Raw genomic sequence first — 57671 nt, forward strand, 5'->3', positions numbered from 1 at the left:
CGCGACAGAGGGAGGCGGTTCGGATTGAGAGGAAAGGATTTGTCCGGAAAATCCAAAAGAAAAGAACTGAAAATTGGCTTCAAGATTCTTTACAAAAAATCCAATTTGAATCCAAGACTTTTGAAGAAATTCCGAAAATTCAGAATCATAACGGTTTCGGAATACTAAACTCCTCTTCTACAATTTCAAAAGCCAGAAAGTATGAACGACCCGAACTTGAAAAATACAATTCATTCTGGTTCAATTCGAATACAAAGAAGTTTCAAAGAAACCGAGAACTCGAATATCAAAAGATAGCAAGTAAGATTTGGAACTGGATCCAAGCGGGCAGAAAGAAAGGTAAACAATACTCAGTTATTGAAGTTTGTGACGAGTTAGAAATTCATAAAATAACTGCTATGACCATTCTTAGGAAATGGATAAAGCTCAGACTAATTACAAGGAGGCGGATCGGATTTGCTCGGTATGATAGAAGAATAAATTTCTACATAAAACCGCTAAAACAAGAACTACCTTTAATTCTATACAGTAAGCTCAGGACAAAGGCTTCCAAACGGGTTACAAGAAATGAAAAGTAACCCGAGGAAGAAAAGAAAGAAAATCTATAAGTTCAAAGCTGAGGATTTCTATAAGATCTTAGATCACCAAGATTACAGATGTCTCCTAACAGGAAGAGAACTTCTTCCTGAAAATACAAACTCTGAGCATATAGTCCCTCTTCGTAAAGGCGGCAATCATGAATTCAATAATATCTGCCATGTAGTAGCTCCCCTTTCTAAACTAAAGAGATATTATACTGAAGAAGAAATCGTTCATTTAGCTGCGGACATTATTAAATGGAAAGGAGAAGATTATGGCTATAAAGAAATCCAAATCAATTTCAAAAAGAAGAAATGAAAAATTCCCAGGATGGTTAGCACAGAGTATTTCTGATAATCTAAACAAGAAACATTCATTCTTTTTAAGAGAAAAATCAAATGAGACTAAGTGGGTTACCTGGGGTCAGTGTATTCTAAATGCTCAAAAGAATTTCATTGTATATCTAAAAAGAAAGCCTCCTGAAAACATTCATAAAAATCCCAATTGGAAGTATAAAGCAATTCAAGCAATCTTTTTGATTGAAAAGGTAGTAGTAAATAATCAAAGCGAAAGGCGATTATCACATGTCATAAAGAATCTAAATGATTTTGCCTCTAACCCTCCAAAATTCGATTCATCTGATAAGCTATTTCTTCGCACCTCTCACTTAGAAACAAATAAGCTCAACGGCTTCGTGTCTGGCTTTCGAAATGCAGATCGAGACATCAAGGCAAAAAGATGGCCAATTTCAGCACATAGAAATGGCTTGCGAATGATGCGGACTGAATTTCCGGATTTAACAAGGAGTAAGTCGGATTGGGATATTTGTTTTAAACAAGCCAAAGCAAACCTAAGTCATTTCCAAGAAAGTGAATGGATTAAAGCTTTTGAAAAGAATCAAAATAAGTTTAATAGGATATTGTTAGATACGCTTTAAGGTGGAGTAGACAAATGTAAAGAGTTATAATAATATAAGGGTTATCTACTCCATCTGGCTAATTAAAGGAGAATTTCAACAGAATTCAATTAAACCAGAATCGATGAATTTCTTCTATAAAATATTCATCAGTTATTGGATATCCTGATTTAGAGCCAATTACTGAATCGATCCCACAATTTGGACAAAGAGCCGTTTTACCCCTTGGATCTTCTTCGTCGCACCATTCCAATATCTTTTCTGGATCAAAATTCGATCGGCAATAGAAACAACAACACAGGTCACTTTCCATAATTTCAGAATGATGAAATATAGAATGCTTATGAGCTTTTCTTAAAAATTCTTCGGTAAATTTCATCGGCCTATTTTCTCTTGGATCGACTTTTCTAAAACCTTCATTTACTAAGTCCCCAATGCCTATCGGGTCTAGATGATATTGTCTCCCTCATTTGAAGTTGTATTAAACAATGAGCACAAGAAGGAAATCTCGGAAAAACAAAGACATTTGTTATCCCTGTTCCAGCACAATCTTATAAGTAAATTTCTGCAAGGCAAGTTTTAAGGGACCTGATTCTAAGTAAGCGTATCGATTTCTACAGCTTCCATGCTCTCTCAATTCATCGTAGCTGCTACCGAATTGTGCAATTCCCTTTAGTTATATAATCTTTGATATTTTCCAATGGGAACGGATTACTATACAGAATAACTCCTTTCGAAACGGCCCGTGGAGGTATTAAAATACTTCCCGAATCGATCTTATTGTTGAAATCAAGCGTCGTAACAAAATTCAGATCTGAAAAATAACTTCCTCCAACTTTTGATGGATGGTTTTTATCTATCTCTTGCTTTAAATAATCCATTTCTTCGCATTTACCTTCAAGACATGCGAACATGGCATTTATTGTGTAGATCGTTATGGCCGATATTGCTATGAAATTATAGAAATTTTTGACGGTTCCCTTCCAATTGAAGCAACTAACTTGTTTTGGGTATTCCGTTGATTTTAACGGAATTAAGCTATTATCATCCAACTGAAGATTTAAGTTCCTGAGAGAGAATGATTCAGTCTCGTCCGAGTCGTTTTGAATTAAAATTAGCCCTACTAGATAATCCTGGGAAAGGTGAATTAATGCTGAATCAGTATTATCTACAACAAAATTAGAAAGCAGATGATCAACGAAAGGAGAATCTGACTTTAGTAAGATTATTCTCCCTTTGATATCATGATCCGATATCCTAAAGACTTTTATAACGTTTAGTTCTTCATCCCTAATTGTATCTGGATGAAAATCAATGGATTGCTTATCTCGATCGGGAAGTAAGCATTGGCATAGGAATAACGATATTAGGAAAAATAGATGATTTATTTTCATTCTTAGGTATTAAAGAATTTCCCAATAAACTCCAGGAAACTTTAAAATGCAATTAATTGCACTTAAGGTCCAATGCATTCACTTATTCTTCGAAGGGGTATTAGAACTTTTACCCATGTTTTTATCGATATACAAATCGTTAGGGCTTATATTACAATAATCACTGCTCAAATAAGTTGTAAATGAGTCAAAGTCAGTAAGGACTCCGAAAGACCGAATTACTGTTGCACAATCTTCTACATCTCTCTTTTTATAATATTTAGATTCATCAACTTTGAAAACTAATTCATCTATAAATGATGCATATAGTACATCTGCGATTACATAGGATTCCAATTCAGATCCAGTTTTGCCCTGCGCTGTAAAAGCTGCATTTGCAGTTAGGTAATCCCCTACCATTGCAGCATTTATGAGCCTTTTTTTAGCCTCATCTCCCTTATAGGTATCAGTAAGACCTAAAGTGTCGACGACCAGGCAATTTACTAAAAAACTGTATAATAGCGTAATTATAAATATGTTAATCTTTTTCATTTGTCCGTCCTGGGGATTTTATAAAGAATATACAGAAACAATTTTCTACTAAGTTACATCAGTAACGAAAGATTACCATTAAATTAATCAACTCTATTCACTAATTAAAATTTACATTTTTCATAGTTACTTTCTAAAAAGCTACTTTCTATACTAGCTGTTAAAGTAACCAAGGTATGTCCTGCATTGGCCTGTCGCTCATCCGAATTTTTTGGTTCAGGATATGGAAATCCTTTATAATGAAGAGTAATTCTAAGAGATTTGTTTTCCGAAAGGTTGACATCTTCAAATATTTTGGTGGTATACCCATACAAATATTTCCCGAGACGAACCTCGTATTTATTTTCCCCGCCATATATAGGAAAAACCAATTCACATCCCGCAGGGAATCTGAATTGTTCGTAATTGTTCCAAAGCTTGAAAAAATTCAGTCCTCTATCTGGATTTATTAAAACGCTTCTCTCAAAGACGGTCCCCTTTTCTTCTCTCAATACAGCTATCATATATTCCTTATAGGAAAGCCTTTGAGTTCCATCAGAAAATTCGTTTGGCAAATAGATTTTAATAAAGTTATTTTTCGAATCGAAAACTGGATTTGGCATATGTTGCCAATACAAAATATTACCTCTACAGTTCATAATAAACGAAATAGAAAAAATAAATATCAACAACCGATTCACAGACTCCCTCCGCATGTATTTCCAGTTGCTTCTGCACCTTTTACAATCAATCCAACAGGAATTGGACTAAAAATATCAATTGTATTTATAAATGATTCTAAATAATTACCTTGCGATAAATTATAACCTGCGGAACCTCCAGAGTAGATTTGTAGTATTTTACTTAATGTAATACTCGTTTCAAACAATGGGACACCACTTATATAGTTAAAACTACCAAATACAGGAACGTTTCCGGGCATCACACCCAATCCCGGCATCCCAAAAAAGGCAATCGATCCGGCAGTGACGGCGAATGAGACTGCAGCTGCGTAACAACCGGCAATTCTCGCATTCTTCTCATTCCAGCGTAAATGATTCAAACTAGATTTAGAATAACCTCCCACAATATAAGCTTGAAAAGTAAATGGAGACAATACAGATCCTGCTGCAAGGATTCCAACTCCTAATCCAGTATAGAGAAGTATTGGAACTGCTGCTGAAGCAAGTAATGCTACACCTACTGCCATTGCTAGTGCAGAGAAAACCAACATCGATGCAACACCTAAAGCAAAAAGTCCCGCGATGATTGCCGCGCCTGCAACGGTCATAGCCAATGCAGCTGCCATAAGTACTGCACTGACTCCTATAACGGCAGCCGCTGCTGCAAGAACAGTGGCTTGAATCAAAGCAACCCCACCTATAACTAATCCAGCAGCTCCGACAATGGCCGCTGCTGAACTCGCAAGAAGAGCTGTTGAACCGACTATCGCTGCGGCGCCCACACCTGCTACTACAAGTGCGGAAGATCCGAACAGAGCCGCTGATCCGCCAATTATTCCAGAGGCTAGACCTAATCCAAGAGCTGTGCTTCCTCCAACTACAGAACCAATTGCTGCGCCTCCAGCTCCTATTGCTCCTGCACCCAAGAGCGTAGCACCAGCTATCATAGCAGCAGCCGATCCTGCAGCGCCTCCAGCTATTACTCCGCCAAGAGCAGTACCTATGGCTCCTACGGGGTTCAATATCAACATTGCACTGCTAAGTGTTAAACTAAAATTTAAGAAACCTAGGCCGTTACTACTCAACCAAGAACTGAGAATACTATGGCCGCTTGGATCTGTGTAACTTATCGGATTACCTTCAGCATACGCGTAAAGATCCATTCCCGTTGGACGACTCCCATCAATTACAGAGTCTGCTTGTAGAAATCTACCAAGAATTGGATCGTAATATCTTGCTTTATAATAATATAATCCGGTTTCTCTGTCTTCCTCTTGTGATGTATATTTATATCTAAATACATCTGGACCAAAAGAATCTTCCCTTTGAATTTCTCCATAAGGTTTATATGATACATGAGAGGCTCCAGACTGCGCTCCTCCTGTGACTCGATTTCCTGACCCATCAGTTGCCATAACAATAGATCCCAAATGATCCGGATGAAGAAATAGAAATCCAGTTATTGGCATTCCTGCCCCTGAGCCAGGTTCGTAAGGACTACCGATTCCGGTTGCCCCCGAATCAATGTAAGGTACCATTGTCCAAGGGGCATTACCGTTACTTCCTGGTAAAGCGATGGAACAATTTGAAAAGGAAATTATCAAAATAGGTGTAATAAACTTGATCGTTAATTTCCAAAGTCCGTCCCCAAACGAAAGTAACGCGAACGCGACACCTAAAAATACTGTAACATATAAAAATGCGATATTCGTTCCAGGAACAAAAAGCAGATATTTAATTCCTCTAATAGCAATATCCTTAGATTGCCAGAGATAAGTATTCCAAGTAGATCCGAGTCCCGAAGAAGCTACGAGCTCTTGATTTACGTAAGAAATTAGATCTGGGTTCTGTCTTGACCACTGACCGACTAAATCTCCAGAATTTCCTTTGAAATATAGCGTATGCTGCGGAGACTTTCCAGGAGTTAAAACAACTTCATAAATTCCACCCAATGTAATCGTCTTAGTTCCATCACTACTTCTTGTTTTTCGAATACGAGTTCCAGAAAAATCGTAATCAAATTTGATCGTCTCCCCGCTTGCAGTATCAACTTGTTTCAATTTTTGAAACGGATTGTAAGAAAACGATTCGTCATTTTTGTTAATTACGTTTCCTGCATTATCGTAAACGTAATGATAAGAAAGGTTATCTCCTGAAACATCGGTAGCTGCATTTTTATGTAAACTATTTGAATAGGAATAAGTCAAATTCCCTTTTTTAAGAAGTCTACCTGAATCCGAATATTGGTATTCTTCTGCTCCATAAACTCCTGTAGCAGAAATAAGACGACCAATGGAATCATAAGAAAAACTTTGAGAACGAACTGGATTTTTATTATCTGTTATCGAAGAATAATTTCCATAATCGTTATAACTGTAATTCAAAACTTGGTAAGAATCTGAGTCTTTACTTGTTTGGATACGAACCAGATTTTTCTTCACAGGATTATAATAAATATTTGTATTAACTCCATTTCCCAAAATCCTCTGAATCTTCAAAAGCCCATCCTCTATCTTAGGTCCGGCGTATTGAACTACTGGAAAATCAGAACCACTACCATCTCCCGGAGTCAAAGTTACAGCAGAAAGGTAACCGGCTTCAGAATAGAGATTTTTAACAATACTTCCTTCCGGATAAGTAAATTCTTCGACTTGCCCTTGAAGATTATATTTCTTTTGAATGATAAAGGTTAACTCTTCTTCCGAAAGATGTTTCTTAAGAAGTGTTTGGTTACCTCTGGCATCATATTCAAAATCAGTGATTCCTAAAGAATCAGTTACTTTGGTTAAGCGGCCTATTCCATTTGCTACGGATTGGTTATCGTATTCGTAAACTTGATATACTGTTTCTCCCTGGGAGCCTATTCCCGCAATCTGTGTAACTCTACCCAATACATCATAGGAGTATTCGATTTTAGAACCACTCGCCAACCGTTGTTCCTGAAGATTTCCTGAATTGGAATCGTATATGTATTGAGTTGTCCCCGAATCCGGGCTTATGACTTTTGTTTTTCTCCCAGAAAAATCACTCTGGATGTAAGTAATCCCATTTTCAGGATCTATGATCTGAGAAATTTGACCATTCGATGCGTACTTATATTGAGTGGTCTTTCCTTGTAGTGTAGAAGACACAGTTTGCCCTAAAGAATTTTTTACTTCAATTTTTTCTTGTATAACATTACCGTTATTCGACTCTTTTACTGTGGTAATCAACCCTGATACCGAAACTGAAGTAGAAGATCCGTCATTCCGTTCAGAAAGGACCATGTTTCCTTCGGCATCGTAAGTAAAACTCGTCCAAGAAAATGGGTTAGACCCTTCTAAATAAGAATCTATTTTCTTTACAGTTTGCCCTTGAGGATTACCGTATGTTTCTTCTACAAGTACATAGCCATTCACTAAACTGCTTCGTTTTTTAGTGATTCCTGTAATTATATTGTTAGATTCTTCCTGCCAACTTTGGCCGTTACTTCTGCGGAAAGTTTTTCGTACTAACTTATTCTCTAAGTCTCCTGTATTTTCATATTCTATCTTCTCGGACCATTCCGACTCCCCAGGAAGATAGCTTAAAACTGCTCTTCCAAAAGTATCATATTCGGTTTTAGATACAACACCATTAGAATTTGTGTTAGAAACTTCCAATCCATTGGTTAAATTATATTCTTTTAAAGTAATATGGCCGAGGGAATTGGAAATCTTGATTGGATACTTATGTACTATGGAATCATATTCTATTGAATTTGTATTTCCGTTAGAATCAAGAGTCGACGTTGGATTTCCATATTCATCGTAAGCCTGGATATATTGATTTTTCCAAACTCCATCGGAAACCAATTCTCGAACTGCAGATACTAATCGACCGGAATAATTAAACTTCTTATCAGACAGTAATTCTCCATCCTTAAAAAGCTGAATTTCAGTCGGCTTTCCTAAAATACTTTGGCTCCAGTCATTTAGATATGTTGTCTTTTCTGACAATATAGTTCCATTTATGGATGTTACTTTGTTTAAAATATTTCCGTAAGAATCATAGGTTTTCGAAATTAATGAAGAAGAAAAAACGTTCCCTGCTTGGTATTTTATCTCAGAGGTATCTCCAGGTAATACCAAGGTCCCGCCAAAAACAGAAGTCGATTTATTATAACTCCAGGTCGATTCAGAAAGTAAAATACCATTCTTTTTAATCTTTTGATATGTAGGTCTCCCGGACATCTCGATAAAACTTGGATCGTATTCTATCTCTATCGTTTGATTCAGAATCGAATCGGTCTGAGTCATTTTCTGAAAACCGATATAAGTAGAATTTCGAAAACCTCCTAGATAAAATCTGGCAAACGAATATGAATAACTTCCCGAACTTAAAATAGTATCCCCGGTTTTTTGAGTTAACCTGGTGATTAGATAATCAGCTCCCCCAAATGGAACAAATTGGGGAGAAGAAGAATTATACAAGCTCGGTTGAATTGCTCCCGGATGATTTTTCGAAAGTTGATATTCTAAATTTAATTCTACATTACCCTGGGAGGAATAAGATCCATTTTCAACCTTCGAAAGAAGTCCACTCGGAAGCGCTTGATTGAATCGAATATAATGCAATTCTAAACTGGATTCATAAGGAAAACTTCTGTAAGCGATGCTCGATATTCCAGGAGCGCTACTCGCAACAGAAGTTTGAAGATTTACTTTATTACCCTTTAATCCTAAAATCTCCGGCTTACCATCAGAGTTTGTATCGATCGAAAGGAAGTATCCGCCCGTAGTCCAGCTATCGTCTCCATTTTCAGAGTAAGTAACATACCCATTCGAATCCGATTTCGCATATGAAACCGCCAAAACACCGTTCGCAGCATCATATCTTAAGAAATCAGCTTTGTTATCTCCGTTTAGATCTATGAAATCTTTTCGATTCCTCCAATTAAAATAAGAAATAGAACTCGAATCCCCACTACTGGAAGTGGAAGGTATATAGGAATCTAAATCAATAGCTACTTCATAAGAACTTGCGTTACCAATCGTAACTATAAACTTATAGGTAGTAACAGTTGTTACTACGCCATTCGAATCAGTCTGATCTATGCTCGTTACATCAGCTCTAAGAGTATCTAAAGCACCATCTCCATTCAAATCTTTAGAAACATCTTGGTTCCAATTTACCTTGAAAGGAGTTAGGTATTTGGAATTCATCGAGTCATAAATTTCTACATTAAAAAATGAGTTGGAAAGGTCGGTATTATCATAAGATATTCTGTCTTTCACTCCATCTCCAGAAAGATCAGCCTCTACATAAACCGTATTGGAACTTGAACCAGACTCTTTATTGGCAAACGCTCCATTAACGTTGATAGTTTGAAGAGGACTCGCTCCATTTGTTAAAAAAGTTCTCCCCGTAAATGGATAATAAGAGATACTTCCTTGGTTACCTGGCATAGAGAAAAATGCAAAGTCCAAATATCCGTCTCCGTTTAGGTCTGAAAAGAACTGGTCACCCTTGTTACCGAAATCGGTTCTTGAAATTTTATTTGTTTCTATTATTTTAAGTAACCCATTCTGCAAATCTAAAAATGTTACAATAAGCTCTTGAGAAGTGGAATCATTGATCCTTACAAAATCCGGAACTCCGTTTCGGTCCAAATCTACAAATTGTTGGAATGACGTTCCGTAAGGAGTAATAGTTAATGTTTGGATTTTTTGAAACCCAGAACCAGTAGAAGTATATACAAGTAAATTATTATTACTGTCAGCCTGGATGAAATCGGTCTTACCATCCCCATTTACATCAAGGACAAAATGTTTCGCAGAAGAAGCTCCCAGACTTTGTGCAGTGACATTTGAATAGGATTCTGAACTGAAATCAGGCCCATAGTAAACTTTCAGGGCTTCGCCGTTATTCTTTAAAATGAGAAAATCACTCTTTCCATCCCCATTAAAATCACCTGGGAGTATTTTTCCGATACTTGTAATTCCAATATGTTCCCCAACAGTGGCATTGCTTGTAGAAATTGGATTACTAGTAGAAGCGTTCCAGTCAGATAACTTGGAAACCGAGAACTTTTGATTCGTCATGTTTCCTGTAATTTTTACCAATTCCGGAGAACCGTCCCCATCCGTATCTGCCGGAGTAACGAATGTAGAAGTTACCCCGTAAGTGCAAACATTTTGATAGGAAGCAATTCCTTGTGCACATAAAATCCTAGCATATCCCAAAGTCGCCGCCATACAGGCTGCGCTAGCCGTACATAAACAAGCTGTCTGCGTAGCTGCACAGCTGGATTGAACATTTGGATTCATAGCTTGGAAGGAAACATCATAATTCTTTCCGTTCGAATTAAATAGATTAGCCTGAGTCGTTCTTTCTGTATAAGAGAAATTGATTGGTTTATAATTTTCCCTTTCGAAGGAAGATAAGATAGGCCCTCGATCGGTAGTGTCATAGCTAAAATCGTAAGTTTCAATTAGCTGTTCTGAACCGCTCGAATCTTTAGCATACACTTCTATTTTGTCTAGAAGCTTCTTTCTAAAGGCAGCTTTCGTAAGATAGAAGATCTGTTCACGAAAACCACTAGAGCGGTCTTTATATGAAAAAACTATTCTCCCATTCCCTCTAGCATATTTGATTTCTTGAGGAAGAGGTTCATCAGAAATAGTAGTGTCCGAACTGTAAATGATATCATAGCCATTTCCAAAAGAATCTCTAACCTTATCTAAATAGGAAGTAATAGCAGCCCCATTAATTAAGATGATTGATCCGGAACCGTTAGTATCATTTCTCCCATATTCGTAAGTAATTCCGGATTTATCTTGGAAAACCCAAACGTTTCCATCTAATTTAATCTTATAGAAAGATTCCATCTTGGATCGGTACACACCGCTCGTGCTTGTCTCGATCAATTCTCCTAAAAGACTGGAGCTATAACCATCGGTTGCTCCAAAGTGGACCCCTAAATTAGGATTTTTTAAAATTCTCGGAAATCCTCCTAAATTCCAGCCGCTTCCCAAGATAGACTGAGTTCCACTTGCCGTATAATCGATCGTAATCGAAGGAACTAAATCTCCCGCTCCTGGAGGAACTTGGATATTCAGAGAAAAACTGGGTTTTCCTGTTATCCCAATTTGGATATTCGGGAGAGGAAGCGGAATGCTAGTTTCTCCACCGGAAAACACAGACGCGAAATAGTTCAGAATGGGGCGTAACGGATTCCAGGCAATAAAGAAGAAAGAGGCTATTAGAACGAATAAGGTAACTGAATTTTTTTTATTTAGTCGCATATCCAAAACATCCCCACAGGGACATGAACCAAAATTAAGTAGCGTTTAATAAAAGCACGTTACCTGATTCATCAATGTATCTAATGCGAATTCATAAGGCAAATATGTCAAAAGGAATTGAAGAATTAACAAATATTTTCCAATTGAAACGATTGCTACAAGTTTGAAAACGAAATTAAAAATTTATTACTCAGGGAACTTTTCCGGAAGACTGTGGTCCCCACCTTCTGAGGGTAAAAATGATCTTAAACTAATTTTATCCAACCTGGACTAATATAAAGAGTTATAAACCTTCCTTCGCAATATTGTCTAAATACTTTGCCTCGAATTTATATCTAAGATCATCGCGCCAAGTTCGGCTTATTCCCAAATACTTATTCAGTAATCCTGCATTTTTATAATTACCGTAAATAATGTCTTTAATTTCCGCCTTACGCTTTTCAAGCTTCGGACTAATGGAACGCGAATGAGTTACAAAAAGCTTAAATATCCCTTTGACAAGAAGATCCTGCTTATTGAATATATGCACTTTGTTATTATATTTGTCCTTCGCTTTAATAAACCAACGTGAAGCCATCGGATATTTGTCCAAAAGTTTAATATAGTCTTTATTCGAAATCATGATCTTTGGAGGATTAAGCTCTCGCGCCTTTTTGATTGATTTAGTTCGAGTAAATTCGCCATGTTTTTCTAAAATATACTCATATACTTCGGAATATCTTTTAAGTCTCAAGTCTCTTATAGTCCATTTAATAGCGTAAGAATAAAAAATGGGTTTAGGGTATGGCACAAGAGGCAATGATCGAATTTCTTGTTGTATCGACCTCAATTCTTTTTGGAGAGAAAGTAAATACTTTTGCTTCTTCGTTATTTCCGCGCTTTTACTATTTTTCATTTCGAAGAGTTAACCAAATCAATTCCGTACTTAGATCTTAGAACAATTATTTATTAAAATTCCTTAATTATCTAAAGAAAAATAAAAACTGCGAGTATTTGATATATATCAACCCAATCCATACAACAAATAAATGTTTGGTGACCGCATGTGACACCCAATGTCAAAATGGGAATATTAAAAGATAAAATGATCTCGGATATGATCCTTCACGGCTATTCAGATAAATCCATAAAAACCTACACAGATTGCATGACAATTTTCACTCAGCATTTCAAGATCTCTCCCCTTGATATGAATCCGACACACGTATATAATTTCTTCCTTCACTTAAGGAAAACAAAGTTAGCCGAATCATCTATAGTCGTGTACTATAGCGCAATTTTGCTATTTTATACTTTTGCCAATAGAAAATATATGATGAACCTAATTCCGATACCGACGAAAGGAAGAAAAATTGCAACTGTGTTAAACAGAACTGAGATCGCCAGTTTTTTGGAACATTGCATTACACTTAGAGAAAAAGCAATCTATACATTAATATATTCTTCTGGAATCAGATCAGGAGAGTTAGAGAAGCTTAAAGTCAACTGTATAGACTTTGAAAGAAAATCAATCTTTATACAAGCAGGAAAGAACAATTGCGAACGCTATGCGATTCTTTCTGACCAGGTCGCATTCTTACTCCAACAATATATCGTAAGTTATCGTCCGATTTCCCATCTCTTCTATTCGTCAAAAGGCAAGAACTTTTCTATGAGTTTAAGAAGGATTCAGGCTAGATTTAAAATAATAGCAAGCGAAGCAGGTATCACCAAAAACGCAACCGTGCATACGTTAAGACATTCATTCGCAACGCATCTTTTAGAAGATGGCTATAGCATCTTCTATATTCAAAAGTTACTCGGCCATCTTTCAATACACAGCACCTTGATTTATCTACATGTAAGTCCGCATCATTTAGCAGAAATACCAAGTCCAATCGAAAAAGTACCGATTGCAAAAATGGGAATATTCGAAACAGATTCGCAATATGACTTAGGAATTTCGATGCTTTAAAAAAGGAATGCTCATAGATTCTCTCGACTGGCGTAAAGTAACATTATTACTATAATGAATTTACATTTCTTCCTTTATCAATTATAAAATCAGGACTAAGTTTTCCCCTGGAGGATCTACCAATGGGGCTTCCCAGATATTTACAAAACATGAAACGAGAAATCTTAAATGAGATTAATGCCGACTCTCTAAGCAGAAATACACTTATGAAATTCATAAATTTCAATCTAAATAGTACAATTATATATAATCCTCATCCTCGCATGCATTGGCCAATATATGTAAAGCACAAGCCAATCTATCATGAGTTTGAAACTGAAGGGAGAAAAGTAGATCCAGAGAAATACTACTTGAGCCTACGCGACCCAAGCTATTGCATTAATCAAGTATTGAAAGATCATTACGGATTCTTTAGACTCAAATATCGCGAGAGGCTAGATTTCGAAGAAACTACATCTTATTTCTTTATTAAATTCCAAAGACGTAAATCAAACGGAACTTGGACACGAATAGAAGAGAACCGAAGAGTAAAAATCAAATTTAGGCAGACCAAATGGTTAGAAAAGGTTAACACGAACAAACAAAACGCACATATCGCCGAATGGAACTCAAATCAACTTCTGTATGATGTAAAATATAATAGAAAATACAATACCCGCGGCTTTCCACCCACGCTAAGTCGCCTTATTTTCGAAAGAGACCTCTACACTTGTCAAATTTGTGGGATAACAAAAGAAGAAGCAATGAAGAAAGGTCTCCATATGGAGGCGGATCATATAGTCGAGTGGGAAGATGGAGGTGAAACCTCTTACAAAAACGGCCAAACACTCTGCTCGCAATGCAATAAAGCGAAGTATCATTTTAAGAGATTAATGTCAGGATACAGGAAGAAAACCAGTAATAATATGCATAGGAAAATCAATAACGATCAAAGAATTAAGATAACACGCCTAACAATAAAGGAAGGACGTCGACTTTCAATAGAAAATTGGTTCAAAATCAACCAAGACACTTGAGAACTCTTTGTCTAAAAACTAATTACGTCCGGTGATACTTTGAGATTTTAATTATTGAATTCGAAGATATTTGTACTTATAATTTTTAGATCTTGTCCCAATTTTTCAACCTGTCCATTTTCCCTTTCAAACACCCATGTCTTACTCGCCATATCAATATTTATAAATCTGTAGCCAATTTTTTTATCTCTATATATTCCATCCTTCTTTCCTGGCTCAACATAGCCGGGATCTAAATCTTCCCGGACTGAGCATCTTACTTTTATCGTTTTATCCGATCGAGTCCAGCTATCACAGGATAAATGCCAAGTATGTGCATACTCTACAAATATTTTGTCTTCCACTAAGCTAATCGAGGCATTTCCAGACACTTTGCTTGCATCCGATATCCCTTCTAAAGTTAAACTAAAATCAGTTTTCGTCTGACTATCCGCATTCGTATAAGTAAGCTCAATATCATTACCAGCGGTTTCTTTTTTATATTCTAACTCCTCTTTTGCTTTCCTAAGGTCAGCCTCTTTCTTCGTGATTGCGTTTTCATCGAAAGAATCCGATAGTATTTCATTGCTATTTATGCTAATCTCGCTAATGCAAGTATCATTGGCTTTCCCTTTATATACAGAAAGAATAATGAATTTCAATCTATCTGTTTCAAGCTTTTCCGGAAACCGAATCACAGAACTTTCCGGTTGATCAATGATGGTAAAATTATACTTTTTCCCATTAGCTTCTTCAACTTCGATATCCTTTACTCTATTGTTATTAGAAAAAAGTTTTCCGTAGGCATATCCATTCTTAATTAGGAAGCTATCGATCACTTTTTTATCAGGAAAATTTAGCGTAATAGTTTCGCCAATTCCTTCGGTATTAGTTCCTTCACACCAAGGGTCCAAAAAATCATCAAAAAGCTTGTTACCAGAATAGGTTGTTTCACCTTCACTCAGAAAGCTGCTTACTACAACCTCAGATGGCTCAACTCCCAAATGTACTTCTTTGTTTTTACATGCTGTGATGGTTAGTAAAAGTAGAACGAAGCAAATACGATTCATCGAAAAAATCTCTTAAAGAATTTAATAACGACCACTTAGTAACCTTAATGATTTAATATCAATTCTTTTTGCCCAAAAGGGGGTTTGCAATATTCATTGGGCGAACTTATTTCCAGATGAAACTTCAATTGAGGATAAAAGAAAAAAGAAAACGCTTGTCAAGAAAGTCCTCGAAAATAAAAGTAAAGTCGAAAAATAAATAATGTATTTCTAATATTAATTATATAATATCCAAGTTCCGATAATCGCTATTTATTCTCTTTCGAACACTGGCCGATTAAGTGAAAATTAAATGTAGCTCATTTGGAAGTCAGCCCGGAACAAAGTTGTATATAGAAACCTATATAAATGCTAAACAAGGATTTTGTAAATGGGTAAATTTAAAAAAAGTGTCATCTTAAGTATATTTATATTATTTAATATTGGTATTTATCCCGAGGAACACTACAATTTACCTCCCTTAATCTTAGAAAAAGTTCAGCCGGCAATGGTCGAAGGTATGGAAGTTAACTCGGATCAATGCTATTCATTTTGGGATAAAAATTTAGAGAAAAGGAATCAAGGGATAGATTTCTCAGTAGATGAGGCTATTAAAAATGGAAGGGAGTGGGTAGCAAATCAATACCCTGATAATAATTTTGATATCAAATTAACTAGTATAGGTCTTTATAATAAAGGAATCGGACTTAAATACAGTCAATATTTACGCGGGGTTAAAAGTTTAACATTAGCTGTTCATTTAATTATTGGGAAATACGGCGTTTCAAGTGCATATTTATGCTATCGGAAAATTAGAGAACTTGAGATTCCGAAAAAAACATTCTGCACTGAAGAACAAGCTCTAACGCTCTGGGAGAACCATGCTAAACAAAAGTATAAAGATTACAGCCTAATGGCGACATTTTTGTATTTAGAATATTATAGGATTGAGAATTCAGATTCTTGGAGAATGGAGCCATTTTACAATATAAGAGCTCACGATATTAAAACTGAATTTAGAGTAAATTTATACTCATGTGAAGTTGTTACCTTCGATAGAAAAATTTGAGTGCAACATTTTAGCTTAAAGCGAGATAGTTTACTTATAATCTTTCTTACTAAAAGTGTAACCCATGTGACTGGTTTAAGGTGTTACCTATGTGGTTGATCGTTCAAATATAACAAGAACGCAAAGCGACAGATTGTCCATTATGGGAAGTAAGCTCTATTATATATCCGGCCATCATTCTAAATTAATAAATTTCATCCTCTGGATTCGCATAGCATTCAAAATTGCTAAGAAAGACACCCCCACATCTGCAAAAACTGCCTCCCACATTGTTGCAAGTCCCCCTGCCCCTAAAACTAAGACTATAACTTTGATAGCAAATGTAAGAATTATGTTTTGCCAAACCACTTTCTGCGTTTCTTTCCCAATTCTTACTACAGTTGGTATTTTTGTAGGCTTATCATCCTGAATTACTATATTCGAAATTTCAATTGTTGCATCGCTTCCGATGCCACCCATAGCAATTCCCACATCACTCACTGCAGCTACCGGAGCATCGTTAACTCCATCTCCCACAAATGCGACAGATTCAAATTTAGATTTTAATTCTTTTACCTTTTCTACTTTATTTTCCGGTAAAAGATCACCAAAATAATCCCTCACCCCAATGTTCTCTGCGACAAAGCGAACTACTGAAGACTTGTCTCCACTCAGTATCATTGTTCGTATATTCAAACGATGTAATTCTTCTATAGTTATTCGAGCATCTTCTTTAATTTTATCAGCTATAATAAGATAACCTGCAAATTTATTATCAATAGAAAAAGCAATAGTCGTGTTGATGAAGCTAGCAGGATCTACATTATAACTTATTTGGAACTTATCCAACAGCTTAAAGTTGCCAACTAAAATCTCCCTTCCATTAATTAGCGCTTTCATCCCTAAACCCGGCACTTCTTCTATATTCCCAACGCTCAGATCTCTATTGATTTCACCCACATAATTGTGAACTGCAGTTGCGACCGGGTGAGTAGACTTACTCTCAATTAAATTTATATAATCTAAAACCTTCTTTTTGTCAAAACCAGGACGTATACTGACTTCCTGAATTTCAAATATACCTTCCGTTAAGGTCCCAGTCTTATCCATTACTACATTTCGAATTGAAGCCATCGCATCTAAGTAATTGGATCCTTTAACAAGAATACCACTCTTAGATGCGGCTCCGATCCCGCCAAAATAACCCAACGGAATCGAAATAACCAAAGCACAAGGGCAAGAGATTACCAAAAAGATTAGAGCTCGATAGAACCAATCGTTGAATACATAAGTGTCTAAATAAAAATATGGGATAAAACAAATTCCTACCGCGAGGAGAACGACGATAGGAGTATAGATCTTAGCAAATTTTCGGATAAACTTCTCAGTCGGAGCTTTCTGGGTAGCAGCCGCTTCCATAAGGGTTAAAATTTTTGATAGTTTACTATCCTGATAGGCTGTTGTTATTTTAATTTCAATTACGGAATTTAAATTTATCATACCAGCAAGAACTGTATCACCTTGTCGCTTTGTATCCGGTTTACTTTCTCCGGTTAATGCAGCCGTATTAAAACTCGCTGATTCTGATAAAAGTTCTCCATCTAAAGCCAGTTTTTCACCTGGCTTCAGTTGAATTATCTCTCCAATCAATACCTCAAAGGCCTTCTTTTCAAAATACTCATTTCCGTTCATGATAAGCACTGTATCCGGTCTTTGATCTAGTAAGTTTTTTATATTTAGTTTCGCTCTCTCTACAGATAGGTTTTGAAAAACCTCACCGATAGAGTAAAACAACATCACGGCGACTCCTTCTGGATATTCCTCCAAATAGAATGCCCCCATTGTAGCAATACTCATCAGTAAGAACTCGGTAAATATCTCTCCATCTTTCAAACTTTCCAGGGCCTCTTTGATTACAGGAAACCCAACAGGTATATACGCCAAAAAGTAAAAACTAAACCGAACCCAACCATGAAAGAAGGTATTGGAAAAATAGTTTTCCAGTATAATTCCCAAGATCAAAAGAAGAAATGAAAGTGTTACCGGAAGGAAAACCTTAAGGTTTTTCAGCTTTTCTTCATTCTCTATTTCTTTATTCATATTATAATTCCTTAATAATTATTCTTACATCATTAACAAAGTAGTTAAGGAATTATAATTTATTCTTTCTCTAACCAGTAATAGAAGACTGGTAAGATAATTAGAGTCAAAATCGTTGATGAAACAATTCCTCCAATCACAACTGTCGCTAAAGGTTTTTGAACTTCTGAACCGAGTCCTGATCCGAACGCCATCGGCAAAAATCCGAAAGAGGCTACTAGAGCGGTCATGATAACCGGCCGAATCCGACTAGTTGCTCCTTCAGTTACAGCCTGTTCAACTGTCACTTTAGGATTGTCTCTTAACCGATGAATCGTATCTAATTTTACCAATCCATTCAATACTGCAATTCCGGATAATGCGATAAAGCCTACATATGCAGATACGCTTAAAACCATTCCTCTAAAGAATAGAAACCATATCCCTCCTGTTAAAGCAAATGGAACACAGAAGAATACAAGTATTGCTTGGCGGAATGATCCAAGACCCATGTATAGAACTACGAATATCATAAAGAGTGTTGAAGGAATGATCACCAATAGCTTGGTTTTTGCACTTTCAAGATTCTTTATTTGCCCTCCCCAAAATACAGAGTATCCAGGAGGTATTTGCAGAGAATTTACCTTGTCCTTAGCTTCTTGATAGAAGCTCTCCAAATCTCTTCCTCTTAAATTTACAGACACCGCAACGAAACGCCTTGCTTGATTTCGAGAAATTGTCATCACCTTTTCGGTCTTTTCTATCGAAGACATTAAACGGATTGGAAGCATCCCACCATCTTGTGTACCAATGTTTATATTGGCAATTTCCGCCTCACGATTTCTAAAATCTTCAGATAACCACATTTTGATTGGGAATCGCAGCTCTTCTTCGTAGTAACCTCCTACCTCGAAACCGCTCATCGTTGCCTCAACAGAAGCGTTCAAGGCAGGCAAATCAACATCATAATAATTTAATTTAACTAAATCCGGAACAATATCAATTACCTTGGCCTTTCTCAAAGCCATAATCGGATCTAATTCTACCTCTTCAGCTCCCCTTATACTTTCCAATGTATTCTTCAAAGTCTCTTGCAATTCAAATAATACATTCAGGTCCTTTCCTAAAATCCTAACGCTGATATCTGCCCGACTCCCCTCCATTAATTCGTTAAATCGCGCCTCTAATGGTTGGCTCAATGTTAACTCCGACTCTGGAAATTTTTCAGATACAGTTGTGTGTATTTTATCTAAAAAGGCTTCCCATTTCTCAGTCACCAAGAGATCGGACAGTGATTCTTTTTTCAGAATGATAAAGGTATCTGCGTTAAACGGCCCCATTGGGTCGTTAGCTACAGAACTCGTTCCTACCCTTGAAAAAACACCTTGAACTTCGGGAAGAGTTAAGAGCAGTTTCTCAACCTCTTTTTGTTCCCTAATACTTTCCTCGATGCTCACATTGCCTTCTCGAACAATAACAAGCATCAAGTCCCCTTCAGTAAGTTTTGGCAAAAATACAGTCCCTAAACGAGTGTATAAAAATCCTGAAAGAAGAAAGAAAAACAGTGATGAGAGAGCAATCATCTTAGGTCTTTCGAGCATCTTTGGTAAAAAATTTCTATACCACGTCACGAACTTACTTTCTTTCTCTGCATGAACATTCTTACTGTTTGGCGTCATAAAGAAATACAGCAACGGAGGAAGAAAGAATATAGCAAGAATCAAGCTAAACCCTAAAGCTAACAGGACTGTCTCTGCCATTGGTCGAAACATCTTGCCTGGAATACCGTCCAAACTCAAAATAGGAAGATACACCAACATAATAACAATAATCCCAAAAGTCACAGGTTTCAAAACCTCAATCGAGGATTGAAAAATTATCTGCCTCTTCTCTGCGTTATTAGAATAGGATTGCTTTTCGAATCTAGACAATACGCTTTCTGCAATTACAATTGAGGCATCTACTAAAAGACCGAAATCAATTGCCCCGAGACTCATTAGGTTTGCAGAAATCCCAAAGTATTTCATACCGAGAGATGCGAGTAGCATAGAACCGGGAATTATAGAAGCGACGATTACTGCTGCTCTCCAATTTCTAAGAATGAAGAACAACGTAATGATTACAAGAATTGCACCTTCTCCTAGATTTCTTAATACAGTATTAATTGTTGCATTTATTAGAAAAGATCTCTCCAAAAGAACACTAACTTCTACATCCTGAGGAAGAGTCAGCTTTTGGACAGCTTGATTAAGTTCATCATTCACTCTTTCACTATTCTCGCCTCTTAGCATTAAGGCAGTTCCGAGAATTATTTCTTTTCCTCCGGCAGTTGCTCCTCCGAGTCTGAATTTTCCATGTTCTTTTACTTCTGCAATGTCCGATACACGTATAGCACCACCGCTTGCCATTCTTTGTACAGGAATCTTTTCAATTTCTTGCAAATGGTTTTTTATTCCATTAATCCTAACGATCGCAATCTCCTTACCTCTCGAAATGATCCCACCACTAAAATTCTCTCCTAATGTAGAGAGAGTCTCGATCAGCTTGTCAATAGTAAGACCCCATCTTGCCATCTTGGAAGGAACTAAATCGATATGTATTTCCTTTTCATATCCGCCGTTCGAATCCACTTCCACAATACCAGGAACCATGGATTTTAATTGGGGACGGACTACATAATCTTGAATAGTTCTCAGATATAATAGCCTCTTCTCATCTGTCATCTTTTCCAATTCTGAACCGGGTTTAGCTTGAACTGAATAGAAAAATATTTCACCTAAACCAGTAGAGTTAGGTGCAACTTCCGGTGAAACATCATCCGGGAGTTTATTTTTGGCACTCGATAACCTCTCTAATACAAGAGACCTTGCCAAATATATATCCGTACCTTCTTTAAAGATTAAAGTTAAATTAGAAAGTCCGAATTTAGAAACAGAACGAATATCAATTAAATTAGGCAACCCCATCAATTCCGTCTCTAGAGGAAAGGTAACAAGCTTCTCTACTCTCTCCGGGTCTAACGGCCCGGTATTTGTAGTTACAATAACCTGTACATTTGTAATATCCGGCACAGCGTCTATTGGCACCTGCTTAAGATTAAAGAAAGAATAAATAAAAAGAAATAATACGATCCCTATAGATAGAATCGAATTATTTAGAACCGTATTTAAAAGTTTGCTCAGCATTTTTCAATACTCCTATAATGTCTTTTTCATTGGTGATATATAGAAGATTGAGAAATGCTTCTATATGCGTTTGTTGCGCATCCAATATGGCATGGTATGTTTCGTGAAGTTGATTCTCCAACTCCAGATAACTTAAAATTTGAATCCGAGATCTGGAAAATTCAGTATCCGCGAAGGTAAGGTCATTCTCAATTTCTTCCAGCTTAGACAAATCGAATAATTTAATATTAACTTTCGATTTCTCATATTCCAAAATTGTTTGCCGAAGATTCATTCTAATTAGATTCTCTTGCTGCAGTACGTTATTCGATTTTGCGTCCAAATTTTTTGCAGCGGAGGCAACTTTATTTTGATATTGATCCCATACTGGAACCCTGAACTTTAAACCCACATCGAAATATCTGTTTGCAACCCCAGATTTATCTTCTCCAACCTGGCCAATCACTGCATAGTCGGGATATTTTTCCAAACTAGCTAAGCGATATTCAGTTCTTGCTTTCTCTACTTCTCCTCTTGCAGTCAATAGCATCGGGTTGTTATCAATGGCTTTTTTTTCCAAATCGCTTTGATCAAAACGAATCCCGTCTTTAAAAAAGGGCAAAGACAACAAAGGAACCGAATCAAATCTAAGATACAAATTCATTGATTCGTAATTCTTTGAGGAGAGTAACTCTAAATCATTAAAATGTTTCTTTAAAGTCAGTATCCTTCTTTCCAAAATGAATAAATCAGTTTTGGCTTGAGGAGTTATAAAAGGTCTTGATCTGATATAATTTTCGATTATAGCAAGTCTACGTAGCCTCTCTTTCACATGGCCTCTATTTATATCAGCCATAAGATATCGATAAGCAAATTTTACTGCATTCAGTCGCACTGAGTTTGTAGCTTCAATAACTTGTATTTCTTTAATCTTGGAATCATTATCCACTAAGAGTTGTTTTAACTCTTTTCTTCCGGGGAAATAAATAGGCTGCTCTACTTGAAAAGAATATTCAAAGCCGGACTCATTTGCAGCCTTTCTCTGACCATAATCCATGGATAGAATGGGGTTCTGAGTCATCCCCTCTTGCCTCTTTCTAAAATAAAGGCTTTCTAAGTCTGAGCTTAAAGAGAGAAGTAATGGTGAATTGCGTTCTGCAATTTCGACAACATTCTCCATTGTAATCTTTGCCGATTTTTTCTCTGCAGGTTCAGCTCCAAAATTAGGAACAACACTTAAAGAGAAAAATATGATCGATAAAACGAATTTGTTTAAATTAATAATTCTATAGAGGTAAATATTCCTCTTAAATAAATAGCAGTACACAGCTAACCTCCACGTTTTAAACTTAACTGTCTAAAAACGTGGATATTTAAATTAGAATTCGGATGGTATTAAGGCTAAAGATCGGATCAGAATGGACATCAATTGGAAAGATCGAATCTCGCAACTCTGAAATAGCAATTTCGATATTTAACAACGAATCTACAAAAAATATATAACTGCTTAGAAATGAAAGATGAGCAAAAGAGCTAAAAAACTTCTCTTTGTACGATATGTTTATACTACCAGTATCCCATTCGCAATCAGACTCCTCTTGCGGCGCTGAAGGCTCATGAGACAAATCCGAACCATGCATTTCACTTAATTCAATAGGACTCACCGAATCAAATCTGCATAACCTATTACAATTAATAGATAAAATACATGCAGAAAGGAACGATAAGCTTAACAGAATTTTATGCAAGCTCGGAATCATAATCAAAACTTTAGACGGACTAAAAGTTTGTAAATAACAAATTATTTAAAACTAATTAGCCCCAAAGGCGATAATGATAATTCAGAATCAAATTTGTATGAGTTATAATATATATAGCGAAAATCAATAAAAACGGCCCGAATCCTGAATTCCAGCGTATCTGAAACAATTATATGAATAGAAATGAAAGGATTATCTATTTCTAATTTATTCAAATTCGGATAGAAGGTTAACCTAAATCAATAAAATTCGATTCTTCTCTTTGAAATAATAACTAACAATGCGTTCTAAATAGATCTGTATCGATTTATCTACAAGTTTGCTAAAAACGATTTCATTATACGATTATAGCCGTATTAATAATTCCTACTCTATCAAAACTATAAATTACTCTTAAACTCATTCAAAGCTCGTTTGTATTTTTTGTTTGACGAATTAAACTCGGCCAAGGATTTCTTCAATCATTCGGAATTGCATTTAAATTTGTTTCTACTCAATTTAATAAAATCAATTCTATTCCTTGCATTGACTCCCGGACTACTTGTGCCTAACGAAGGATTTATCTGGGAAAAATTGTTTTCGAAAAGCCGAATCTGCAACTGTAATCATAATTCAAAACGAGATATCCATGCAAGCGCAGAAGACGATTTCTTTCGTAACATTCGTCTGGTGAATACAAGTTTCACCGAAAAAACGAACCGACCCAATTGCCATTCACATCCGGAAAGCCCTGTTCACGAATGCGCTTGTAAAAAGGAAAAATCAGATCCTTTCTTCTCACAAATACGTCTTATCTCTCATTATGTTATCGCTTCCAAAATTTCCCTGAGTCCTGTCATAGAATATTCCTTTCCGATGAAAGGCATAGACTTTGCAAAACTAACTTTAGCTCACGGAAAAAGACTCAAACGACCACCTAAATCAATTTACATATCTTAATTCCAATTTCGCTTTCGGAAGTTCGCAAGTAACGTCCGGAGTAATTTTTAAACAACTTATAATATTCAGGAATATAAATATGTTATTTCGTTATATACAGATGACTGCGGTCACTCTATCTCTATTCATCTTTAATTGTTCTCAACTTGGATTCGTTCCTAAAGAAGAATCTTCAAATCAAATACTAATGCAAACTCTCTTTGGAATCTCCACCGAAGAAGGATGTTCGATCAAAAATCTTTCGCCCATTTCGAATACCCTCTCCTATTTAATCCCGCAAAGAATTGGCTATGATTTGTATAATTGTTCGCCTGCCGATCTGAAAAGTTTGGGATTGATTGGGAATCTATCCGAATTGGCGGAAGGCATTAGCGGAAATTCTTCGAACGCGAACTTTTATAGCTCGGGTAATATCGCTTTACCAAGCTCTAACGGCGGAACAAATCTTGAGGTTTCCTTCTCTCTAAAATCCGGAGGCAGTCTTACTACCTATGTTTATGGATCTGGAAATCCAATCTCCGGACCAGCAATTCGTTTAAGTGATTCGAGTCGGGAACAATTCTATTCAAGTATGACCAACGATTTCGAAACGATTAGCCAAAGCACATCCGCCTTAACTTCGAATACGAATCATATATACTGTATAGACTTCCAATATGCCAACTCCGAACAGTGGATCAATGCTTGGCCAAAGAAATGTTCTCAGATTTCGCAATCCGAACGTAACTCGATGATGATGTTCCCGGTAATGCAAATGATGGATGTCCCATCCTATTCGGGAAGTCGCATCGGTTTCGTACTCAACGGAGCCAAACTTACCTCTTTTGCGATCGGATCGATTATATCACAAGTCGATTGATCATCCTAAATGAGGGTCGCTTCATAGCGGCCCTCATTCTTGATTCGGAGTTAAAAATGAAACATTATATTATTCTTTTCCTTCTTCTTCTGCATATTTCTTTCCAAAGCCTCTTACCTGTAGAACCGGAAAATTCCAAAACGGTCATCGAAGAAGATCCTCATGCGCAACATCGTAAGGCAACCTCACAAGAACAGTCCCACAGCCACGGAACCAGAGCGGACGAAATCGCACCTGCAGGATTAATGTTTCCGCATGTTCACAAGAAAGATTCCTGGTTATTAGATTTCCGTTATATGGGAATGAACATGTCAGGTTTATTGAATGGAAGTAAATCGATGGGAACTTATGAGGCTCTTTGGTTTCCACAATTCGACCCTAGCGTATCCATGCCAACGGGAAGTTTGTTAACCGGAGGACCGAGCATTCCCCAAACCTCCGTCAACGGTTATCGATATATGTCCGTTCCCAAGACTATGCTCATGGAAAGTTACATGACAAGTGCAATGTACGGGCTGTCAGATGATACGATGGTAATGTTTATGGTGCCGGTCTTACGAAACCAAATGATGATGGAGACAAGTAATTTTGACTCCTCCCAAATGAAATCGGCAGGTGTCGGAGATATTTCCTTTTCAGCAGCACATCGTGTTTTCCAACGAAACAACAATGAGTTTTTCTTAAACTTTGGAATCTCCCTACCTACAGGATCAATCGATCAAAGAGATTGGATGCCGATGATGGGAGATCAAAAAGTTCCCTACAATATGCAGCTTGGGACAGGAACAATCAATTACTTACCCGGAATCGCGTATTCAGGGAAGTCTGATCGATTTTCCTGGGGTCTTGGAGCTAATGCAAATCTACGCAGTTCAAAAAACGAGAACCAATATCGTTTTGGAAATATCTATGATATTAATTCTTGGATCGCCTACTCTATCTTTTCTTGGACGAGTATTTCAATTCGAGTTCAAGCTAGCTATTGGGAGAATATAAAAGGAAGAGACGGCTCCCTGGATCCGAAAATGGATCCACAGAATGATCCGAATCGGCAGGGAGGAAACAGAACGGACTTACTTCTCGGTATGAATTTTCTTGTAGTCGAACGGATTCGATTCGGATTCGAAACTGGAAAACCTTTCCATCAGCATTTGAATGGGCCTCAATTGGCCATGCAAACTCTTTTCAATACCTTCCTTCGGTTTGATCTGAATTGATATATAGTAAATAAAAATTTTATTTCTTGCAATGTAATGTGGCCGGGTCTAAAACATCCGGCTTTTTGAAAACGTGTAGTATATTATAATATTTAATCTTTCTAAATTAGCACAATTTCCGATGAGACAGATTCCCCATTATGGGAAGTTACCTATTGCATCACGTAATAATCTACTCCAAATGAATCTGGAAAATCAGATAAAAATCTACTCCAAATCTTAAGAATCAAACGTATTACAATCTCCTCTTTCTATGGTTGAGGTTGCAATATGAGACTGAATCTACAGGAGAAACGAATGGTTTCCAAGATCTTCAAGGAGAGATACCGTTGGGCTTTCAAGAAAGAAAAAAGTCTGATCCTAGATGAGTTCATAAAAGTCACAGGTTACAATCGATCGTACGCGAGAACCGTTCTCCGAATTACCAAATCAAAGAACTCCAAGCACCCTCGAAAAAAGAATCCTATCTATGATGATGAAGTTAAAAAAGCAATTGAATTCCTTTGGGAAGTTCTAGATCGGATTTGTTCCAAAAGATTAAAAGCGGCCATTCCCGAAATTTTAAAACAAATCGAAGAATTTCAAAGCTATCCTTTAGAAAAGCATGTGAAAGCAAAATTACTAACAATTAGCTCCGCGACCATCGATCGGCTACTTAAACCGATCCGGTTTAAATTCAGAGGTCGAGGCACTTCTGTCACGAGACAACCTCGTTTTCTAATAGATAAAATACCGATTAAAACCTTTGGAGAATGGAAAGATACTCCTCCCGGCTTTACTCAAGTCGATCTGATCGCTCATAATGGAGGAAATGTTTACGGTGGTTTCTTCTCGACTCTTTTTGCGACAGATGTTTGCACCGGATGGACAATTTGTATCCTAGTAAAGAATAAGACCGAATTTCAAATGCTAAAGGCATTTTCCAGGCTCCGGAAGGCTTTCCCTTTCCCATTACGAGGAATTCACTCTGACAACGGTTCTGAATTCATAAACGATACAATCTTAAGGTTCTCTGAAAAATACAAACTCACTTTCACCCGAAGTCGGCCTTACAAGAAAAATGATAACCCCCATATTGAACAGAAAAACTATTCAGTCGTTCGGAGAAACACCGGCTACTTAAGGCTTGATCAGCCCGAACACGCTGAGTGTCTGAAAACAATGTATTCTTATCTCAATCTGTATAATAACTTCTTCCTACCAATTATGGTCCTAACAGAAAAACACCGCATAGGATCTAAAGGAATTCGAAAATATGACGAACCCAAATCCCCATACGCCCGAGTATTGAATCGTAAAGAAATACCTAAAATCTCTAAGAAAGAATTGATCTCTTTCTACCAGACTTTAAACATCTTCAAACTCAAAGAATAAATTAACCTTCTCCAGGCCCAAATCGTTCGATCTGCTGCCCCTATTAGAAATCCGGTAGAAAAGGTCAAAATACGTCGAAAAAAAGGAATTACTCACACGACTCCGGTTTGGAGAAGAGAAATGAATTCCGAAACAAAAAATCCCTTTATCGAAAGGCAACGAATCGAAGAACTTAGGCGAGCCACCCAAAAAGTCTGGAATAACAGAAAATAGTTTACTCTCTTATCTTTCGCCATGATATTTGGAGTAGATTTTTAATTGATTCTCCACTGCCATTTTGAGCAGGTTTTTACTGAAGCAAGTCGAGTTAAGTATTTTTATAATAAGCGGTTCACTATGGGCAAATTTACAATATTATCTGAAATAGCAAATTTTAACTCCAATATTATACGAGATTTCTCCATCTTTGTTTCTAAATCATAGCGACCACTATCAACTTTACTCAAAACACCTTCGCTATTCGCTCTAAAAAACCCTGGGTCAGTCCCGAAAAGCTTCTGTATATGTTCTGAATCTTTTAATTTCCCTGAAATTAGAACGAGCGCGAACGTACTATCAATAACTTGTAAAATGTATCCAGCATTCCAGCCTACTGGGCTTGACTGAGAGACTAATTTCCTCGAGTATTGATTGTATTTACATAGCTGCCCAATATTTAATTTTCCTTCCATTCGAAAAAGTCGAACTCGCCCCTCTACATAATCTAAAATTGATTGTGAGTCGTTTTCGTATGCATGATTTAAAGCAATCAATGCGCTTTCACTATTCTTAACTTTTTCCGAATCTGCTTTTTTCTCCTCGACCAAAACTAAATTCGATTTTATCCGCTGAAAAATCGCAGATACTTTCCCCAAAAGCATATCAGTTGTGGGCAGAATTAAAAACGAAAAGGTTAATCCGGATAGAAATGGCAATCCGACTCTGAAACATTTTTCGACTTTCAGAATATTCAAGAACTCAGTCCAGCCGTTCACTGGATTATACTTATCAGGCCAAAACAGGCCGATGAGAATCTGAAACAACTTATCAGAGTTAATTAAGAAAAATGAAAATGCTATTGAACCAAATATTGGATGGCTAAAGCGGTCCGTAAAAGGCTTAGAAATTGTCTTCAAAAGTTCGCTCATAATTTCTTTCTATTTAAACTTCCCACTATTAATAATACATTCTGGTATTTTACCTTTGTGTAATAACAATATTGGCTGTAAATTTTGGTCTTCTTTACGATTCATTTCAGAAGGAAATTCTTCCATTAAAGTCTGTTCAACTCTTTCAATGGCTCCTTCAACAACCTTTCCAAGCTTTCCTAAATATAATTTCGCCCCATGCCGCAAACAACCTTCTATCCAATGCCTATAACTTGAACCGTATCTCGGATTAACTGATTCACCATTGATTTTTCTTGGATTCCCGCCGAATACACTCTTATCCACCTTTCCCCAGTAGAATGGCTTCTTATCCCATTCATGCAGATAGATCCCCTGAGTATGATCTTTTGCATCCTCATATTTCTCACATAGCTCCCAAATTATTTCAATACTATCTATTTGATCTAATTCGAGCTCCGACATTTCTAAATCCTTTAATGCGTTTTTATATTAACGAAAAAATTCCCAGTATTCCAATCTAACTTAGGCTGATCCATGAAGATAGACTCCGAAGTTCGTAAGCCGCAGGAATTGCATTGGATCCAATAGTGCCATTCCCCGGCTTCTGCTTTTCTCTTTCTGAACCTAACTCCAAACCAGTTCTTACACGTTGGACATTTCTTTAAGTTTATAGACTGACCAATAAATTTCAGCATTCTAAACAATGATAGGCATGTCTACGTAGTTAATAAGTTGTATGAAATAAAATCATTATTCCCTTGTCGCCAAATAGCCAAGCCCAAGAAAAAGCAATGCGGCCCCCCAATTTCGCACGTCGTTAGATACTTCGTAACCATCGACAATCGAAGAAGAGAAATGCTGACAATTATAATTAAGCAAATCATACCGCCTATTTCGAACTATAGCATTCTTTATGTTGGTCTTAATTTGAGAGAGTAGCAATCGAGGTCGGCGAAGGCTGTAATATTTCCGTCCATCCATAAACTCATCGATTGAGACTATAGAAATATTTGATTCCGGGTGATTATGAATGACCATAATCTGGCCAAATTCATTTTCACCTAATATGACTCCAGTATGCTTTGTTCCGTATTCTTTAGAGCGCGAAATCTCCCAACTGACAAAACGTCCCAGCGAATGGTAATTACTATCAAAAATTTCTTTCATTTAATTTCTTCCTCTAATTTATAAATACTTTTAAGCAAGGCCTTTGAGTAATTGAAGGCCGTATCTTTAATTTTTGCCTTAGTCGACAAAATTGAAACTCCAATCCAATAAAGTAACGAAAATGATAAATATAATAGTAAGAAGGATAAATTTCCGTTTATAAAATAATAGCTACCAATTGCGACGATTATTCCAGTAAGAGAATAAATGGCAAATTCTAATCGAACAGCATATAAGTTCCTCCAAAAACCGTAAGTTATATTTTCTTCTAACAATAAGCCGTTCGCCCGATTTAATTCTATTAATCTAAATATAATCGACTCCATATTATCTATATTTATTCTTTCAGGATTCTTTATATCCTTCCGGCCAAACTTCTTTGCAAGTATTCTAAGTAGCTCTTTTCTTTGTCCGTTTGAAAATGCAGCATTTTTGCCAATCAGTAACAATGACGATGGATTCCCTCCCCATTCTTTCCAAAGCACACTTTGTATTTCTTGTCCCCTTTTTCTTACGCGGTATACTAACAAAAAAGGGATCCCGAAGAGAAAGAAATAATGTAATATAGGATATTCTTTATACGAAATATTAGAATTTAAAGCAAGTACGAGGGAAAGTGTAGCCGGAAATGTAATTATAAATGCGGGAATAAATCGAGCTCGTAAAGAGTATTCTTTATCCAGTAGTGATCTAATAAATATATCATTCATATCCGTTGCCTTCAATTATACCGTTTTTATCAAAAACATAATATGCCAAACCAATGGAATCGGAATCATTTATTAGGGATGCTATAATTAATATTGGCATTGGACATGAGTATTTTTCACTTAATGCGATCCGCTTCATTGAATTAATATCAGAAATACTTGGCTTATTAATATGAGAAGGATGAAAATGCCATTCACCGATATAAAATAAATTCTTTTGAAAGCCCTCTTCCAAAGCTTCGGCAATACCAGCTACTCCGCGAACAAAACTACTCGGTCGATGCACAGAATCTCGGGTTGGACCAAGAGATTTTTCTACATATGCAATTCGTCCTCTTATTGAATAATTTCCCAAAATAATTCCACCCGTTTCTATTTTTTTATTCTTTATCACTTCTTTAAAAATAGAATCTTTAGTATCCGTCGATATCTTTATTAACATACAGAAAGGGTTATTTATTACATTTATTACACGTTAAGATACTTTCCTAATTCCAAGGTAATCCATATCTTCATTGATTACTTTTTCATAGACGGAGAAATGAAATTCACCAGAAGCCAGTTTCGTTGCTTTTTCAATATTCGTAATTATTGCACTCGTAAATGAAATAATATCATCTAAACGAGCTGGAAATAATGGGTCCCAACATCCTGTACCTTCTGGCCTAAAATCAGATCTATGAAGGTTTTGCTCGCTATATTCAACTTGAGCCCATTTTGCATATTCATCTCGAAAACGTTGAACCATAAACTTGGAAGATTTTGATGCGAAAAAATACAGTCTTTGAGCATTCATACCAAGGAAAACAGTTATCCATATTTTTTCTTTTTTGGGGTTATAATTTTCAAATATTGAAAGCACTGTAGCATCGGCCGAAATATCTATCAGGATATCATAAGCTCCCCAAGATTCAATATCCGGCCCTCTATGAAATATATGCGCATGAGCAGTTACCTCAACTCCGGGTCGTACTAACTCTAATTTCTTTTTCAAAAAGATAGACTTTGGAATTCCGACTTCAGTTAATGAAGCTGAAAATCTACTTAAATTTCCCGCTTCAATCGTATCCCCATCATGTATTTGGATTTTATCCATTCCAAGACGTACTAGATTTTCAATCAGGACTGACCCTAAAGCACCACCGCCAACGATGACCGCAGATAGATTTTCTAACGCCAAGGATTTTCCGCGCTGAATTAAATTCCCTTTTGCCCAATTCTCGGTTTTCTGCCATGCTATATTCAAACTCGAAGCTGACTCAAATACTACTTGCAAATATTTTGATAATTTAATATTCTTTCTGGAGCCGGGAAATTTCTGGACTTCCTTAAGATCTACACTAAAAGCAATCCAAAATATTTCAGAACAAGCGTCTCCATATTTTAGCGGGACAGGAAAGCCCAAGAGTACTAATACTTTTTTTTCTTTAGATAAGCTACCCTTCACTGAAGCGGCCTTAAGCAAAGAATTTTGAAGTCTATTTAATATTTCCGGATATACATTCAACAAATCCCCGTAAGTTTTAGGAAATGCCCAGTCCTTTTGAAAAGGATACTTCTCGCATTTAACCCATATACCGATTTTTTCTTCAGAGTTCTGGTTCAGAATCTCCTTAGACCAGTGATATAACATCACTTCATCACTATTAGTATCTAAAAACCTACATGGAAATATGAAATCTCTTCCTGCGTGAGGCTTTGTTTTTACATATTCAAAATAACCGAAATGTCTTGCTTCTTTGTTCCATTTTAGAAATGACTCTGTAGTTTCCTGAAATAAAATATAGAGTTCGTTCCTTGCACGCCCTGAGAGCCCAGGGATACTTGGCAGTTCAAAGTATTCTCCAGGGTTTTGTAGTTTTTTCTGAAACGCACATTCAAGATAGGCCCTAAGACGAACAATATGACGATGCAAAACAACGCCTTCAAAATTCGAGGAGAACAAATCAGTTCTATTTTTTGCCTTATTAAAATAATCTGCTAAGCAAACTTTTCCAGATCGGCTATTATACTCTTTATTAACAGATGAATTATCTAATTGGTGTGGGAACGTGAGATTCAATCCATTATCAATAGCAGGATATACTTCAATTACTCCTCGAGGATAAGGATTATCGATTACAAAAATCCAATTACTCAAAGAATATTTTTTATATTGAACAGGTATATCAGGAAGATCGACTCTTATGCTTAATTCTATTCTGACTTTCTGCTTTTCTAATTCATCGATTGAGTGAACTTTAACCCAATCAAAAATATCAAGCAATTCAATATCTTTTTTAAGCCGAAGTAACATCTTGGTTTCCTAAGCAAACCTCTCTGGCTCAGGCTCTGATGGTCTTTTGGAATGAAAAAATTTCTGTTCCTTCCTTTTCTTCTCTTTATTAGAGCAATACTCCTCTATCAAGCTTTTGTCTTTACTAAAGCTCATTTTTCCATCTGGCGATATATCTACAACAAGGCAAAATTCTTCTTCTCCTAAATTGAAAATATTTTCTTCTACTACGTACTTCTTATACTGCTCCAATGCTTCTTCATGTGGATGCCCATGCTTGCTTTCCTTAGGAGCACTTATGACTAAATATTCTGGCCTTATTGAATCCATATGTTCAAGATAAACATCAAGGTCTACGTCACCGTTTTCCCAAAAAAAGTCTTTCGATCCATGATGCGAAGCGCTAAGAATTTCGCTTTTCAAAATGCCATTATGATATTCCACAATATGGTTTTTCCAAGCAATACAGTTCGAATCACCGGTAATAAGGATGGATTTTTCCGGATTTCCGTACGTAAATTTTATTACTCCGCAATATTCATGGATACGAGCATAATGCGTTTCTGCATTTTCATCTTCAATGTCATCTTTTACATATTCTGCGGGAGCTAAAACTTGATATGAGATACTTCCAAGTTCCCTAATGACATCTTTTTCATCTTTCGAATTTCTTACTTTGTTTTTTGAATTTGTACCTTTTAGAAGAAAAACCTTGTCAGTACCCAATTGATTGATTACATCTTTCATTTCCTCAAAAGAAGACTTATGATCTCCCTTAGGTGTGTGGCCTGAATGCCATAATTCACTGATACCAAATCTTTCTTGAATTTCTTTGACCTTAGCGTTGTGGTCTTTATGAGGATGAGTGTTGATATAATAATCTAAGGATTCACCACCTAATAAATCCTCTAACATTTCAATCAGATCGACTCCGTCGACTGATGTATCTATGTTTGAATCTATGAGTGCATACTTATGTGCCCCATCTTTATTAGGAATTGCGAGCAAAGTGCTCTCCCCTTGCCCCACGTTTAAAAAGATAATTCGAAACGTATCCGACTTTTCTGGCTTAATTACTTCAACTGCTACATTCTTCATGCTCCAATTCTAGCTCCATTTAATTACTGAACTTTAGACAAAATATATCAGTCTAACTGATATATTTCACTAGTTTTTTTTCATAGATATTCTAAAAAATTACTTGAAATTCCGAATTATGTCTCATTCTTAACTCGATGGAACCTTCATGGATTGTAAGTTTAAATCAATCTATTGGTCGAAATGTCCGAAATTATAGAAAGGACCGGAAGATTTCTGTAGAAAATATAGCAAAAATGGTATCCCTATCTAAATCCTCAATCGTCCAGATTGAAAGAGGGCAACAAGCTACGCCGGTTCATAAGCTATATTTGATTGCAGAGGCATTAAATTGTAGTATATTTGATTTACTACCCTCTATGGAGGATTTTAAGCGTTCTAAAAATAGCAATGTAGATTCTCAGTCTTTGAAAAGAATAAAAGACGATGAATTGAAGAGAATTCTCAAAACAATTTCAAAAGGAAAAACTAGTGCGCGGAAGAAAAAATCCTGAGCGAATCGCGGAATTATTTTTAGAAGAGAATAATATAACCAAGTATCCAGTTAATATAAAAAAATTAATTAAGAAAGCTGGACTCCAATTAGTTGAAATGGAATTACCTGGAGATGTTTCAGGCATTCTTGAAGTGAATGGGAAAGAATATACAGTTTTTGTTCATGAAAAACATCATGAACATAGACAGCGTTTTACAATGGCGCATGAATTAGGGCATTTCTTAATTCATCAACCGAAAGCAACTCACATCGATCGTAAATCTTTCTTCAGAAGTCCATCTTCTTCAGAAGCGCTGAATTATGAAGAAATAGAGGCGAATCGATTTGCAGCTTCGCTATTAATGCCGAAGGAATGGGTGATTAAAGAAATTAATCACTTTGCCTCTCTACATGGTGGAGACCTAATTGATAATGATCAAGATTTAATAGAGTACCTCGCTGACGAATTCGACGTGAGTTACGCAGCAATGGCCTTTCGAATTCAAAACATCGGAATCTTTAAAGGATTCTTTAGTTAATAATGCTATTATTTAAACTTCGCATGACGTTGGAATTACTTTCGTTGCGCTTCAGCATATTAACTTTCAACTTCCGAGAAGAGGAAGTTTTCAGAAGTAATAATATTAATATATTATAATTAAATGGCTACCATCCGAGACACAGCCAATCTCATCTTCTTTATTGCACAATATTCATATTAAATTTTTTCTTTTTTCTTATTTGAATTCTTAGTTTTATGCCCCCCTTTTAAGGTCAAATCTATGCCAATCACAAGAACAGCTTCGATGCTTTTTTTGCTTTCCTCAATAAATCCTTTAGCTAAGGTGTTTAGCTCATCAACAACTTGCACAAATCCAATTTTTTCACCAGTAGATGGACTATCCCAATTCCTTGTGGATCTATTAAACAAAATATAAATACCATACTTTGAATTTTTATCGAGAAGATACTTCCCAATAAGTTGATCCCTTAAGCCCTTGATTAAGTCTAAAAAGGATAAATTTTCAACAACTTTCAACTCCAAGGTAATCGACCCTGATATTCGATTATTAATTAATCTTAAATCCGTCCTATTACCGTCTGAAAATTGTATTTCTTGTTCGACTCTATAGTTACCGCGAGATAGGTCTTCAAGCCTATTTTTCAAATGATTTCGAATATCTGCTTCAAGTACAGAGATAAGTAATTTTGCTTCACTACTTTCTCCAAGTTCCAAAGCACTCTTTATCTCAAAAACATGATCCATTGATAGCTCATGCAAATCACCTAAACTTTCAGGCTTCCGAACATTTCCTTTTTCAAATTCCAGAATGTCATCAAGCTTCTGAAAGTATCTCTCAGAATCATTTTCCGCTCTCTCTCGCGCCATTCTAAGGAAATTTGGTCTCAATTCAATCACAGGATGAATTTCGGATAACTCTATTAGCTTGTTATATGTTTCTTCACCTGGAATGTCACATAGATAAGATAAAATAAACCCTCTACTCATTTGCTCTTCATCGCGAATATCAACTTGGTGCGGAACTCCTTCTAGTCGAATATTATCCTCCTCATATTTAATAAACTCATACGAAAGCTTGTATAATGAATAAACATTTTCAGAACTCAACCTTCCAATATCGAAAGTAGCTCGGGTTCGATTACAAAGAGAACGGATAAAATTCCCTACTATTTCCTTCTGATTTACAACAACTTGGGACCTCACATAATTCTCGAACCTATTAATTCCGCTTTCCGGATCAACTGTTACTAGTAAACAAAACCAAAATATTCTTAAGTCAAGACGATCAGTAACCAATCTCCTTTCCGCTATGTTAATTAATATTGTTCGATCATAGTCGCTCAGCTTAATTAGACATCGCGTAGCATCAGTCAAAAGTCTAATATTCTCAATCGGGATTTCGTATAATAATTTAAGAATTTTGTTCTTTATGGATTGTTTCAATTCATCAAAGGAACTGGAAATAGCATGCAGCAAGAAATCAAAAATTGAATCTTGCTCTTCCGCAGGAAGCTTCATTTCATACTCGATTTCCCTAAGAAGTAATACTTCAACCTCCTTTGAATAATTTAAATAAAGGCTCTCAAACCAGTTCGGGAAATGGTATTCTAAAAACGCATATCGACAGAGTAGTTCAACTTCCGCAACATTCAAGTTTTTGAAAAAAACGTTAGAATGAAAAACTTCAAATCCTATTCCAATTAAAGCATATTTCCTTAAATAATGATTATCCGATTTTATTCTTTCAGATCTGAAGGAAGGCTTTAATAATCTCCAGAGCTGCATTGAAATTCTTGCATAATTTTCTACAAATTCATCTCCAAAATTTTCCTTAAGAATTTCAACATTCTCCGATTGAAAATCAAATTTGGGGTCGACCTCATATTGGAGCTTACCTAATGCAATTTCTATTGCTTGCAGATCGAGGTCTCCAACTTTCGAATTTTGAAAAATCATTTCGATACTCTTTTTGACTTCCGCCTGTCTTTGAAGATTTCTTTTTTCTGAATTTATATTTATTTGCGATCTTTTTCCCCAAGCGCGTTCTGACCTTCTATAATTACGTTGCTCTTTTACTATCTTAATTAATTCTTCCTTTAATTCTATATTGTCCTTAACATTATCTTTTAAAATTTGATTGTTCTTTTTATTTTTATACTTTAGGTACAAGAGATAAGAGATTCTTAAAGCTAGCTTCCTTTTCTTAATATCCACCTGCTCTTGAAATGATCTAATAGCTAAATCAAACGATATTTTCCCAATTTCCCATAACGAATGGTGAATGAAATAAATGTTGGATATGGTAGGTTCAGGAAAATCTTTTTTCCCTTCCCGTTCATTCTTCACAAAAAATAGATCACAATCTTGCCAAATTAAATCCAATGCCAATCGTTCATTTAAGAGAATGAGTTCTTTAAGCTCCCCTCTGTTTTCAAAACCCGAGTGATCATCCGTCCATAAAGAACAAAATAAAATTAATTTGATTAATTCCTTGTTATTATCGTTTAAATTTCTTTTCTTAATAATATAAGCGCATAGTAATCTTGTCGGCTCTCGAAACCAGCTAAATTCTGAAGAATTTTGGACTTCAATGGCGATATTTACAGATTCTTTATATACAATGGAATTAATACCACTGACCAAATTAATTAAGCCTATTTGATTTAACTTAGTAAAATATTTAACAAATACATCTCGAAAACGAGCATTTTCTTTAAACGTTAATGATCTAACATTCGAAAGAAATTCAAGCATTAATTCAACTTTTAGAGAGGCGGACGAAAAACAATCAATACACTCTAAAATTAAAGATATTTTATATTTATCCTTTTTTAAAAGACTTCCCAATACATTTTCTTGGAAAGCAATATCTGGTAATGTAGAAATGTATCGTATACAAACAATTCTTGAATATTCATCAAAATTATCATTATTAACTATTTCTAAAGCTATTTCGGCACATTCCGTATATTCACCTTGCCATATCAAACGAAGTAAGAATTCCCGAATTTCTTTATTTTCTAAATAATCAACCAGAAGCTCTTTTACTTCGTTGCCTATATTAGAATTTGTCGCGAAGCGACGAATTGAAAAAATATCAAATCCAAACCGACCAAAAGGTTTATTACTATACTTCCGACAGAATTCTCTTAAAATTAATATTTTAGTATTTGGATTATATTCGGAAGGACTCCCTTCAGTTAAGAGCACTTCTGGGGCAATTTGCAAAACTTTGTCGAAAATCTCCGGTTTTTCTTGTGCAATCCAAGCACAGATCGCTTTTAATCCCGGTGCAATAAATTCTTCAGAGTATTTTTTCTTAAAAAGTATTTCTTCAATTTTATATTTTGAACTTCTTGCTTCATATAATCTAAGGAACCATTTGGCTGCCAAATATTCTCGAGGTATTCTGTGATAAAAGGCAACTGTCCCGTAGATGGCAGGACTAAATATCGGACGAGCTAATAATCGGTTTAATTTATCTTTTTCCCAATCTGGAAAAAGCTTTTGTATATTTAAGCCTGAAATTGAACTTTCACACTCTGGCAATTTAATTTTCGGAATTCCTGTCAAGGTAACCCCACCCGCCAATTTTTGAACACCTTCCTTAAGCTCATTTAATGATAAATTATCATGATAGGTTTCATTTGATTCTCCTAAGCGAAGTTCAATATTATTTTCTAGTAAAGCAACATACCCTCCGATCTTATGATTTTTCATCCAATATTGAGCAAGCTCTTCAAGGTCAATTGGTCTCTTTAAAAATAAATTTGCTCCTTTTAGATCTACTTCGTGTAAAAATTGATCAATTTTATTCACACCAATAAATTGTAAAAATTCTCGAATCATTCGATCGTCCAGATCCATTAGATTCACAATCAACAATTCTAATGGAATACTTTCATCTAGTCCGGTCTTAAATTGGCTTAGTGCATTGATATGACTGGAATAAACTTTCCTAAAATCCTCTTTGGTTCTCCATTCACTTACTCGACTAGTAATATAAATATTTGACTGGTTTATTTTTGAACCTAATATTTGATAAAATTTTCTCAAAGCGATATCGAAATTGGTTCTGCTAATCAACTTTGCTTCGTCAACTGAATCTAGAAAAATCCAGCCTTGAGTTTCAGAATTTTTCCATTCTTGAAATTCTCGAATAGAACCAACCACAAACGAATAATCAAAATTCGACGGTATGCTTTCGATCTTAATGCAAAATGAATATTTACCTTGCTCTTTTAATTCTTGAGCTTTATTAATCAATTCTACTGTCTTTCCAGTTCCAGCTTCTGACAATATAACGACAAGTTTATTACTAAGCAAATTTTCCCAAGATAATATAACCGAATTAAATCCTATATGATAATCTTCATAATAACTACCGAAGCTTTCATCTTTCTCAATTAAACAGAACTCTCTATTTAGATTTATATAATTAATAGGACTCAAACTTTACGTCTCCGCACGACTATCATCAGATAACAGGTATTCAAATATTAGCCAAACAATTACTTTACTTTCTATGCCCGAAGATTCCTCTTCTTCTGTTTTCCAGAAGCTAAATTAATCGTATTAAACTATTAATTTCGAAATCGAACTCCATTCCTAATTTCACCTTAAACACTTCCAATACAAGATTTGCGCGTAGAGTTACAAGAGCATTCAAACTATTTTCATAATACTCTATAAGGACTCCGGATAATCTAGGGACAACTGGTTCCTTAATTTTATAAAAAACTTTTGGAATTAACCAAAGACCACAACCTGAACATCCTCTTGGAAATTTCCCAGTAACAATTCCAATGGCTGGGTCAATAACCTGCTCTCTATCATATTCGACTAACAAGTGCGAATTCCTATGGATTCCTAACTTATCATATAAGCTCTTATCTTTATGCTCAGGGTTCGTAAAAATAAAAGGTTTACTTTTAATTTCTCGAGTTCTCTTATCGATTTTAGTATTCGAATTCGGATACCCATAAAGAAAATAGGTTTGAGGCTTTTCAATAGCCGGATTAAAGTCAATATTATCAATCTTCATAAATTCATAGATTTCATAAATTTTCTTTAAGACTTCTGAATCAATCTCAATTATTCCAAGATCGATTCGTGACTCTCCAATATCTTTTGATCCAGCGGTTTTAAAAATTCGCCAATTGCCGTCAAGAGGTAGATTCACATCATCTTTATAATAAAAGAAAAGATTTTCATTATACCATTCTAAAGTATGAGCCGTTGTGATTACGAAATACCGATCATTATGTGAAAACAATAATGATGTTGATGCCAAGTCTACATAACCCTTGTCATTCATGTAAAACAAAGGCATTGTAAATTTATTTATTTCAAAGACTCCTTGCTTCGTAATATCAGCAACGTATTGTCGCATACTTAAGAGCTCGTTACTATTAGACATTTTTTGTAGCTTATCCAAAATTTTCCTTTTCTAAAATACCTGGGTACCTTTTGTCAGATTAGTCCGTTTTGGATTGGTTAAAAAATAATGTCAATCAGATCTAACGTTATAAGAATTGAAGAATATCAAAATCGTAGAAGCAAAGGACCACGTGACTCGGAACCAGAAACCGGTATAATGCTCGGAAAGGGACTGACGGATCAGACAATGGTTGAATTGACTCGGAAGTTTTCAACTCCTGTAACTGAAAGAGATTTTCGTAACCGCGCCCTATTCTCCCTAATGAGCAAAACAGGGCTTAGAGCTAAAGAAATTGTTTCTCTTCGCTTCTCCCAATTGTTTCAATCTCCTTCCAGTGAAATGCTAATCACTTATATTAAGAAAGGTGGACGAAGAGGCTTTTCAGTTATAGCAGAGGAAACATTACTTTTTCTTAAAGAATATCATTCTTGGTTTAAGGAGAAGCATGACTATTTTATTCTTTCTCTTTCCGGGAGGAACCAATCTGCCCGCTCTAACCTAAGCACACGAGGGCTTCAGCTGATTGTCAATTCTTGGGGAGTAACTACTTGTAGTGGTCGGCTCGTACATCCCCATTCGCTTCGCCATACATTAGGGGCCAAGCTTCTTGAAACCGCCGGATCAATCGCTGCTCAAAAGGTTTTAGGTCATTCGACACCAGTTACCACTTCTAAGTATTACACAAAACCCTACTTTGATGCTTCTAAGTTTCTTACCTGGGAATAAAGAAAGAATGACCTTACTTGAAAAGATAGAAACCAACTCCGTTCAAGAATTGATCGAATCTGGAGAAATTGTAAGCCTCATGATTCCTCCTTATAGATATCGAGTCGAAGAATTCTATAATTGTCAGGTATACGTTTCCAAAACTGTTTGGTCCGAGTTAAATACGGTATATAGCAAATCACGAGACAAAAAATCTCCTACTCGAATAGTTTATAACCTAATGGCTGGTAGCACAGGCCGAGTAATCGACGAAGTAGAAGAGAAGATAGAAATATTCTTAGTTTATTTCAAAGGCCTATTACCCTCTCTAAATAGATACAGAGCGTTTAGGAAAATTTCATTACCGAAAGATTCGGAGGATCAATACTTACTGATTCTCAGCATAAACGAAGACTAACTTCTTTTTTATTATAATTTAAGTTTTTTCCTTTCGGTATTTTACTGTTTTCGAATATTATTTCGGTGACTGAAATAAGAAATCAAAAACACCAATGGCTCCAAATAAATGAAGAAGGCTTAAAGATCTTCAATGAGATTCTCCGCTCCTTAATTGCCTTCCATGAAATGATCTATGGAAACACTAAAGCCTCAGACGAAACCTGGATATTTAAAAAGAGACTTGTTGAATCTACCAATCCCTTAGTTGCAATAAAGAAATTTGGAGACTATGAATACTTAGTCTTCGCCAAGATTCAAGATAAGTACAACTCCTGGATCCACATTGATGGAATACAAATGGAAAGAATAGAATTAGAAAAGATTGGGACACAAAAGCATGATGTTTTCAATATTCTCAATATGACTGACATCTACACGAATCATTGTGAGCCGTATGCTGGGGAAATACCAGAAGACGTCTAAAAACTACTCAGACAAACGTAAGCGGATAGAAGGATTGATGTATTAATTACTCTACAGGAGGAGTAGACAACTAGTATTTTTATTATAATATCTAACCAACTTCTACTCCACCCTGCGTTTTAGATAGACTGGAAATTCCAATCGAATGAATGCAATCAGTTGGTTTCGATACCAAGAATCATGAAACCTTTGATTACTTGGTAAAACTGATACTTTTCAGACACTAATTTTGGTGACTAAATAAGTCCATATTAAGGGTTCCGGACAGCCACATGGATTATAGTCATTGGTAATTTCAATTAATTCAATTTATATCCTTCAGCTAACCAAGGGTACAATCTCATCAAATCATCTGCAGCTCTATCACGTAGAATATCTAAAGCTTTCTCATTCTTTGAAATGCGTTTATATCCATTATAAAAATTTGACATTTCACTCAAAATAAATTTGCGAACGATATTTACTATTGAATCAGAATCATTCTGAATTTTGTTGAATTCTATTTCACCATAAACTCTTTTATATTTAGAAACCGCATTGGATATAATCTCCTCTTTAGGTAACCTATCAATCACTATTGGAAACCGTTCAGCAAATTCCCTCGGGTAAATTTCCTTATTATTAAGTTCAAGGGAAAGTTTTTCCGTTTCGATCTCCAGTAAACTTCTACGTTTATGATAGCTACTTAGCTTTCTTCTCGTTCTCATTCTAATTTTACTTTAGCAGAACTGACTAGTTCCGCCATTTCTCCTTATTGTTAGTTTCAAATTCCTTCGAAATCATTTCGAAAAAATCTTAGAAATCATTTTGATTTCATAATTATATTGTATGGGCAGGTTTCTCTTTCTCAAAATCAAAATGGGAAAAAAGTTTAACTTTTCAGATTTTTTTTTCAAAAGTCGGACTTGATTAGTAAATTATAAATGAGTGATGTGAATTATCGCATTATGCTTTTTGATTATTGGAAATTTGTAATTAGAACTTTTTTTCTGAGAATTGAAACTTTTTTCCCATTTTGATTTTGAGATATAGCCATTTTTAAAAACCGTGGTCATTTTAATCTTTGATTCACGATCAAATTAGTCGGAGAGAATGCATTCATCACACAATGTAAGCTCTCCCCGGTCGCGTTTACGGAACACTTCTGCAGCTATTCGAACAACTTAAGTTTCTTTCTTCTTCCTTACCTTCTTCTTCATTCCGCATCCTGGAACTCCGACGCAAGTCCAGAACTTACCATACTTCCCGCCCAAGGCTTCCATTCTAATCTTGCAATTGCAAAAAGGACCGAGTTTAATCTTCTTTCCTTTAGCATCTGTCTTACGAGTGCCAAAGGGAAGCTCCATTTCACTAGTTTTATCTATCAGATAGTATTTGGTGGTGGTTAGCTCATCTCTTTGATAGACTGTAGTTCCACATTTTTTACAAGGAACTTCCACTTTCTGTGGCTGACGACCTCCTTTGTTATCATGGCAGAGATCGAACTCTGCGAGACAATACGGACAAGTTAAATTAGCCATTTCTGATTTCCTCCTAATTTGTTTAATTAGTGGAAACAGTTCCGAAAAGTTTCTAACAGAGTTAGAATTAATAGGCTAATGAGTAACCTTCTTAATCCGCATTCATTTATTCTGAATTAATACAATCTCCTACTAATTCCTTAGGTAAAAAAATCTATGGAATTCAAACATATAACACATATTGAGAACCCTCCTAAAGCAACAGAAGGGAGACTCATAATTTCTAAAAAAGTTAAAGACGAGATCAAAAAAGCCAACGAGAAGAGTAGACCTCCGAAAGATCCCGAAACAATTCTTCAGGATATAATTCACGGAAGTAAGGACGGTATTATCACGACCTTAACTCCGAAGATTAAGCTCTTCTTAGTTCGGTTTTCACCGGTCCATCTCTTTCAAATACCTTTCCAAGTCTTTGTCGCTATATCTTCAACGGATGATTTCGGCCAGCCAGTTACTTACATCCGAACTCTCGACGAAGACGACTCCAAACCCGAAACCGTTTCAATCAAGTCCTAAGGAATCTATCATGTCTATTGAATCAAATGTAATCTACCTATCCTCACTTTATCCTAAGTCCGAACCAAAGGATCAAAACTTCTCACTTACCGAAAATCGACTTTCAGAAAAAACACTTACGAAACTGTATCTTGATTTCTCTGAACCTGAAACAGAAGAAGACTATCGAAATAAGGCTCTCTTCCTTGTAATGCAGGAGTTAGGACTATTGGCTATGGAAATCGTCTCCTTAAAGCTCTCAAACGTGTCTAAAGGCCTCTCTGAGCAATCTTACATCAGTTATATGGGTAAATGTGGAAAAAAGAAATCTTCAGCTATTAGCGAAGCTTCTCTAAACGCTGTAAGGGAGTATCACGAAAAGTTCAGAATCGAATCTGACTATTTCTTTGTAAGCCGTCCGAGAAAAAACCAAAAAGAAAGGAAGAACCTTACAACTAGAGGTTTGCAATTGATTGTAAACTCTTGGAACGCTCGTACTCTTTCTGGAAAACTCATTCACCCTCAAAGCCTAAGAAACACCGTCGGTCAAAGACTATTGACCGGGACCTACCCCTAAATGGTCCCGGCCAACAATCACTCTAATTCCTTATTAACAAAATTGCATTTACTTACTTTAGTTTTTTAACTCAATTTTGAACTCTGGACTAATAAGTTTTTTACCAAGCTTTTCTATTGATTTTAGAATGGAAATGGAAACTCCCTCCTGGTCCACAAGTCCTCTTGTTAAGTAGGTAACAAAACTTCTAAACTCATGTAGATTTCTAAGATTTTGAGAAAATCTATCCACAGAATTAAATGAATTTTCATCAGGCTCATCTTCCTCTAAAAATTCAGCATTGCTCATAGATACTGCACAATTCCAGAGAGAGCCAATGTCTGCTTTGATCTCATCTGTGCATTTAAGCAATCTCAATAAAGGATGAATGTAGCCAAGGCTGCTAAAGAAAGAGACTGCATTATCTCTCATAACTTTCTTTAAAGATCCTTCAGTCAGTGCTTCTAATTTATTTTCACCGACGCTTTGCTTGACACTTTGAACATTTTCTAACACAACACTGAACTCAAATTGATACTCATCAGCAGCAAGACTTTTCCAATGGGATTTGTCAGCAGGAGAAAAAATCTTCAATTTCTGAATAATTCTTCCTCCACTAATGGAGTCTACGCATGCTTCAAACTTTGGATAATCTCCATTGTATTTTCCATATATCCATTTTTGTAATTGGAAAATTTCCTGAGGTTCTCCTTCAATTTTTATAGCTTGTATTAGATGAAGCTTTTCAATTTCCATATTATCAAAGCTCTTAATCAGACATCCCTTTTTCTCACCAAGGTTATAACGCATCATCATCATGATAAATGTCTCGTCATGCTCAGTGTCTGTAGGAAGTGTGAATCCTTTATACAATTGTGCCAATGGATAAGTAACGAAAACTTTTCTGCTTTTGACTTGAACTTCAATTTCAGAATATTTAGGACTTTCCCCTTTCTCAGCAGTTAGGTTATCAGTATCAAGTTTCTCAACGTCTTCTATAGGGAAAGAAAAAGTAATCTTCTCTATCCCAATGTTTACACCATCAGGGCGACAAATCAAGTAGCCATCTACCATCATCCCCTGATCCATTTCTTCAACAAGTTCCATTATAGGAACCTCCTAATAATAATTTTCAAAACGGATCGAAGGAATATTCGAAATTAGGTTTTCCCTTTTTCGTACTTCGAAGTTCCGATTTATTAGTTAGTGGAAAGTTTTCCAAAAACTGTTCTGGGATCATTAGCGAAATGAAAGGTTCAGCTTTCAGATTGGGAGTTGTTTCCAAAGTCCTGCTTAAAACCTTCTTAAAACGATTTTAAAGGCCCTTAGAGATGCTAAAATCTCTCACCGCTCCTTTTTCCCTTTCGAATTCAAAAACCGTTAGGAGATCTTTAATAAGCTTAAGTAAAGCCCTAATTACAGACTGGCAAATCCGGTTGATGAAACCTTAAAGACTAAAAATACTATTCAAAAAGTGATGAAGGGGGAACTGTCATCCCCCTCTACAAGTGTTTTAACTTTGATTAAGAAATAGATCTATTAGTTTTCCCTAATTTTCATAAAACCAACTTTGATTTAATTCAGCAGGCCTATCTCCTCTGCAGGATTAATCAGCTTGTTTTTCAACTCTTTAAGTTTTTCAAGCCTGTCATCTAACATCCAGTCTCCGAGCTTCTGCTTGTTTTGGTAATCTTCCAAGCCATAAGACTTAGGAATCCTTATTACCTCTTGGAAACCTTCAATCATTTCAATAAAAGCTGAGATAACACTACCTTCATACTTCCCTTCCATTGCATAAGGAGTCACATCATCTACAATATTGACCAGCTTCTTAGCTCTTTCAAGATGTTCATTGAAAGCCGGGTAATAGTATGTTTTTATCAAGTTTAAGTTTGCTTCTAAGAAAACACTGACGGAGTAGTCTACGTCATATTCTTCAATAGAAGGGAGGAACTCTTCAAGGAAATACTCAAATATTGCATTTATTGAACTTTCATCAAATTCGAAAAATCCTACAGAAATATCTCCAAACAAATTATTTAGAATTTCCCGATCCTTTATCTCTATCCAAATCAGTAGAGCATCTTCTTCATAGCCAGTTTCAATATCATGGTTAATAGGAGAATTATTCTCAGGACCCAACTCACGCTCAAGATTACTACTGGAAAATTCAATGCGACATTCATCATTCTCAAATCTAATAGTGTTATTTTCTTCTAAATAACTCTTCAAAAACCCAGGAGCATTCAAGACATTAAGTAAATGACGATAGTCTTGATAATTATATTTCAAATAGGTTTTTTTAACCAATGTAACATTCATAACATCTAAGGAATAGATACCTTCAAGCAAATATACGCCTAGGTCTCCCAATGCATCCGTCATCATTTCATCGAAGTAATCTTCTCCATCAAATTCAACACCTGGTAACACATACGGAATACTAATGGCATTCATATTGAATCTAATATGAAGATACTCTTCATCTTTACGAAGATAGATTTTAACAGGATCTATTTCCAACTGATCCTTATACTTTTCAGAAAAATCTACTTCATCAATGTATGCTCTAAGAGTAATCCACTCTATTCCAATAAAATCTCTTTTCTCATTCATTTCATTATGAATATCTGTCATTAAATTCTCCTTATTCAATAAACAGTTTTGAAGAATCATTCATTCGAATCTCCAATAAGTTAAGTATTTACTAATACTGTAACTACTAGTAGGTAAAAGTAATTAGAGTAGTAGTTAGGTAGATAAAAACGTTCCAAGTTTTGTATAATAATAGAAAGTTATACAAAACCTATCAGCAATCCCCAAAGTCCTGGGAAATCGCTTGACGAAGTCACCAAACTCGGAAATCATTAAATCTACCAACCAAGTGCTGAAAAAAGGGCCAGCCAGCCTTAAACCCCTACCTGGCCGACCCTAAGTGTTAAGCTTGTTTTTCTCTTTTTTAGTAACCCCTAATTGATCTGAACTCGGGTCGGCGAATTTGCAAAATTCGGAAACCCTACATATATATTATAACGGGAAGTTTCACCGAAATTTGGGAAATCGGAACTTTTTTCAAAAAAAGTTATCACTTTAAAATAACATTTGTTATATAAGTAATTTATAATTCACTTTTTCTTAATACTCTTCCTGAGAATTCGGAAATTGTTGAGTTACGAGTTAAAAAGTATAAATTCTAGGCGTTTTTGCCTCGAACTCGATTTTACGGAGAAACTGACTTTATAAAAAAATTTGAAAGGAATCCACTAACTCAGAAATGACGAACTACAACTTACAATACATTGAAGACTTCTTGGGGATTGATCGGGTCTGCTTTTTCACTCCTTACGGTAATATTAAACATGGGTCGGGAGCTTGGGGACTAAATACTCCACCAGATCAGAAAGTCGAGACCCCAATAGCCAGATTAGGTAATAGCGGGATAGCCTACCGCCGAATGCAGCATACTGTTAAGCAGGATTTAGTATATTTCTGGTTTTCGTACTCGCGCTTATTCAATGGAATCAATCTTTCCTCTTATACTCCGGTAGGACGACTCTTACCTTTGAACGATTTTATAAGTATCGCTGAGGAAAATGGAATTTCCTTTAAAAGCAGCGATGAAATTCACCTAGCTACAATTGAAATTTTCTCCAATATTCAATTAGAGCATCCATATCCCAAATACTACGGACTCTTTAGAACAATGATTTTGCCTCGGATGAAGCTCTTTAGTTATGCGGATACTGTGTATTTAGGAAACAGGCAGTCGAAGATTAAAACCTACGACAAGACGAACGAAGTATTCAATCGGCATGGTATCGGATTGAATAAGAATTTTGCCCGTATCGAACTAACTATAAAGAGGAAGGCGAAAGTTTCAAAATTAATTTCGAAAGCCATACCTCAAGTAAGCTCTGAAGATGATATGGCAGAGTATTTTGGTTACCCCTACAATTTAATTTTTCAGAAGGTCTACTACGATAACATTGAGAAAGCTTTTAAAAAACTACTTAAATTCGACTTCAAACCAAACTCTGGAAATTTGCGGGACGAATTAGTATCTTACTACAAAAATAAAAAGTCCCCCTCTAAATGGGCGGACAAAGCTCTAAATACTCTCTCTGAGATAAGATCTATTGGATTAGGAAACGTTTTCGCTAAACGATTGGAAGAGATCGAAGCGCAAGCGACAAAGCCTTTTGAAGTTAAAGGAAAGATGCAAAGAGTAAGAAAGGAAATCTTAGACTTATATTCCGATGCTCTTCTCATTGAGCATCAAATTAAATTCGGACCTTCACTTCTCGAAGAACTAAGGCGAAAAATGATTCTTCAGCGGAAGAAAATGCTCATATTCGGCGAAAATATCGAATTAGCATCATAATTTGAAAAAGCTCCAGTCCTTTTAACTGAATCTGGAGCTTTCTTGAACTCTTAGAGTAGCATTAACTTCTTATTGAAAAAATCGGGAAGCTTACCCTTCCAACGGATAAAACATCTTTCAAGAAAAGCTAAGTCTTTTCGCTTAAATTTATAGTGCTCTACACCTTCTATTTTCTTAACCAATAGGGAAGTTCCAAATTTTTTCAAAATACTATTCAGCGTATTTACAAATAATTGGCGATTAGAATGCGTAATTTCAATTCCGAAATATTCTCTTACTTGATCTTTATTGCTGTATAGGATGAATCCAAACTTTGCAATTTCAAGGGCAGTGAAATATTTAAACTTATTTAGCTCCTTAAGAGGCGAATAGATTAAATCATAAAACTGGCTCCTTCCGGGTATGCCTTCTTCTATGAAATTCGCGATCTTTACTGTACTTTTAATATAACCTAGAGCCTCACTTGTATTCATACGGAATATGAAGTATTCTTTAAGGCATTCGTAAAGTTTCTTAGTAGACGAAAACGAGACGCATGCATAGTCAAAGTTTCTTTTGCTATCCCAGCTTCCATCAAACCCAATAATACTTTTGATCTGATAGCTTTTTAAACCTAATGCTTCATTGACCGAAATATTACCTTTAGATTTTAAAGCAAGAGCCTCCTTAAATTGAATCTCTGGTGCTACTATTAGCCCAAAAGATTCCTCTGTTTGTCTTTCTTTTACAAATGTTTGGTCCAACGTAGCTATATGAGAACCATCTATCCGGTTGTCTATTTCCGTAATTATAAAATTACGCTCATAGCAGTACAATTTGAAGAAGTATCCAAGATACTTTCTTGAAATTTCACTCTCCGAAACGACCATCTCCCGAGCAATATCCCATGCTGTAATATCGAAATCCGAAGTTATATCCCCACCAGCTTCCATAAATTGAGTCATTTCAATTTGAACTTTAGCTTTTTCGTTATATGATCTTTTCAAGTCCTCTTTGGTTCTAAACTGTTTTATACCAGGTGGGGCATCATAGTTTTTCGTAAACACATGTAAATTTTCGTATTTCCTAAATCGATTGCATAGTTGAAAGGTCTCCCATACATCGAGAGTTTTGTCTGTATTCGCAATTAGGTACATGTTGTTTGCGAACCAGAACTGAAAATCTACTCCGGAGCCAATTACAGATGTATATAATACCACATCAAAATTACTGATGTCTCGGGCATATAATAACACTTCTTGTTGGAGCTTTCCCTCTTTCGTTTCTTCGTTAATTGTTAATATTTTCTTATCAGGATATTTCTCTCTAATTTTAAATTCAAGGTCCTGCAGAAAGGTCTTTGAATGCCCACATACTGATACTCGGAATCCGTTCTGAATATCTCTTTCTATTTGCGACAAGATCGACTTTAAACTTTTATGGCAAACCAATTGTCGCTTTGAATACTTTGTCTTCCGGTTGAAAAAGTACCTAATATCTTCCTTAGAAGCAATCGACTGAATAAAATGTACAGTGCTCGGTAAAATGTCAGCGGATGAAAAAACTGCATATTTGCAATTCTCGATTAAATTCGAAATTGTATATATTACGTCCCTCCATTGTTTTCGCATTGTTTCCTTAAATATTTGAGCAACAACCTGGTCAACCTCATCAATTATCACGACCGCGTCTCGGAAATATCCCGGATCAATCTTGTGAATCGAATTCACACAAATCGCAATACTATCCCTTACGTTATTTAATCTTTCATCTCCTAATTTGTTGTAATTGCGAATTGGGATACCCCCGTTATTAAACCTGAAACATATTTGATCAATGAGACCTACTCTATGGGCAATATATATGACTTTCTCGCCTTTAAACAAATGACAGAATGCCTCAGTCTTACCAGTCCCATGAGCTGATTGCAGAATATTGACTTTGCTAAGATATCTTGAATCTGACAAATATTCGGATACGTAATTTTTTTCAAAAATGGAAGGCTCATATAATTTGCTTAAGTATACTGGAATTTCTAAACGACCATTAAACTTTTGAAAATTTGGATCTACCCAACCGTATTCTTTTGCTATCTTGAAGAATGTTTTAATTTCCCCGAACTTTCTTGTTCTCAAAATTTCACCTAAATTGAAACTATTGGAACCGGATATCTTCTCTTTCATTAATTTAGCGATATCTTCTGCGCTTAACTTATCCGCCAGGGTGCTTGCTATCGTTCGATATTTTGACCAAAGCCCTTTTTCGTCCGACAAGAGATTCGGAATTTGTTTTAAGGCTGACTGAACTACTCCTATTAATATTTCCTTTTCTCCAATACCATCTGACTGGTTATTCATCTTTACAGATTTCTCCAAATATATTTCTATACATTAACTAAAGTAAAAAACAAGAAACCAGCACACGATTTTCTTATTATATAATCATTAATTAACTTATTTAGATATATCAATGGTTGCACCTTGTTTATAAAATAGTCAAACCAACCTCGAAAAAAAATTAAAATCGGATTAAACTTTTTTTCACAATTTTAGATTTTTTTTATAAATATTCAGGATTTTTCAAAACTTTCAATTATAATAGAGTTTTATAGAAAGAATGAAATTTTGATAAATTTTTTGCATTTTTAAGATTTTTTTTCAAAAACATTGATCCGACTTATATTTTTTTTGCCAACTGCCAGAGATCATTATTGAAAGAGACTAACCTATCAATGCTCGTGAGACTCTTTATTTTTCTTTGACCGACGGAAGGAACTATATATCGACCAAGACCTTTGACAAAAGTTTCCTGGACTCGATTTAGGACCTTCCAAGAATCAAATCCCTGGTCTTCGGTGCGGCGAACTCTTAGGACTGAGTTTTCAATACTTTCCTGGTCTCCAACAAAGTCAGATCCGAAACGAAGATCTACAGCGTTCTTTACGAATAGTTTTACCTTGTCGGGAGAAAGTTCCTTAGCTTTTAGAAATCTAATCTCTTCGACAAAACCATCAAACCCATTCAAAACTTGATTAATCTTAGTTTGAATCGGTTCTCGATTCTTCTTGTAGTGTCGAAAGATTGAATGACCGCCAGTCCCCAGGTTTCGGACCATTAACTGATTACCACAAACGACTCTCATAAAGCCGTAGAATAATTCGAGTGAGTTTGTTTGATCGTGGGAATTACGGATTACTACATTTAGGTTTCCTTCGTCCTCAATTTTGTAGTCATTGTGTTTTAAGATCACAAGGTGCTTCTGAAAACCTCTCCGATCTTCTACCCTGACATTCTTCTCTGAGGCAGTTTGAATCTCCCACCCTTTCTCTTGAAAGAGTGAGATGACATCAGAGGTTTTAATATGCAAATATCTTTCGCTTGTTTGCCCGTAATGGGAATCCGAAAAAACAGATGGAGCTCTTTCTTTCAACTCCTCGTAATTAATACTCATTTGAACTCCTAAGAACTAGGAATTTCATTTTCTTCATTTGTAATATACGAAAGCGTTTTTTCTGAGAAGCCAGTATTTTTAGATTAGTCAAATTGAATTACGAAAGTCTATTTTAAATTTTCTTTTTTGTTCTATCTCGTTGCATCGGACTAACTATTGGCAAAGAATAAAATTTCATTCGAGAACCATTATCCCACGAATAATCTATATATTCTCCTGAATAAAAGAGAAGTTTTAATATAATTCTATTTAACAAAGTTCTAAAAGCCAATGTTCGATTACTTAGTTTTGTATAGTTTTTAGGCTTTAATGATCCATGCACGACAGAATTTCTTTCTCTAATAACCTCCTTTTCGACTATATCGAATTCCAGCCCGATTTCATTTAAAAAGATTAAATTCTTTTCGTTATTAGATAAAGCATTCACTCCTTCTATTTTCGAAATCAATTTGGCTCCAGAAGGAACAGCGCTTAGTCGATCCTTAATTGCACCAAACTCTTGTCCAAGTAGTTCTAAATATTCATCAGGTTCAACATGAAAAGAAAATTTAGAATTTGCTTCATTCTTAAACCAAGCGTTCTTCAAAAGATCAAATGCTGTCGCAAGGGGTTGCATTTGTATATCGAGAGGTAAATAATGAGATTGATTAATAAGCCAAATCGCTTCATGAATCGGCAACGAATCAAATTTTAAAACAAATACCTCTAATAAAGATTCAAATAACTCTTCAATTTTTATTCCGCTCTTATCTATTCTTCTTAATTCGATTGGAATTGGATAGATGTGTATTTTTTCTATAATTTCCTTAAGATTACTTCGAATAGAATTTCTATGCAAGGTCTTCGTCGGCTCAAGATTTTTATCTAAAAAGCTATATCCGTTATTAAGTAATTCTTTCCCGCACAAAAAAGAATAAAGAGAAGCTGTTGCATCTACTACTTTTTGAGGCGGTGGGCTTTCACCATAGAATCGAATAATTGATATTGGAATGGGCGATTTATCATCGCTTATTGAATAACATAATTCAATTCTCCAAATTAAATATTTAAATTGAATATGGTTTCTAGAAAAAGAAGGACCAGAAAAATCCTTTAATCTTATGCTTTTATTTTCGCCAACGCGAATTGTAGTAATCTTTCTAGATTCGATGATCTGAAAGCGATTAAATGGAAAATGGCGATCACCATTTAAATACCAATAATTATAATGATTAGTGACCTCACTCTTGCGACGCCTAAAATTAATTGTAATAACTTCACCGGTGGCTATTACATCGTTACCTTTAAAACTTACCTCCTGAATGTAATAATCTCTAATTACTGCAATAAAGAGGTTTCCACTTGTGAGAGCAAAAATTGAGTTCTTTTTAGATTTTCGATTATCATCAAGGAGGCCGGCAGTAATTCGATTCACATCATCCCGGGATTCAGCGTTACAAGTTAATTTAAATTTTATACGATAATTTTCGTCGTATTCTATTTCAATTTCTCTTACTTCAGTAGGCAATGAACCACCAATTACATTAAGTTTAGCCCCTGGCAATAAATTCTGGTTTAGAAAGCGAGAAGTATCCATGGCCAAAAATCCGCGCAAGAGAATAATAATAAAAGAATTTTCTAAATAATTTGAACAGAAATTTGCACTATAATTTATATCCTGAAGATCCTTTGTAATTAATTAAAGAATACTCACTTCTTAATACCAAATTCATTATTTAAAGAACTGCGAATAATAGGAATACAGGAGGAGAAATTGTAAACACAAGGGGAATAAGAATCTGTTCCGTCAAACTTCTTACATGCAGAATTTACTAGACCTTGAGCAACCAATTCATTGGTATAATTACCTTCATCTGAAATATGATTTATACTCTCACGTAAAATAGAATAATCGAAAGAAGCTTTACACTCTGATTCTTTCTTCTTCATCCAAGCATTGTTGATCCTTTTATATGCACTCGCGGAATAGATCTTTTCGCCTTCAATCCAGGCTGCTGGGATCAAATTGTTATTCTGCAGGTCGGTTACAAAATAGAAATAGGAACTTTGCTCGGATTTATATACAGGACGATCATTCCAGTAATGCTGAACCTCCGCGCTCTTTGTTAGCTTGAACATATCGAGATCAGAGATTGGAACTGTGACTTTTCCATTTTTGAATATATAGCTCTTTGCGAAATTCAATCCTTTATTCACTAAGGTAACTGCGGCAGGAGTATTTTCAATTTTTACAGCACTCTTCGGAGACCTTTCTGTCTCTCTCTTTGTTTCATCATAGGTTTTAAGTCGGTAAATCGGATAAGTAGCCCAATCATAGATAAGTATAGGAAGAGTAAAAATGATTCCAATACCCATGATTGTAAACGGACCTTCAACCAAACATTTGGAATAATTCTTTCTTTCACCGCAAACATCACTATCGAAGTCAGCACCGGTCCTTTGAACATTGTAAGTTCTATCATAAGCTACTTTGTCGAAGTTAGTCTTGTTCTCAGTAAAGGAAAACTGCAGACCGCTTTCGGTTAACTTATACTCAATAGAATATTCGGACTTTGAATCAAAATCCGCATTCCTACTTACTTCTGTCTGTGAAATAAGAGTTCTCTTTTTCTGATAAGGCAAACAACCAAAGATTCCAAAAACAATTACTACTTTAATTAAACCTAATATTATCTTCTGCATTCCAATACCCTCGAAACCTGTCATTCCTCCCAGTTCTTTTTACGAAAGGATTTTTTTCTAATAAATTGGACTAGAAGGTTTTAAATGGCACTGAATCATTGCAATGAAGCCAGGAGATCTAATCAGATACCCCCAGGTCTGAATTTCACTGATACATTTATCCACATCTGATTTGTGATAGTAGTCACCGGAATTGATACCTGCAAGACTCGAAGCTTGAGCATTTAATAGAGCATTACTGGCGGTAAGGACTGAAGGATCATAAGAAGCGGCTACAGCGACGTATGTATTTACTGCATCTTGGATCCTTTGCTTTACTTCAGATCCCTTTAGTCGATCATCAGCTAACCCTGCTTCGTTGAGAAGATTGCAGTCATAAAAGGAAAAACAAAGAAAAAGAGTTAATCGAACGAGAAACCTACTCTTCTTGCAATTTAGACAGTTCGTCATTGAACGCCTCCTAGTTTAAGATCCTAAAATAGATCTGGAGCGAATATAGTTAATTTTATCGCACTTTATATAGTGTGTTTTATAAGTCAAATTGGAATTATTCTTCTATATGTGGATTTCACTACCTTTCGCCGAAAAGTCGGTCTTAGATTAAAGGAATTGCGGATTGAAAGGAACCTTTCTCAGGAAGATCTAGATTCTGGCGATGATGGAATTCCTTATCGAACGATACAGAATATTGAAGCGGGAAGATCTAGTATAAATCTCCGAACAATCTACAAGATTTGTAGAAAGCTAAAGGTCAATGCAATGGAACTGTTTGATTTAGAAAAGCTGAGTAATCATCCACCCAAAAAAAGAGCCCGCAAGAAGACACTATATAAGAAAGTGACTACAAAAAGTAATTTAAATAAGTAAAGTTATCTTACTTGAGGTCACTTAGAATCGGCACCCGATTAACTCAGGAAGATATGGATGAAGGAGATTTGGCTGTTCGTTTCAGAACGATTCAAGAAATATAGAATGGTCGAACTAATCCGAATGTAAATACTTTGTTTCGTATTTCTAAAAGATTAAAAGTTAAACCGAAGGATTTATTTGATTTTTGACTGTTTAAATGAGCAACATTTTGTCATAGTATATCTCATTATAAAGATCTTCTTTTATCTAAATTCCATCAACTCGCCTAAATCAATATAATTGAAAGGCTTATTTAATATTACATCTACGATTTTGATCATCTCAGCTCCTGTTACCATTCTTTTGAATTCATTTTTAAACGCTTCGTATTAACTATTTGCTAAGCAATCGAAATTTCGTTCATTATTAGATTATTCTGTATTTTCAATTGACATTATATTTTTTGAAAGGATTTCATACATACGACTGCCTATGGATTTTAAAAGTAAAATAAGAAAGTTAGTATGGGACTTTGAAAATGAAAATACATGGAAAAGTTCAGAAGAACATATTCAAACTTTATTCACTTCTAGACTTTTAGAGATATTAGGATACAGAGTCGGTAATATTCGAATTAACAAAGGCCAAGAAGTAAAAACTGGTAAAATACCTGATATACTATTACTAAATGATTCAGGGAATACTCTATTAGTTATCGAATCAAAAGATGCCAAAAAAAGTGAATCTTTAGACTCCCGATATAAAAGTAAAACATTCATTGAACAGCTTTTGGGCTACTGTAGAGCTGAAGGAATTCATTGGGGAATATTAACTAATTTTGTAGAATGGCGAATTTATTCAGTCTATCAAAACAGATTATATTTGAATAAGAAATTTGCATTTCATGAACTACTCTGGCCCGGAATAAATAAAGAAGACTATGTCGACCTATTATCGGATGAGGGAATACGTTTCCTCGAACTTATCTCTAAGGATAAACTTGTGCGAAGTAAAGGTCGCATTGATGATGATCCAGTTTATTATCCAAAGCAAGATGAAATTAAAGAAAAATTTTTCCAAGATTTAAAGAAATGGAGAAGTAATATTCGGAATTATATTTCAAAAAACTATTCCCACTCCTTTGAATTGAGTAAAATCGATTTAATGACACAACAAATATTGGATCGGCTTATTTTCATCGATTATTGTGCTGATAACAATATAATTACGCAAGATCGGTTACATGCAATAGTTCATAGTAAAGAAAAGTTATATCAAGAATTAAGAACCATTTTCCTTGATATGGATGAAAAGTTCAATTCTGAGTTATTTTCTCAATCAGATTGCGATCTAATAGAGATAGAAGATAGCGTTCTTAGGCCAGTAATAATTGAACTTTCTAATACAGATTTTAGCAAACTGACCGTTCATGTCTTAGGAGAGGTCTATGAAAACTACCTGGGAGAGCTTCTCCAATCAGGCCGAAAAGGAGAAATTATTGACAAAAAGAAAACACAAATTAAGGGTTCGCATGGAATTTATTACACTCCTGATTTTATTGTAAATTATATAGTTGAAAACACGGTCGGG

General features: G+C 35.6%; 46 protein-coding genes and 2 pseudogenes (1 of these 48 running past the window's edge). 20 read left to right on the forward strand and 28 right to left on the reverse strand.

From position 1 onward, the window contains the following. From LEP1GSC185_RS10395 to LEP1GSC185_RS10405, 3 genes and pseudogenes are all read left to right on the forward strand, one after another. Nucleotides 1-578, forward strand: a pseudogene (locus LEP1GSC185_RS10395) (transposase); the annotation flags it as partial. Next, complete coding sequence (locus LEP1GSC185_RS10400; RefSeq protein ID WP_008590771.1) at nucleotides 568-897, forward strand: HNH endonuclease; 330 nt, start codon at nucleotides 568-570, stop codon at nucleotides 895-897. The pseudogene LEP1GSC185_RS10395 and the gene LEP1GSC185_RS10400, both read left to right, overlap by 11 nt. Continuing rightward, nucleotides 854-1516 (forward strand): hypothetical protein, encoded by a 663-nt coding sequence (locus tag LEP1GSC185_RS10405; RefSeq protein WP_008589538.1) that lies wholly within the window; start codon nucleotides 854-856, stop codon nucleotides 1514-1516. Before LEP1GSC185_RS10400 ends, LEP1GSC185_RS10405 begins: the two co-directional genes overlap by 44 nt. 85 nt (nucleotides 1517-1601) lie before the next feature. On the opposite strand, the gene LEP1GSC185_RS19705 is transcribed toward LEP1GSC185_RS10405, so the two are convergent. From LEP1GSC185_RS19705 to LEP1GSC185_RS10430, 6 genes are all read right to left on the reverse strand, one after another. Continuing rightward, nucleotides 1602-1874, reverse strand: a complete 273-nt coding sequence (locus tag LEP1GSC185_RS19705; protein ID WP_008596706.1) for a hypothetical protein — start codon at nucleotides 1872-1874, stop codon at nucleotides 1602-1604. Between the two features lie 271 nt (nucleotides 1875-2145). Continuing rightward, the gene (locus tag LEP1GSC185_RS10410) at nucleotides 2146-2889 is read right to left on the reverse strand and encodes a hypothetical protein (protein WP_008590524.1); all 744 of its coding nucleotides are present in this window, start codon (nucleotides 2887-2889) and stop codon (nucleotides 2146-2148) included. Nucleotides 2890-2967: 78 nt separating this feature from the next. After that, complete coding sequence (locus LEP1GSC185_RS10415) at nucleotides 2968-3420, reverse strand: TIGR04452 family lipoprotein (RefSeq protein WP_008596708.1); 453 nt, start codon at nucleotides 3418-3420, stop codon at nucleotides 2968-2970. A 104-nt stretch (nucleotides 3421-3524) separates the two neighbouring features. Then, nucleotides 3525-4100: a hypothetical protein gene (locus LEP1GSC185_RS10420; RefSeq protein WP_232298406.1), complete on the reverse strand. Its 576-nt coding sequence runs from the start codon at nucleotides 4098-4100 to the stop codon at nucleotides 3525-3527. After that, nucleotides 4097-11347: an RHS repeat-associated core domain-containing protein gene (locus LEP1GSC185_RS10425; protein ID WP_008591441.1), complete on the reverse strand. Its 7251-nt coding sequence runs from the start codon at nucleotides 11345-11347 to the stop codon at nucleotides 4097-4099. Before LEP1GSC185_RS10425 ends, LEP1GSC185_RS10420 begins: the two co-directional genes overlap by 4 nt. 283 nt (nucleotides 11348-11630) lie before the next feature. Next, nucleotides 11631-12242, reverse strand: a complete 612-nt coding sequence (locus LEP1GSC185_RS10430; RefSeq protein ID WP_008590240.1) for a hypothetical protein — start codon at nucleotides 12240-12242, stop codon at nucleotides 11631-11633. 189 nt (nucleotides 12243-12431) lie between these two features. On the opposite strand from LEP1GSC185_RS10430, the gene LEP1GSC185_RS10435 reads away from it, so the two are divergent. Next, entirely contained in the window at nucleotides 12432-13301 is an 870-nt protein-coding gene (locus LEP1GSC185_RS10435) for a tyrosine-type recombinase/integrase (protein WP_008591090.1), read from the forward strand. Nucleotides 13302-13423: 122 nt separating this feature from the next. Beyond that, complete coding sequence (locus tag LEP1GSC185_RS10440) at nucleotides 13424-14317, forward strand: HNH endonuclease (protein WP_008589817.1); 894 nt, start codon at nucleotides 13424-13426, stop codon at nucleotides 14315-14317. 47 nt (nucleotides 14318-14364) lie between these two features. Here the strand turns inward: LEP1GSC185_RS10440 and LEP1GSC185_RS10445 are convergent, their stop codons facing one another. After that, on the reverse strand, nucleotides 14365-15366 hold the full coding sequence (locus tag LEP1GSC185_RS10445) for an NADase-type glycan-binding domain-containing protein (protein ID WP_008591546.1): 1002 nt from the start codon (nucleotides 15364-15366) through the stop codon (nucleotides 14365-14367). A gap of 370 nt (nucleotides 15367-15736) precedes the next feature. On the opposite strand from LEP1GSC185_RS10445, the gene LEP1GSC185_RS10450 reads away from it, so the two are divergent. Beyond that, the gene (locus LEP1GSC185_RS10450) at nucleotides 15737-16414 is read left to right on the forward strand and encodes a hypothetical protein (protein WP_008589401.1); all 678 of its coding nucleotides are present in this window, start codon (nucleotides 15737-15739) and stop codon (nucleotides 16412-16414) included. A 174-nt stretch (nucleotides 16415-16588) separates the two neighbouring features. On the opposite strand, the gene LEP1GSC185_RS10455 is transcribed toward LEP1GSC185_RS10450, so the two are convergent. From LEP1GSC185_RS10455 to LEP1GSC185_RS10465, 3 genes are read right to left on the reverse strand one after another with little or no spacing between them, the layout of a single operon-like run. Continuing rightward, nucleotides 16589-18493, reverse strand: a complete 1905-nt coding sequence (locus LEP1GSC185_RS10455) for a heavy metal translocating P-type ATPase (RefSeq protein WP_008591159.1) — start codon at nucleotides 18491-18493, stop codon at nucleotides 16589-16591. A 59-nt stretch (nucleotides 18494-18552) separates the two neighbouring features. Then, the gene (locus tag LEP1GSC185_RS10460) at nucleotides 18553-21657 is read right to left on the reverse strand and encodes an efflux RND transporter permease subunit (RefSeq protein WP_008591556.1); all 3105 of its coding nucleotides are present in this window, start codon (nucleotides 21655-21657) and stop codon (nucleotides 18553-18555) included. Beyond that, nucleotides 21623-22963, reverse strand: a complete 1341-nt coding sequence (locus tag LEP1GSC185_RS10465) for a TolC family protein (RefSeq protein WP_010514610.1) — start codon at nucleotides 22961-22963, stop codon at nucleotides 21623-21625. The genes LEP1GSC185_RS10460 and LEP1GSC185_RS10465 overlap by 35 nt, the downstream gene beginning before the upstream one ends. 916 nt (nucleotides 22964-23879) lie before the next feature. On the opposite strand from LEP1GSC185_RS10465, the gene LEP1GSC185_RS20315 reads away from it, so the two are divergent. The 4 genes and pseudogenes from LEP1GSC185_RS20315 (at nucleotide 23880) to LEP1GSC185_RS10485 (ending at nucleotide 27998) form a co-directional block, all read left to right on the forward strand. Continuing rightward, complete coding sequence (locus LEP1GSC185_RS20315; protein WP_008589852.1) at nucleotides 23880-24335, forward strand: LIC_11090 family protein; 456 nt, start codon at nucleotides 23880-23882, stop codon at nucleotides 24333-24335. Between the two features lie 79 nt (nucleotides 24336-24414). Next, nucleotides 24415-25194: a hypothetical protein gene (locus LEP1GSC185_RS10475; RefSeq protein WP_008590697.1), complete on the forward strand. Its 780-nt coding sequence runs from the start codon at nucleotides 24415-24417 to the stop codon at nucleotides 25192-25194. 56 nt (nucleotides 25195-25250) lie between these two features. Continuing rightward, a complete protein-coding gene (locus tag LEP1GSC185_RS10480) occupies nucleotides 25251-26411 on the forward strand; it encodes a transporter (RefSeq protein ID WP_008589764.1) in 1161 nt (386 codons plus the stop codon). Nucleotides 26412-26681: 270 nt separating this feature from the next. Further along, nucleotides 26682-27998, forward strand: a pseudogene (locus LEP1GSC185_RS10485) (DDE-type integrase/transposase/recombinase). Between the two features lie 104 nt (nucleotides 27999-28102). Here LEP1GSC185_RS10485 and LEP1GSC185_RS10490 read toward each other — a convergent pair. From LEP1GSC185_RS10490 to LEP1GSC185_RS10520, 7 genes are all read right to left on the reverse strand, one after another. Then, nucleotides 28103-28912, reverse strand: a complete 810-nt coding sequence (locus tag LEP1GSC185_RS10490; RefSeq protein WP_008591344.1) for a hypothetical protein — start codon at nucleotides 28910-28912, stop codon at nucleotides 28103-28105. 9 nt (nucleotides 28913-28921) lie between these two features. Next, nucleotides 28922-29356: a hypothetical protein gene (locus LEP1GSC185_RS10495; RefSeq protein ID WP_008591236.1), complete on the reverse strand. Its 435-nt coding sequence runs from the start codon at nucleotides 29354-29356 to the stop codon at nucleotides 28922-28924. 288 nt (nucleotides 29357-29644) lie between these two features. Then, on the reverse strand, nucleotides 29645-30061 hold the full coding sequence (locus LEP1GSC185_RS10500; protein ID WP_010514617.1) for a hypothetical protein: 417 nt from the start codon (nucleotides 30059-30061) through the stop codon (nucleotides 29645-29647). Beyond that, nucleotides 30058-30771, reverse strand: a complete 714-nt coding sequence (locus LEP1GSC185_RS10505; protein ID WP_008589799.1) for a hypothetical protein — start codon at nucleotides 30769-30771, stop codon at nucleotides 30058-30060. Before LEP1GSC185_RS10505 ends, LEP1GSC185_RS10500 begins: the two co-directional genes overlap by 4 nt. Beyond that, nucleotides 30764-31213 (reverse strand): Mov34/MPN/PAD-1 family protein, encoded by a 450-nt coding sequence (locus LEP1GSC185_RS10510; protein WP_008591230.1) that lies wholly within the window; start codon nucleotides 31211-31213, stop codon nucleotides 30764-30766. Before LEP1GSC185_RS10510 ends, LEP1GSC185_RS10505 begins: the two co-directional genes overlap by 8 nt. 33 nt (nucleotides 31214-31246) lie before the next feature. Then, nucleotides 31247-33067 carry a ThiF family adenylyltransferase gene (locus LEP1GSC185_RS10515; protein ID WP_008589660.1) on the reverse strand — a complete coding sequence of 607 codons (1821 nt, stop codon included), beginning with the start codon at nucleotides 33065-33067 and terminating at the stop codon, nucleotides 31247-31249. Between the two features lie 9 nt (nucleotides 33068-33076). Next, the gene (locus LEP1GSC185_RS10520; protein WP_008591308.1) at nucleotides 33077-34144 is read right to left on the reverse strand and encodes a ComEC/Rec2 family competence protein; all 1068 of its coding nucleotides are present in this window, start codon (nucleotides 34142-34144) and stop codon (nucleotides 33077-33079) included. 137 nt (nucleotides 34145-34281) lie between these two features. On the opposite strand from LEP1GSC185_RS10520, the gene LEP1GSC185_RS20320 reads away from it, so the two are divergent. Beyond that, nucleotides 34282-34638 carry a helix-turn-helix domain-containing protein gene (locus LEP1GSC185_RS20320; protein ID WP_010514620.1) on the forward strand — a complete coding sequence of 119 codons (357 nt, stop codon included), beginning with the start codon at nucleotides 34282-34284 and terminating at the stop codon, nucleotides 34636-34638. Further along, nucleotides 34616-35158: an ImmA/IrrE family metallo-endopeptidase gene (locus LEP1GSC185_RS10530; protein WP_008591552.1), complete on the forward strand. Its 543-nt coding sequence runs from the start codon at nucleotides 34616-34618 to the stop codon at nucleotides 35156-35158. Before LEP1GSC185_RS20320 ends, LEP1GSC185_RS10530 begins: the two co-directional genes overlap by 23 nt. 179 nt (nucleotides 35159-35337) lie before the next feature. On the opposite strand, the gene LEP1GSC185_RS10535 is transcribed toward LEP1GSC185_RS10530, so the two are convergent. Together LEP1GSC185_RS10535 and LEP1GSC185_RS10540 are read right to left on the reverse strand one after the other, a co-directional pair. Beyond that, entirely contained in the window at nucleotides 35338-39594 is a 4257-nt protein-coding gene (locus tag LEP1GSC185_RS10535; RefSeq protein ID WP_008591195.1) for an NACHT domain-containing protein, read from the reverse strand. Nucleotides 39595-39703: 109 nt separating this feature from the next. Then, nucleotides 39704-40579: a hypothetical protein gene (locus LEP1GSC185_RS10540; protein ID WP_010514622.1), complete on the reverse strand. Its 876-nt coding sequence runs from the start codon at nucleotides 40577-40579 to the stop codon at nucleotides 39704-39706. 69 nt (nucleotides 40580-40648) lie between these two features. On the opposite strand from LEP1GSC185_RS10540, the gene LEP1GSC185_RS10545 reads away from it, so the two are divergent. From LEP1GSC185_RS10545 to LEP1GSC185_RS10555, 3 genes are all read left to right on the forward strand, one after another. Next, nucleotides 40649-41308, forward strand: a complete 660-nt coding sequence (locus tag LEP1GSC185_RS10545) for a tyrosine-type recombinase/integrase (protein ID WP_008591022.1) — start codon at nucleotides 40649-40651, stop codon at nucleotides 41306-41308. A 7-nt stretch (nucleotides 41309-41315) separates the two neighbouring features. Next, nucleotides 41316-41705, forward strand: a complete 390-nt coding sequence (locus LEP1GSC185_RS10550; RefSeq protein ID WP_008590197.1) for a hypothetical protein — start codon at nucleotides 41316-41318, stop codon at nucleotides 41703-41705. A gap of 65 nt (nucleotides 41706-41770) precedes the next feature. Beyond that, nucleotides 41771-42169 carry an LIC_13246 family protein gene (locus tag LEP1GSC185_RS10555; protein WP_010514627.1) on the forward strand — a complete coding sequence of 133 codons (399 nt, stop codon included), beginning with the start codon at nucleotides 41771-41773 and terminating at the stop codon, nucleotides 42167-42169. Between the two features lie 299 nt (nucleotides 42170-42468). Here the strand turns inward: LEP1GSC185_RS10555 and LEP1GSC185_RS10560 are convergent, their stop codons facing one another. Beyond that, nucleotides 42469-42876 carry a hypothetical protein gene (locus LEP1GSC185_RS10560; protein ID WP_008591550.1) on the reverse strand — a complete coding sequence of 136 codons (408 nt, stop codon included), beginning with the start codon at nucleotides 42874-42876 and terminating at the stop codon, nucleotides 42469-42471. A 456-nt stretch (nucleotides 42877-43332) separates the two neighbouring features. After that, a complete protein-coding gene (locus LEP1GSC185_RS19870; RefSeq protein ID WP_010514629.1) occupies nucleotides 43333-43689 on the reverse strand; it encodes a hypothetical protein in 357 nt (118 codons plus the stop codon). 156 nt (nucleotides 43690-43845) lie between these two features. On the opposite strand from LEP1GSC185_RS19870, the gene LEP1GSC185_RS10570 reads away from it, so the two are divergent. Beyond that, complete coding sequence (locus LEP1GSC185_RS10570; protein ID WP_008590773.1) at nucleotides 43846-44205, forward strand: hypothetical protein; 360 nt, start codon at nucleotides 43846-43848, stop codon at nucleotides 44203-44205. Between the two features lie 10 nt (nucleotides 44206-44215). Beyond that, nucleotides 44216-44761 carry a tyrosine-type recombinase/integrase gene (locus LEP1GSC185_RS10575; RefSeq protein ID WP_008589841.1) on the forward strand — a complete coding sequence of 182 codons (546 nt, stop codon included), beginning with the start codon at nucleotides 44216-44218 and terminating at the stop codon, nucleotides 44759-44761. A 57-nt stretch (nucleotides 44762-44818) separates the two neighbouring features. Here LEP1GSC185_RS10575 and LEP1GSC185_RS10580 read toward each other — a convergent pair whose 3' ends face one another. Beyond that, nucleotides 44819-45847 carry a hypothetical protein gene (locus tag LEP1GSC185_RS10580; RefSeq protein ID WP_008590964.1) on the reverse strand — a complete coding sequence of 343 codons (1029 nt, stop codon included), beginning with the start codon at nucleotides 45845-45847 and terminating at the stop codon, nucleotides 44819-44821. Nucleotides 45848-46315: 468 nt separating this feature from the next. After that, a complete protein-coding gene (locus tag LEP1GSC185_RS10585; RefSeq protein ID WP_008596728.1) occupies nucleotides 46316-47377 on the reverse strand; it encodes a hypothetical protein in 1062 nt (353 codons plus the stop codon). A gap of 637 nt (nucleotides 47378-48014) precedes the next feature. Here LEP1GSC185_RS10585 and LEP1GSC185_RS10590 point away from each other — a divergent pair. Further along, entirely contained in the window at nucleotides 48015-49121 is a 1107-nt protein-coding gene (locus LEP1GSC185_RS10590; RefSeq protein WP_008591729.1) for a hypothetical protein, read from the forward strand. 50 nt (nucleotides 49122-49171) lie between these two features. Here the strand turns inward: LEP1GSC185_RS10590 and LEP1GSC185_RS10595 are convergent, their stop codons facing one another. The 5 genes from LEP1GSC185_RS10595 to LEP1GSC185_RS10615 form a co-directional block, all read right to left on the reverse strand. Continuing rightward, nucleotides 49172-51457 (reverse strand): plasmid replication protein, CyRepA1 family, encoded by a 2286-nt coding sequence (locus tag LEP1GSC185_RS10595; protein WP_008590377.1) that lies wholly within the window; start codon nucleotides 51455-51457, stop codon nucleotides 49172-49174. A gap of 319 nt (nucleotides 51458-51776) precedes the next feature. Further along, nucleotides 51777-52550, reverse strand: a complete 774-nt coding sequence (locus LEP1GSC185_RS10600) for a DUF932 domain-containing protein (protein ID WP_008590676.1) — start codon at nucleotides 52548-52550, stop codon at nucleotides 51777-51779. Nucleotides 52551-52662: 112 nt separating this feature from the next. Then, a complete protein-coding gene (locus LEP1GSC185_RS10605; RefSeq protein ID WP_008589756.1) occupies nucleotides 52663-54126 on the reverse strand; it encodes a hypothetical protein in 1464 nt (487 codons plus the stop codon). A gap of 113 nt (nucleotides 54127-54239) precedes the next feature. Beyond that, the gene (locus LEP1GSC185_RS10610) at nucleotides 54240-55256 is read right to left on the reverse strand and encodes a hypothetical protein (RefSeq protein WP_008591174.1); all 1017 of its coding nucleotides are present in this window, start codon (nucleotides 55254-55256) and stop codon (nucleotides 54240-54242) included. A 33-nt stretch (nucleotides 55257-55289) separates the two neighbouring features. Next, nucleotides 55290-55682: a TIGR04452 family lipoprotein gene (locus tag LEP1GSC185_RS10615; RefSeq protein ID WP_010514636.1), complete on the reverse strand. Its 393-nt coding sequence runs from the start codon at nucleotides 55680-55682 to the stop codon at nucleotides 55290-55292. Nucleotides 55683-55793: 111 nt separating this feature from the next. Here LEP1GSC185_RS10615 and LEP1GSC185_RS10620 point away from each other — a divergent pair, with 111 nt between their 5' ends. After that, nucleotides 55794-56099, forward strand: coding sequence for a helix-turn-helix transcriptional regulator (locus LEP1GSC185_RS10620; protein ID WP_010514637.1), 306 nt, complete (start codon nucleotides 55794-55796; stop codon nucleotides 56097-56099). A gap of 474 nt (nucleotides 56100-56573) precedes the next feature. Further along, nucleotides 56574-57671, forward strand: partial view of an Eco57I restriction-modification methylase domain-containing protein gene (locus tag LEP1GSC185_RS10625; protein WP_008591331.1) — the start only. The gene runs 1869 nt beyond the window's last position; only the first 1098 of its 2967 coding nucleotides appear in the window; the start codon lies at nucleotides 56574-56576; the stop codon falls past the right edge of the window.

It is taken from the genome of Leptospira licerasiae serovar Varillal str. VAR 010, from assembly GCF_000244755.1.
GTDB classification, from domain to species: Bacteria; Spirochaetota; Leptospiria; order Leptospirales; family Leptospiraceae; genus Leptospira_B; species Leptospira_B licerasiae.

Bases quoted from the DNA above. Each gene is read 5' to 3' on its own strand.
- LEP1GSC185_RS10400 (WP_008590771.1), top strand. From the start codon at position 568: ATGAAAAGTAACCCGAGGAAGAAAAGAAAGAAAATCTATAAGTTCAAA.
- LEP1GSC185_RS10405 (WP_008589538.1), top strand. From the start codon at position 854: ATGGCTATAAAGAAATCCAAATCAATTTCAAAAAGAAGAAATGAAAAA.
- LEP1GSC185_RS19705 (WP_008596706.1), bottom strand. From the start codon at position 1,874: ATGAAATTTACCGAAGAATTTTTAAGAAAAGCTCATAAGCATTCTATA.
- LEP1GSC185_RS10410 (WP_008590524.1), bottom strand. From the start codon at position 2,889: ATGAAAATAAATCATCTATTTTTCCTAATATCGTTATTCCTATGCCAA.
- LEP1GSC185_RS10415 (WP_008596708.1), bottom strand. From the start codon at position 3,420: ATGAAAAAGATTAACATATTTATAATTACGCTATTATACAGTTTTTTA.
- LEP1GSC185_RS10425 (WP_008591441.1), bottom strand. From the start codon at position 11,347: ATGCGACTAAATAAAAAAAATTCAGTTACCTTATTCGTTCTAATAGCC.
- LEP1GSC185_RS10430 (WP_008590240.1), bottom strand. From the start codon at position 12,242: ATGAAAAATAGTAAAAGCGCGGAAATAACGAAGAAGCAAAAGTATTTA.
- LEP1GSC185_RS10435 (WP_008591090.1), top strand. From the start codon at position 12,432: ATGATCTCGGATATGATCCTTCACGGCTATTCAGATAAATCCATAAAA.
- LEP1GSC185_RS10440 (WP_008589817.1), top strand. From the start codon at position 13,424: ATGGGGCTTCCCAGATATTTACAAAACATGAAACGAGAAATCTTAAAT.
- LEP1GSC185_RS10445 (WP_008591546.1), bottom strand. From the start codon at position 15,366: ATGAATCGTATTTGCTTCGTTCTACTTTTACTAACCATCACAGCATGT.
- LEP1GSC185_RS10450 (WP_008589401.1), top strand. From the start codon at position 15,737: ATGGGTAAATTTAAAAAAAGTGTCATCTTAAGTATATTTATATTATTT.
- LEP1GSC185_RS10455 (WP_008591159.1), bottom strand. From the start codon at position 18,493: ATGAATAAAGAAATAGAGAATGAAGAAAAGCTGAAAAACCTTAAGGTT.
- LEP1GSC185_RS10460 (WP_008591556.1), bottom strand. From the start codon at position 21,657: ATGCTGAGCAAACTTTTAAATACGGTTCTAAATAATTCGATTCTATCT.
- LEP1GSC185_RS10475 (WP_008590697.1), top strand. From the start codon at position 24,415: ATGTTATTTCGTTATATACAGATGACTGCGGTCACTCTATCTCTATTC.
- LEP1GSC185_RS10480 (WP_008589764.1), top strand. From the start codon at position 25,251: ATGAAACATTATATTATTCTTTTCCTTCTTCTTCTGCATATTTCTTTC.
- LEP1GSC185_RS10490 (WP_008591344.1), bottom strand. From the start codon at position 28,912: ATGAGCGAACTTTTGAAGACAATTTCTAAGCCTTTTACGGACCGCTTT.
- LEP1GSC185_RS10495 (WP_008591236.1), bottom strand. From the start codon at position 29,356: ATGTCGGAGCTCGAATTAGATCAAATAGATAGTATTGAAATAATTTGG.
- LEP1GSC185_RS10500 (WP_010514617.1), bottom strand. From the start codon at position 30,061: ATGAAAGAAATTTTTGATAGTAATTACCATTCGCTGGGACGTTTTGTC.
- LEP1GSC185_RS10505 (WP_008589799.1), bottom strand. From the start codon at position 30,771: ATGAATGATATATTTATTAGATCACTACTGGATAAAGAATACTCTTTA.
- LEP1GSC185_RS10510 (WP_008591230.1), bottom strand. From the start codon at position 31,213: ATGTTAATAAAGATATCGACGGATACTAAAGATTCTATTTTTAAAGAA.
- LEP1GSC185_RS10515 (WP_008589660.1), bottom strand. From the start codon at position 33,067: ATGTTACTTCGGCTTAAAAAAGATATTGAATTGCTTGATATTTTTGAT.
- LEP1GSC185_RS10520 (WP_008591308.1), bottom strand. From the start codon at position 34,144: ATGAAGAATGTAGCAGTTGAAGTAATTAAGCCAGAAAAGTCGGATACG.
- LEP1GSC185_RS20320 (WP_010514620.1), top strand. From the start codon at position 34,282: ATGGAACCTTCATGGATTGTAAGTTTAAATCAATCTATTGGTCGAAAT.
- LEP1GSC185_RS10545 (WP_008591022.1), top strand. From the start codon at position 40,649: ATGTCAATCAGATCTAACGTTATAAGAATTGAAGAATATCAAAATCGT.
- LEP1GSC185_RS10550 (WP_008590197.1), top strand. From the start codon at position 41,316: ATGACCTTACTTGAAAAGATAGAAACCAACTCCGTTCAAGAATTGATC.
- LEP1GSC185_RS10560 (WP_008591550.1), bottom strand. From the start codon at position 42,876: ATGAGAACGAGAAGAAAGCTAAGTAGCTATCATAAACGTAGAAGTTTA.
- LEP1GSC185_RS19870 (WP_010514629.1), bottom strand. From the start codon at position 43,689: ATGGCTAATTTAACTTGTCCGTATTGTCTCGCAGAGTTCGATCTCTGC.
- LEP1GSC185_RS10570 (WP_008590773.1), top strand. From the start codon at position 43,846: ATGGAATTCAAACATATAACACATATTGAGAACCCTCCTAAAGCAACA.
- LEP1GSC185_RS10575 (WP_008589841.1), top strand. From the start codon at position 44,216: ATGTCTATTGAATCAAATGTAATCTACCTATCCTCACTTTATCCTAAG.
- LEP1GSC185_RS10580 (WP_008590964.1), bottom strand. From the start codon at position 45,847: ATGGAACTTGTTGAAGAAATGGATCAGGGGATGATGGTAGATGGCTAC.
- LEP1GSC185_RS10585 (WP_008596728.1), bottom strand. From the start codon at position 47,377: ATGACAGATATTCATAATGAAATGAATGAGAAAAGAGATTTTATTGGA.
- LEP1GSC185_RS10590 (WP_008591729.1), top strand. From the start codon at position 48,015: ATGACGAACTACAACTTACAATACATTGAAGACTTCTTGGGGATTGAT.
- LEP1GSC185_RS10595 (WP_008590377.1), bottom strand. From the start codon at position 51,457: ATGAATAACCAGTCAGATGGTATTGGAGAAAAGGAAATATTAATAGGA.
- LEP1GSC185_RS10600 (WP_008590676.1), bottom strand. From the start codon at position 52,550: ATGAGTATTAATTACGAGGAGTTGAAAGAAAGAGCTCCATCTGTTTTT.
- LEP1GSC185_RS10605 (WP_008589756.1), bottom strand. From the start codon at position 54,126: ATGGATACTTCTCGCTTTCTAAACCAGAATTTATTGCCAGGGGCTAAA.
- LEP1GSC185_RS10610 (WP_008591174.1), bottom strand. From the start codon at position 55,256: ATGACAGGTTTCGAGGGTATTGGAATGCAGAAGATAATATTAGGTTTA.
- LEP1GSC185_RS10615 (WP_010514636.1), bottom strand. From the start codon at position 55,682: ATGACGAACTGTCTAAATTGCAAGAAGAGTAGGTTTCTCGTTCGATTA.